The 56,977-nt window shown below is 73.3% G+C and carries 48 protein-coding genes and 6 tRNA genes (1 of these 54 cut by a window edge); 14 read left to right on the top strand and 40 right to left on the bottom strand.

Annotated features, from left to right (window positions below):
- From secF to CXH06_RS15260, 14 genes are all read right to left on the bottom strand, one after another.
- Positions 1-992: the 5' portion of a protein translocase subunit SecF gene (gene secF / locus CXH06_RS15325; RefSeq protein WP_157975775.1), read on the bottom strand. It extends 220 nt beyond the left edge of the window; only the first 992 of its 1,212 coding nucleotides appear in the window; its start codon is at positions 990-992; the stop codon falls past the left edge of the window.
- Entirely contained in the window at positions 989-2,911 is a 1,923-nt protein-coding gene (gene secD, locus CXH06_RS15320; RefSeq protein ID WP_114856064.1) for a protein translocase subunit SecD, read from the bottom strand. Before secD ends, secF begins: the two co-directional genes overlap by 4 nt.
- Positions 2,912-3,034: 123 nt before the next feature.
- Positions 3,035-3,436 carry a preprotein translocase subunit YajC gene (gene yajC, locus CXH06_RS15315; protein ID WP_232820384.1) on the bottom strand — a complete coding sequence of 134 codons (402 nt, stop codon included), beginning with the start codon at positions 3,434-3,436 and terminating at the stop codon, positions 3,035-3,037.
- A 136-nt stretch (positions 3,437-3,572) separates the two neighbouring features.
- A complete protein-coding gene (gene ruvB, locus CXH06_RS15310) occupies positions 3,573-4,655 on the bottom strand; it encodes a Holliday junction branch migration DNA helicase RuvB (RefSeq protein ID WP_114856063.1) in 1,083 nt (360 codons plus the stop codon).
- Positions 4,652-5,272, bottom strand: coding sequence for a Holliday junction branch migration protein RuvA (ruvA, locus tag CXH06_RS15305; protein ID WP_114856062.1), 621 nt, complete (start codon positions 5,270-5,272; stop codon positions 4,652-4,654). Before ruvA ends, ruvB begins: the two co-directional genes overlap by 4 nt.
- A 26-nt stretch (positions 5,273-5,298) precedes the next feature.
- Positions 5,299-5,892 carry a crossover junction endodeoxyribonuclease RuvC gene (ruvC, locus tag CXH06_RS15300; RefSeq protein WP_114856061.1) on the bottom strand — a complete coding sequence of 198 codons (594 nt, stop codon included), beginning with the start codon at positions 5,890-5,892 and terminating at the stop codon, positions 5,299-5,301.
- Positions 5,893-5,947: 55 nt separating this feature from the next.
- Positions 5,948-6,706, bottom strand: coding sequence for a YebC/PmpR family DNA-binding transcriptional regulator (locus tag CXH06_RS15295; RefSeq protein WP_114856060.1), 759 nt, complete (start codon positions 6,704-6,706; stop codon positions 5,948-5,950).
- An 84-nt stretch (positions 6,707-6,790) separates the two neighbouring features.
- Complete coding sequence (locus tag CXH06_RS15290) at positions 6,791-8,074, bottom strand: PrsW family intramembrane metalloprotease (protein WP_114856059.1); 1,284 nt, start codon at positions 8,072-8,074, stop codon at positions 6,791-6,793.
- A gap of 89 nt (positions 8,075-8,163) precedes the next feature.
- Entirely contained in the window at positions 8,164-8,703 is a 540-nt protein-coding gene (locus CXH06_RS15285) for an HIT domain-containing protein (RefSeq protein WP_114856058.1), read from the bottom strand.
- A 68-nt stretch (positions 8,704-8,771) separates the two neighbouring features.
- A complete protein-coding gene (gene thrS / locus CXH06_RS15280; RefSeq protein WP_114856057.1) occupies positions 8,772-10,772 on the bottom strand; it encodes a threonine--tRNA ligase in 2,001 nt (666 codons plus the stop codon).
- Positions 10,773-10,903: 131 nt separating this feature from the next.
- Positions 10,904-11,227, bottom strand: coding sequence for an SHOCT domain-containing protein (locus CXH06_RS15275; protein WP_114856056.1), 324 nt, complete (start codon positions 11,225-11,227; stop codon positions 10,904-10,906).
- 55 nt (positions 11,228-11,282) lie between these two features.
- Positions 11,283-11,726 (bottom strand): DUF6325 family protein, encoded by a 444-nt coding sequence (locus CXH06_RS15270; protein WP_114856055.1) that lies wholly within the window; start codon positions 11,724-11,726, stop codon positions 11,283-11,285.
- A gap of 119 nt (positions 11,727-11,845) precedes the next feature.
- Complete coding sequence (cls, locus tag CXH06_RS15265) at positions 11,846-13,291, bottom strand: cardiolipin synthase (RefSeq protein ID WP_114856054.1); 1,446 nt, start codon at positions 13,289-13,291, stop codon at positions 11,846-11,848.
- 183 nt (positions 13,292-13,474) lie between these two features.
- Positions 13,475-13,693 (bottom strand): hypothetical protein, encoded by a 219-nt coding sequence (locus CXH06_RS15260; protein ID WP_114856053.1) that lies wholly within the window; start codon positions 13,691-13,693, stop codon positions 13,475-13,477.
- Positions 13,694-14,019: 326 nt separating this feature from the next.
- On the opposite strand from CXH06_RS15260, the gene CXH06_RS15255 reads away from it, so the two are divergent.
- The 3 genes from CXH06_RS15255 to CXH06_RS15245 all read left to right on the top strand — a co-directional run bounded on the left by CXH06_RS15255 (position 14,020) and on the right by CXH06_RS15245 (position 16,830).
- The gene (locus CXH06_RS15255) at positions 14,020-15,294 is read left to right on the top strand and encodes an AI-2E family transporter (RefSeq protein WP_157975773.1); all 1,275 of its coding nucleotides are present in this window, start codon (positions 14,020-14,022) and stop codon (positions 15,292-15,294) included.
- Between the two features lie 167 nt (positions 15,295-15,461).
- Entirely contained in the window at positions 15,462-16,037 is a 576-nt protein-coding gene (locus CXH06_RS15250; RefSeq protein ID WP_157975772.1) for a hypothetical protein, read from the top strand.
- Positions 16,038-16,215: 178 nt separating this feature from the next.
- Entirely contained in the window at positions 16,216-16,830 is a 615-nt protein-coding gene (locus CXH06_RS15245) for a YggT family protein (protein WP_114856050.1), read from the top strand.
- Between the two features lie 81 nt (positions 16,831-16,911).
- Here the strand turns inward: CXH06_RS15245 and CXH06_RS18775 are convergent, their stop codons facing one another.
- The 6 genes from CXH06_RS18775 to CXH06_RS15215 form a co-directional block, all read right to left on the bottom strand.
- Positions 16,912-19,512 (bottom strand): LuxR C-terminal-related transcriptional regulator, encoded by a 2,601-nt coding sequence (locus CXH06_RS18775; RefSeq protein WP_304650812.1) that lies wholly within the window; start codon positions 19,510-19,512, stop codon positions 16,912-16,914.
- Positions 19,513-19,688: 176 nt separating this feature from the next.
- The gene (locus CXH06_RS15235) at positions 19,689-20,183 is read right to left on the bottom strand and encodes a DUF1269 domain-containing protein (protein WP_114856048.1); all 495 of its coding nucleotides are present in this window, start codon (positions 20,181-20,183) and stop codon (positions 19,689-19,691) included.
- 152 nt (positions 20,184-20,335) lie between these two features.
- A tRNA-Val gene (locus CXH06_RS15230) sits at positions 20,336-20,410 on the bottom strand.
- 20 nt (positions 20,411-20,430) lie between these two features.
- Positions 20,431-20,504: transfer RNA gene (locus CXH06_RS15225), tRNA-Cys, on the bottom strand.
- A 65-nt stretch (positions 20,505-20,569) separates the two neighbouring features.
- A tRNA-Gly gene (locus CXH06_RS15220) sits at positions 20,570-20,642 on the bottom strand.
- Between the two features lie 26 nt (positions 20,643-20,668).
- A tRNA-Val gene (locus CXH06_RS15215) sits at positions 20,669-20,740 on the bottom strand.
- Positions 20,741-21,068: 328 nt separating this feature from the next.
- On the opposite strand from CXH06_RS15215, the gene CXH06_RS15210 reads away from it, so the two are divergent.
- The 6 genes from CXH06_RS15210 to CXH06_RS15185 all read left to right on the top strand — a co-directional run bounded on the left by CXH06_RS15210 (position 21,069) and on the right by CXH06_RS15185 (position 28,894).
- Positions 21,069-21,144, top strand: a tRNA-Gly gene (locus CXH06_RS15210).
- A gap of 24 nt (positions 21,145-21,168) precedes the next feature.
- Positions 21,169-21,243, top strand: a tRNA-Val gene (locus tag CXH06_RS15205).
- Between the two features lie 65 nt (positions 21,244-21,308).
- Complete coding sequence (gene glgX, locus CXH06_RS15200) at positions 21,309-23,477, top strand: glycogen debranching protein GlgX (RefSeq protein ID WP_114856047.1); 2,169 nt, start codon at positions 21,309-21,311, stop codon at positions 23,475-23,477.
- A 49-nt stretch (positions 23,478-23,526) separates the two neighbouring features.
- Entirely contained in the window at positions 23,527-26,109 is a 2,583-nt protein-coding gene (treY, locus tag CXH06_RS15195; RefSeq protein WP_114856046.1) for a malto-oligosyltrehalose synthase, read from the top strand.
- Entirely contained in the window at positions 26,106-27,887 is a 1,782-nt protein-coding gene (treZ, locus tag CXH06_RS15190; RefSeq protein ID WP_114856045.1) for a malto-oligosyltrehalose trehalohydrolase, read from the top strand. The genes treY and treZ overlap by 4 nt, the downstream gene beginning before the upstream one ends.
- Positions 27,888-27,916: 29 nt before the next feature.
- Positions 27,917-28,894: a C-terminal binding protein gene (locus CXH06_RS15185; protein WP_114856044.1), complete on the top strand. Its 978-nt coding sequence runs from the start codon at positions 27,917-27,919 to the stop codon at positions 28,892-28,894.
- An 87-nt stretch (positions 28,895-28,981) separates the two neighbouring features.
- Here the strand turns inward: CXH06_RS15185 and CXH06_RS15180 are convergent, their stop codons facing one another.
- The 5 genes from CXH06_RS15180 to CXH06_RS15160 form a co-directional block, all read right to left on the bottom strand.
- Complete coding sequence (locus CXH06_RS15180) at positions 28,982-30,385, bottom strand: GntP family permease (RefSeq protein WP_114856043.1); 1,404 nt, start codon at positions 30,383-30,385, stop codon at positions 28,982-28,984.
- A gap of 102 nt (positions 30,386-30,487) precedes the next feature.
- On the bottom strand, positions 30,488-31,636 hold the full coding sequence (gene dgoD, locus CXH06_RS15175; protein WP_114856042.1) for a galactonate dehydratase: 1,149 nt from the start codon (positions 31,634-31,636) through the stop codon (positions 30,488-30,490).
- Entirely contained in the window at positions 31,633-32,262 is a 630-nt protein-coding gene (locus CXH06_RS15170) for a 2-dehydro-3-deoxy-6-phosphogalactonate aldolase (RefSeq protein ID WP_114856041.1), read from the bottom strand. Before CXH06_RS15170 ends, dgoD begins: the two co-directional genes overlap by 4 nt.
- A 76-nt stretch (positions 32,263-32,338) precedes the next feature.
- A complete protein-coding gene (locus CXH06_RS15165; protein ID WP_114856040.1) occupies positions 32,339-33,079 on the bottom strand; it encodes an SDR family oxidoreductase in 741 nt (246 codons plus the stop codon).
- A gap of 43 nt (positions 33,080-33,122) precedes the next feature.
- Positions 33,123-33,911 carry an SDR family NAD(P)-dependent oxidoreductase gene (locus CXH06_RS15160; RefSeq protein ID WP_114856039.1) on the bottom strand — a complete coding sequence of 263 codons (789 nt, stop codon included), beginning with the start codon at positions 33,909-33,911 and terminating at the stop codon, positions 33,123-33,125.
- Between the two features lie 138 nt (positions 33,912-34,049).
- On the opposite strand from CXH06_RS15160, the gene CXH06_RS15155 reads away from it, so the two are divergent.
- Positions 34,050-34,931 (top strand): NAD(P)-dependent oxidoreductase, encoded by an 882-nt coding sequence (locus CXH06_RS15155; RefSeq protein ID WP_114856038.1) that lies wholly within the window; start codon positions 34,050-34,052, stop codon positions 34,929-34,931.
- Here CXH06_RS15155 and CXH06_RS15150 read toward each other — a convergent pair.
- Entirely contained in the window at positions 34,928-35,608 is a 681-nt protein-coding gene (locus tag CXH06_RS15150) for a GntR family transcriptional regulator (protein ID WP_114856037.1), read from the bottom strand. The genes CXH06_RS15155 and CXH06_RS15150 overlap by 4 nt on opposite strands.
- Positions 35,605-36,729 carry a cell division protein ZapE gene (gene zapE, locus CXH06_RS15145; protein WP_114856036.1) on the bottom strand — a complete coding sequence of 375 codons (1,125 nt, stop codon included), beginning with the start codon at positions 36,727-36,729 and terminating at the stop codon, positions 35,605-35,607. The genes CXH06_RS15150 and zapE overlap by 4 nt, the downstream gene beginning before the upstream one ends.
- A 127-nt stretch (positions 36,730-36,856) precedes the next feature.
- Here zapE and CXH06_RS15140 point away from each other — a divergent pair, with 127 nt between their 5' ends.
- Positions 36,857-37,606, top strand: a complete 750-nt coding sequence (locus CXH06_RS15140) for a dihydrofolate reductase family protein (RefSeq protein ID WP_114856035.1) — start codon at positions 36,857-36,859, stop codon at positions 37,604-37,606.
- A 38-nt stretch (positions 37,607-37,644) separates the two neighbouring features.
- Here the strand turns inward: CXH06_RS15140 and CXH06_RS15135 are convergent, their stop codons facing one another.
- Entirely contained in the window at positions 37,645-39,000 is a 1,356-nt protein-coding gene (locus CXH06_RS15135; RefSeq protein WP_114856034.1) for a S9 family peptidase, read from the bottom strand.
- A gap of 116 nt (positions 39,001-39,116) precedes the next feature.
- On the opposite strand from CXH06_RS15135, the gene msrB reads away from it, so the two are divergent.
- The 3 genes from msrB (at position 39,117) to CXH06_RS15120 (ending at position 41,520) form a co-directional block, all read left to right on the top strand.
- On the top strand, positions 39,117-39,566 hold the full coding sequence (msrB, locus tag CXH06_RS15130) for a peptide-methionine (R)-S-oxide reductase MsrB (RefSeq protein ID WP_114856033.1): 450 nt from the start codon (positions 39,117-39,119) through the stop codon (positions 39,564-39,566).
- 77 nt (positions 39,567-39,643) lie between these two features.
- Entirely contained in the window at positions 39,644-40,306 is a 663-nt protein-coding gene (locus CXH06_RS15125; RefSeq protein WP_114856032.1) for a DUF3000 domain-containing protein, read from the top strand.
- Entirely contained in the window at positions 40,303-41,520 is a 1,218-nt protein-coding gene (locus CXH06_RS15120) for an HRDC domain-containing protein (RefSeq protein ID WP_114856031.1), read from the top strand. Before CXH06_RS15125 ends, CXH06_RS15120 begins: the two co-directional genes overlap by 4 nt.
- Positions 41,521-41,547: 27 nt before the next feature.
- Here the strand turns inward: CXH06_RS15120 and CXH06_RS15115 are convergent, their stop codons facing one another.
- The 12 genes from CXH06_RS15115 to CXH06_RS18645 are packed head-to-tail and all read right to left on the bottom strand — an operon-like array spanning position 41,548 to position 56,150.
- Positions 41,548-42,177: an NUDIX hydrolase gene (locus CXH06_RS15115; protein ID WP_114856030.1), complete on the bottom strand. Its 630-nt coding sequence runs from the start codon at positions 42,175-42,177 to the stop codon at positions 41,548-41,550.
- A 4-nt stretch (positions 42,178-42,181) separates the two neighbouring features.
- Positions 42,182-43,984: a CTP synthase gene (locus tag CXH06_RS15110; protein ID WP_114856029.1), complete on the bottom strand. Its 1,803-nt coding sequence runs from the start codon at positions 43,982-43,984 to the stop codon at positions 42,182-42,184.
- Between the two features lie 6 nt (positions 43,985-43,990).
- Complete coding sequence (locus CXH06_RS15105; RefSeq protein ID WP_114856028.1) at positions 43,991-45,025, bottom strand: glycosyltransferase; 1,035 nt, start codon at positions 45,023-45,025, stop codon at positions 43,991-43,993.
- On the bottom strand, positions 45,022-46,764 hold the full coding sequence (murJ, locus tag CXH06_RS15100; RefSeq protein WP_114856027.1) for a murein biosynthesis integral membrane protein MurJ: 1,743 nt from the start codon (positions 46,762-46,764) through the stop codon (positions 45,022-45,024). Before murJ ends, CXH06_RS15105 begins: the two co-directional genes overlap by 4 nt.
- The gene (locus CXH06_RS15095) at positions 46,761-47,594 is read right to left on the bottom strand and encodes a hypothetical protein (protein ID WP_114856026.1); all 834 of its coding nucleotides are present in this window, start codon (positions 47,592-47,594) and stop codon (positions 46,761-46,763) included. Before CXH06_RS15095 ends, murJ begins: the two co-directional genes overlap by 4 nt.
- Positions 47,591-48,664, bottom strand: a complete 1,074-nt coding sequence (locus CXH06_RS15090) for a copper transporter (RefSeq protein ID WP_114856025.1) — start codon at positions 48,662-48,664, stop codon at positions 47,591-47,593. The genes CXH06_RS15095 and CXH06_RS15090 overlap by 4 nt, the downstream gene beginning before the upstream one ends.
- Positions 48,665-48,679: 15 nt before the next feature.
- A complete protein-coding gene (gene steA / locus CXH06_RS15085; RefSeq protein ID WP_114856024.1) occupies positions 48,680-49,855 on the bottom strand; it encodes a putative cytokinetic ring protein SteA in 1,176 nt (391 codons plus the stop codon).
- A complete protein-coding gene (gene recN / locus CXH06_RS15080; RefSeq protein ID WP_114856023.1) occupies positions 49,852-51,582 on the bottom strand; it encodes a DNA repair protein RecN in 1,731 nt (576 codons plus the stop codon). The genes steA and recN overlap by 4 nt, the downstream gene beginning before the upstream one ends.
- Positions 51,583-51,600: 18 nt before the next feature.
- Positions 51,601-52,545 (bottom strand): NAD kinase, encoded by a 945-nt coding sequence (locus tag CXH06_RS15075; protein ID WP_114856072.1) that lies wholly within the window; start codon positions 52,543-52,545, stop codon positions 51,601-51,603.
- A 5-nt stretch (positions 52,546-52,550) separates the two neighbouring features.
- The gene (locus CXH06_RS15070; RefSeq protein ID WP_114856022.1) at positions 52,551-53,417 is read right to left on the bottom strand and encodes a TlyA family RNA methyltransferase; all 867 of its coding nucleotides are present in this window, start codon (positions 53,415-53,417) and stop codon (positions 52,551-52,553) included.
- A 10-nt stretch (positions 53,418-53,427) separates the two neighbouring features.
- Positions 53,428-54,447 carry an HAD-IIA family hydrolase gene (locus CXH06_RS15065; protein ID WP_114856021.1) on the bottom strand — a complete coding sequence of 340 codons (1,020 nt, stop codon included), beginning with the start codon at positions 54,445-54,447 and terminating at the stop codon, positions 53,428-53,430.
- The gene (locus tag CXH06_RS18645; protein WP_232820383.1) at positions 54,444-56,150 is read right to left on the bottom strand and encodes a hypothetical protein; all 1,707 of its coding nucleotides are present in this window, start codon (positions 56,148-56,150) and stop codon (positions 54,444-54,446) included. Before CXH06_RS18645 ends, CXH06_RS15065 begins: the two co-directional genes overlap by 4 nt.
- Between the last annotated feature and the right edge of the window lie 827 nt (positions 56,151-56,977).

Here is a 56,977-nt window from a genome sequence, read left to right as displayed (position 1 = left end):
GGTGCGGAGCCCTGCCCGTCACGGCGCGCGCGCAGGACCTGCTCGGTGTGGGCCACGATCCCGCGCTCGCGCCGGCGCAGGTCCACGAGGAAGCCCGGCGCGAGGAAGATCGAGGAGTAGGTGCCCGCGAGGATGCCGACGAACAGGGCCAGCGAGATGTCCTTGAGAGTCCCGGCGCCCAGCAGGAAGGCCCCGATCGCGAGCACCGATCCCACCGGCAGCAGCGCCACCACCGAGGTGTTGATCGAGCGCACCACGGTCTGGTTCGCCGCCAGCTCCACCTGCTCCTCGAAGGTGCGGCGGGTCTGCCCGGTGAGATCCTCGGTGTTCTCGCGCACCTTGTCGAACACGACGATGGTGTCGTACAGGGAGTACCCCATGACGGTGAGGAAACCGATCACGGTGCCCGGCGTGATCTCGAAGCCGACCACGCCGTAGACGGCCGCGGTGATGAGCATGTCGTGGACCAGCGCGCCCATCGCCGCGAGGGACGACTTGAGGTTGCGGAAGTACAGCGCCATCACGCCGGCGACCAGCAGCAGGAACACGATCACGCCGCGGATCATCGTCTGGGTGATGTCCGCGCTCCACACCGGACCGATGTACGAGGTGGAGACCTGATCGGTGGAGACGTCGTAGGCGCTCGCGAGGTCCTGGGCGACCGCCGCGGTCTCGGTGGAGTCGAGCTGCTCGGTCTGGACCCGCACCGTGTCCTGGCCCAGCACCGTGACCTTGGGCTCGTTGTCCGGCACGTGCTCGCGGACCACGTCACGGGCGGGGGCCTGCGCGGTGTCGGAGACGCCCGCGACCTGGAACTCGGACCCGCCGGTGAACTCGATGCCGAGGTTCGGTCCGCGCAGCACGGCGATGCTCGACAGCAGCACGATGCAGATCAGACTGATCGCGTACCACCGCCGGCGACGGGCCACGATCGGCACGGTGCGGCGCCCCGCGTGGAGGTCGTTGCCGAAGGTGGCGAAGTTCGCGGTCATCGGCCCTGCTCCTCGGTGTCGTCCTCGCCGGCGCGCTCGGCGCTCTCCGGCTCCTCCGTGTCCTCGTCCCCCGGGGCTCGGACCACCTGCTCGTCGGCCTCCGCCGGGACGACGCCCCCGACGGTCGCCGCCTCGGGCCCGCTGCCCTCGCGCTCGGCCGCCTCGCGCGCGAGGCGCGCACGGCGCACGGCGATCGGCTCACGCTCGACCTCGTCCTCGTCGGGGCTGCCGCGCTCCGCGGCGGAGCGCAGTCGCCCGCGACCCGCGTAGGCGGGCACCTGGCGACCCAGGCGCGCCGGGTCCAGGCCGCTCCACGGATGGCCCTTGCCGAAGAAGCGGGTGCGCACCAGGACCTGCAGGATCGGGTGGGTGAACAGGAAGACCACCACGAGATCCAGCAGGGTGGTCAAGCCCAGGACGAAGGCGAAGCCGCGCACGCTGCCGGTGGAGAGCGCATAGAGCACCACCGCGGCGAGGAGGTTCACCGCGTCGGAGGCGAGGATGGTGCGCTTGGCCCGGTCCCAGCCGTGGTCGACGGCCGCCGCGATGCCGCGGCCGTCTCGGATCTCGTCGCGGACGCGTTCGAAGTAGACGATGAAGGAGTCCGCGGTGAAGGCGATCGCGACAATCAGGCCCACCACACCAGCCAGCGAGAGACGGTAGCCGATCTCCGGGATGTTGGAGAGCACGGTGAGCATCTCGTAGGTCAGCACACCCGCGATCAGCAGGCTCGCGGTGGTGACGATCGAGAGAGCGCGGTACTGCGCGAACGCGTAGAGCACCACCAGCGCGAGACCGATCAGCCCGGCGATCAGACCCATCTCCAGCTGGTCGGCGCCGAGGGTCGCGGAGACCTGCTGCTCGGAGGCCACCTCGAACTCCAGCGGGAGCGCGCCGAAGCGCAGCTGATCAGCGAGCTGGCTCGCCTGCTCCTGGGTGAAGTTCCCCGAGATCGAGGCCTCGCCGCCCGGGGAGGGCTCCTGGACCTCAGGCGCGGAGATCACCAGGCCGTCGAGCACGATTCCGAAGGCCGACGTCGCGCCCTCGCCGCTGTACAGCGCCGAGGTCATGTCGGAGAACGACTGCGCCGTCTCGTCGTCGAAGCGCATGTTGACCACGTAGTAGCCGGTGGGCTGACCGGTGGGGGTGACGTCGGAGGCCACGGCGGCGCTCTCGATCCCGGACCCGGCGAGGACCTCGGGACCCAGCAGGTACTTCGCCGAGCCGTCGGGGGCGCAGGCCACCATGGGCTCCCCGGGCGGCGTGTCCGAGGCCGCCTCCTGCTGCGCGGCGGGATCCACGCAGTCCGCGGTCATCAACTCGTTCTGGATCTCCGGGGTCAGCCAGTCCAGCGACCATGCCGGATTCTCCAGCTCCTCCTCGTCGGGCGCCGGCGCGAGCGAGGAGTCCGTGCTCAGCGGGCCCGTGAAGAGCAGCTGCGAGGGATCTGCCGGTGCGCTCGAGGTCTCCTCGCCCGGGGCCGCGCCGCCGGCGTCGGAGGCGCCGCCGCCGTCGGAGGGCTGCGCCTCCCCCGTGGCCTCGGGTGCGACCACGCCCAGCACGGGCCGGAAGGACATCGCGGCGGTCGCCCGGATCGCCTCGGAGGTCTCCTGGTCGATCTGGCCGGGGATGTTGATGACGATGTTGGAGCCGCCCTGCACGGTGATCTCGGTCTCCGCGACGCCGAGGGCGTTGATGCGCTGGGAGATGATCTGCCGCGCCTGCTCCATGGCGGCGGGGTCGATGCTCGCCCCGTCCCGGGACTCGGCCTGCAGGATGACCTGCGTCCCGCCCTCGAGGTCGAGGGCGAGCTTCGGGGCCGGCTCCCAGCCGCCCTTCCAGACTCCGGCGCCGATCCCGCCGCCCAGCAGCAGGATCAGCACTGCAAGGGCCGCGAGGGCTATGCGACGTGCAGGCATGGGGAGAAGTTCCTCAGGACGGCGGTTGATCAGGGATCACGGACAGGGGACGGAGCGCGATCGCGCGGCCCGGGTGGGACGAGGTCACCATGAGGGGATCGCCCGCCCTCGGCGCCGCGGCGCTCAGCGGTCCTTGCGGTCGTCGTCCGATCGCGCCGGGTCCTCGGACACCGTCACGCCCGGGACGTCGTCACGGTGCTCGGCGTCCTGCTCGTCGGCGTCCTGCTCCTCGACAGCGTCCTCGCCCTCGGCGACGGCGGGCTCGAGGCCGTCGGCCTTCATCGCGATGGCCTGGCGGGCCCACTTGGTCTGGCTGCCGTCCTCGGACTCGAGGACGACGACGTCGTCGAAGGACTCGACGATGAGGCCGTAGAAGCCGGAGTGCGTGCGCACCTCGTCCCCGACGCCGAGCTGGTTGATCAGCTCCATCTGCTTCCGCTGCGCCTTCTTCTGCCGGTTCGACATGAACAGCAGGGGCAGCATCATCACGGCGAAGATGAGCAGGAGGGGGAGGAACGATTCCACGGAGATCCTTTCGGCGGACAGCCCCGGTCCGTGCGCTCATGCGCCGGCCGGTCCTGCCGCGGACGACTGACCGTCACACTGTACCCGCCGTCGATGCGGATGCCTCTCAGGGGCGCGCCTCGCAGACGCGCACCGCTCAGAAGCGGCCGAGCATGGGCGCGGTGCCCTCCTCGCCCGCCGGCGGCTCGAGCCCCAGGTGCCGCCAGGCCGCAGGAGCCGCGGCGCGGCCGCGCGCCGTGCGCAGCAGGAAGCCCTCGCGCACCAGGTACGGCTCGACCATCGTCTCCACCGTCTCGGTCTCCTCCCCCACCGCGACGGCGAGGGTCGACAGTCCCACGGGACCGCCGTCGAAGCGTCCGCACAGCGCCGCGAGGACCGCGCGGTCCAGCCGGTCCAGGCCGCGTTCGTCGACCTCGTAGACGCGCAGCGCCTCCTGGGCGGCGGCGAGGTCCAGCCGCCCGCTCCCGCGCACCTGGGCCCAGTCCCGGACCCGACGGAGCAGCCGGTTCGCGATCCGCGGCGTCCCGCGCGAGCGGGAGGCGACCTCGATCCCGGCGGAGTCCTCGAGATCGACCTCGAGACGGACCGCGGAGCGCCGCACCACCTCGCGCAGCTCCTGGGGCGAGTAGAAGTCGAGGTGCCCGATGAAGCCGAAGCGGTCGCGCAGGGGCGCCGGGAGCAGCCCCGCCCGGGTGGTCGCGCCGACCACCGTGAAGGGCGGCAGGTCCAGGGGGATCGAGGTGGCGCCCACGCCCTTGCCCACCACGACATCGACCCGGAAATCCTCCATCGCGATGTACAGCATCTCCTCGGCGGGGCGCGGCAGACGGTGGATCTCGTCGATGAACATCACCTCGCCCTCGTCGAGGGAGGAGAGGATCGCGGCGAGATCGCCGGCGTGCTGGATCGCGGGGCCGGAGGTGATCCGCAGGGGTGCGGACAGCTCCGCGGCGATGATCATGGCCAGGGTCGTCTTGCCCAGGCCCGGCGGACCGGACAGCAGCATGTGCTCCGGGGCGCGGCCGCGGGCGGCGGCGGCGTCGAGCACCAGCGAGAGCTGATCGCGCACCACCTGCTGACCCACGAACTCGTCGAGCCGGCGCGGGCGCAGCGCCGCCTCCGCCGTGCGCTCCGGAGGACCGGACTCGGGGCTGGTCAGGCCCTGCTCGCTGCCGGGGAGGTCCTCCTGCCCCGGGCCCGCCGCTCCCGGTCCGCTCATCGGTGGCCCCCGAGACCTCGCAGGGCCCGTCGCAGCAGCTCCGCGGCGTCGAGGGCCTCTCCGCCCTCGGCGGCGGCCTCCTCGACCGCGCCGAGCGCCGCCTTCTCCTGCCAGCCCAGACCGACCAGGGCCTCGACCACATCCGCCGTCACGCCACCGACGGCGCCGGCGGGTCCCGCGGCCGCGGCGCCGTCCGGGACGACCGGGCCCCCGGCCGGCGCGGGCAGCTTCCCGCCCAGCTCGAGCAGCATGCGGCCGGCGACCTTCGGACCGATGCCGGGAGTGCGGGTGAGCGCCTTGGTGTCCTGCTCGGCGACCGCGCGCCGCAGCTCCTCGGGCTCGAGCACCGCGAGCACCGCCAGGGCGGTCCGCGGGCCGATGCCGGAGATCGACTGGACGATCCGGAAGGTCTCCGCCTCCTCGTGCTGCGGGAAGCCGTAGAGGGTCATCGAGTCCTCGCGCACGATCAGCTCGGTGTGCAGCGTGAGCTCGGCGTCGTGACGGGTGGCGGCGAGCGCCTCCGGGGTGGTGCGGACGAGGTAGCCGACGCCGCCCACGTCCAGCACCAGGGAGTCGAGGTCGATGCGGGCCACTCGCCCGGTCAGGGATGCGATCACCCGTCCACCCTAGAACACCTGTTCGATCAGTGGTGGGAGGTCGAGCGCTCCCGGGCGCGTCGGGCCTCGCGCTCCGCCTGCGCCCAGACCGCCTGGGCGCTCGTGCGGGCGCCCCCGGTGGAGTCCAGCGCGACGGGCCCCGGTCCGCGCCAGAGCTGGGTGAGCGCGATCGCGACGGCGTCGGAGGCATCGGCCGGCTGGGGGGCCGCGTCGAGGCCCAGCAGCTTCACGAGCACCGTCTGGATCTGCTTCTTGTCCGCCCGGCCGCTGCCCGTGACCGCCGCCTTCACCTCGGAGGGGGTGTGCTGGGCCGTGGGGATCCCGCGCTCGGCGGCCTCGAGCAGCACGATCCCGGAGACCTGCGCGGTGCCCATCACGGTGGAGATGTTGTCCTGGCTGAAGACGCGCTCGACGGCGACCGCATCGGGCCCGTGCTCGTCCATCACCCGCCGCAGGCCCCGGGCGATCATCAGCAGGCGCTCGTCCAGCGGGGCGTCGGAGGGCGAGCGGAGCACCCCGGCATGCACGAGCCGCGCGCGCCGACCGCCCAGGGCGTCGACGACCCCGATCCCGCAGCGGGTGAGCCCGGGGTCCACCCCGAGCACGCGCAGGGTCGCCATCATCGACTCCTCACGGCGGACGGAGCGGTCCCGTCGCCGGCGACCGCCCCGCCCTTCACTGCGCGGACTCGAGCGCCGCGGCGACGTCCTCGGGGATGTCGAGGTTCGAGAAGACGTTCTGCACGTCGTCGCTGTCCTCGAGCGCCTCGATGAGGCGCAGCGCCTTCTGGGCTCCGTCGAGGTCGACGGGCGTGCGCATGGTGGGCACGAACTGCGCCTCGGCGCTGTCGTAGTCGATGCCCGCCTCCTGCAGCGCGCTGCGCACGGCGACCACGTCGGTCGCCTCGGAGAGGATCTCGAAGGTGTCGCCCTCGTCGGTGATCTCCTCGGCCCCGGCCTCGAGGACCACCTCGAGCAGATCGTCCTCGGTGTGCTCGCCCCGCGGGACGCTCACCACGCCCTTGCGCTCGAAGAGGTAGGAGACGGAGCCGGAGTCGGCCATGTTCCCGCCGTTGCGGTTGAACGCGAGGCGCACCTCGGAGACGGCGCGGTTCTTGTTGTCGGTGAGGCATTCGACCAGCACCGCCACGCCGCCCGGGGCGTAGCCCTCGTACATCAGCGTCTCGTAGTCGACGCCGCCGCCGTCGAGGCCCCCGCCGCGCTTGACGGCGCGGTCGATGTTGTCATTGGGGACGGAGGTCTTCTTCGCCTTCTGGATGGCGTCGTAGAGGGTCGGGTTGCCGGCCGGGTCGGGACCACCCATGCGCGCGGCCACCTCGATGTTCTTGACCAGCTTGGCGAACAGCTTGCCGCGCTTCGCATCGATGACGGCCTTCTTGTGCTTCGTGGTCGCCCACTTGGAATGCCCTGACATCTCTCTCCTCCCGACTCGCCCGTCGGATCCCGACGGAATGCCGCCCCATTGTAGGGGCACCGGAGGCCGGAGGCGCCGGGCCGCTCAGCGACGGACGACGGGCTCGGTGAGGGAGCCGATCAGGCGTCGGTCCGCGGTGATCCGCGCGAGCAGCTCGCGCTCGCGCTCGCGGATCCGCGCGCTGGGCCGGCCGAACAGGGCGCTGTGGCGCTCCATCCCCAGCGAGATCGCCGAGCGGATCAGGTCGCGCATGCCCATCCGGGCCACCGCGCCGTGGCGGCCCGCCCAGCGCTCCGCCCGCCGGCGCCGACGCATCGACACCAGCAGCTCGACCTCCTGCGGCGAGAACCAGCCCGAACGGCCGTACTCGGCCAGCTGGCGCCGCAGGATCCGCTTCTCCCGCAGCCGCAGGAAGAGCACGATCCCCACCAGCAGCACGAAGATCGGCACCTGCACGCTCGCGTAGTACCGCAGGAAGCCTCCCAACGGGTTCTCCGGGTCCACATCGAGGAAGAAGGAGGATCCGTTCCAGAGGGCGTGGAGCATCATTCCCAGCGACAGCCCGCCCAGCGACAGCCCGGCGTAGAGCATCGGCGAGCGGCGCTCCGCGGCCAGTCCGATGCCGAGGCCGCACAGCGCCGTGAAGGACACGTGGGCGAAGGGCGAGAGGATGCCGCGCAGGAAGAAGGTCTGCCAGAACACGTCGACCTCCCCGGCGGCCTGCGCCTGATGGAAGGAGTTGCCGAAGTAGAGGATGTTCTCGGTGAAGGCGAACCCGCCGCCGATCAGCGCGGCGTACACGACGCCGTCGATCGGGCCGGCGATGTACTTCCGGCCCCACAGCAGCAGGCCCAGCAGGCCCGCGGACTTCGTGAGCTCCTCGACCACGGGCGCCTGGACCACCGCGCCGAGGAAGGTGGCGGTGATCTCGGAGGGCTCGCTGGGCGAGATCCAGCTGGTGAACGGCCCTCCGATGAGGAAGGTCAGGGCCACCGAGCCGATCGCGCCCCAGGCGAAGGCGTAGAGCAGGGACAGCCGGGGCTGAGGGGTGTAGCGGTCGATCCACCACACCGCCCCCAGCACGATCGCCACCGGCACCAGCGCGGCGGTGAAGGCCACCAGCGAGGTGCCCACGCCCAGCGGCAGGATCACGAAGACGTAGAGGGCCACGGCCGATCCCACCAACAGCAGGGCGGAGACCGCCATCAGGGCCCAGCGCACCCAGGGGCGACGGCGGCGGGGTGGCGGGGCCTCCGCGGACCGGAGGGCCTCCGGGGCGCGGGGGTCGACGCGCTCGACGTCGTAGCCGTACCCGCTGGGCCGCGCGGCCGCCGGGCCGGTGCGCGGCGGAGCTCCGGTCGTGCTCATCGCAGCCTGTTCCTCCCCGTCTCCCGACGCATGCGGACCGATCCTCCGACCCGGTGACGGACCGGACCCCGAGGACGATCCCGGTCATGCTAGCCCAGCGGCCAGGCCTCGGCGTACTGGCGACGGGTCTGGGAGAGCAGCATCGGCATGGCCTTGGTGCGGCCGACGACGGGCAGGAAGTTCGCATCGCCCTCCCAGCGCGGCACCAGGTGCTGGTGGAGATGGGCGGCGATCCCGGCCCCGGCCACCACGCCCTGGTTCATGCCCAGGTTGAAGCCGGCCGGACGCGAGACTTCCCGCACCACCCGCATCGCGGTGCGGGTCAGCTCGGCGACCTCACGGACCTCGGCGTCGTCCAGCTCCGTGTAGTCGGAGACGTGGCGGTACGGGCACACCAGCAGATGCCCCGCGTTGTACGGGTACAGGTTCAGGATCACGTAGGCGACCTCGCCACGATGGACGATCAGCGCGTCCTCGTCGGAGCGCCGCGGGCCCGTGCAGAAGGGGCACTGGTCCCCGTCGTCGGGATCGCGCGGCTTGTTCTCGCCGCCGATGTAGGCCATCCGGTGCGGGGTCCACAGCCGCTGGGTCCCGTCGGGACTGCCCGCGTAGTCCCGGGCGTCGACCATCTCCGGGGCCGACGGCCCGCCGGCCCCGTCGGCCCCGGTCGCTCCGTCCGATGGCTGCGCGGAGGGGTTCACACCTGCGCCTTCTCGCGGATCGCGGTGACGATCCGCTCGACTGCCCGGTCCACCTCGATGCCGTTGTCCTGGCTGCCGTCGCGCAGACGGAAGGAGACCGCGCCCGCCGCCTGGTCCTCGCCGCCGGCGATGAGCAGGTAGGGCACCTTCTCCTTGGTGTGGGTGCGGATCTTCTTCTGCATGCGGTCGTCGGAGGAGTCGACCTCGACCCGGACGCCGTGGGCGCGCAGCTTCGCGGCGACCTCCTCCAGGTAGGGCACGTACTCAGCGGCGACCGGGATCCCGACCACCTGCACGGGCGCGAGCCACACCGGGAAGGCGCCCGCATAGTGCTCCAGGAGCACGCCGAAGAAGCGCTCGATGGAGCCGAACAGGGCGCGGTGGATCATCACCGGGCGCTGGCGGGAGCCGTCCGGGGCGGTGTACTCGAGCTCGAACAGCTCCGGCTCGAAGAAGTCGAGCTGGATGGTCGAGAGCTGCCAGGTACGACCGATCGCGTCCTTGGCCTGCACCGAGATCTTCGGACCGTAGAAGGCGGCGCCGCCGGGATCGGGCACCAGATCGAGACCGGACGCGCTGGCGACCTCCTCGAGAGTGGCCGTCGCCTCCTCCCAGGTCGCCTCGTCCCCGACCGACTTCTCGGGATCGCGCGTGGACAGCTCGAGGTAGAAGTCGTCGAGCCCGTAGTCCCGCAGCAGGTCCAGGACGAACCCCAGCAGGCTGCCCAGCTCCTCCTTCATCTGCTCGCGGGTGGTGTAGATGTGGGCGTCGTCCTGGGTGAAGCCGCGGGCGCGGGTGAGCCCGTGCACGACGCCGGACTTCTCGTAGCGGTAGACGTGCCCGAACTCGAACAGCCGCAGCGGCAGCTCGCGGTAGGAACGGCCCCGGGAGCGGTAGACGAGGTTGTGCATCGGGCAGTTCATGGGCTTGAGGTAGTAGTCCTGGCCCTGCTTGGTGACGTTGCCGTCGCCGTCCACCTCCTCGTCCATGTGCATCGGCGGGTACATGCCCTCCGCATACCACTCGAGGTGCTTGGAGGTCTCGAAGAGGTTCTTCTTGGTGATGTGCGGGGTGGAGACGAAGGAGTAGCCGGCTTCGACATGCCGGCGGCGGGAGTACTCCTCCATCTCCATCCGGATCATGGCGCCCTTGGGATGGAAGACGGGCAGCCCGGAGCCGATCTCCTCGGGGAAGGAGAAGAGATCCAGCTCGCTGCCCAGGCGCCGGTGGTCTCGGCGCTCGGCCTCGGCGAGGCGCTCCTGGTGCGCCCGCAGCTCCGCCTTCGAGGGCCAGGCGGTGCCGTAGATCCGCTGCAGCATCGGGTTCTTCTCGCTGCCGCGCCAGTAGGCGGCCGCGGAGCGCGTGAGCGCGAAGCCGTTGCCGATCAGCTTGGTCGAGGGCAGGTGGGGGCCGCGGCAGAGATCGGTCCAGACCACCTCTCCCCCGCGGCGCACGTTGTCGTACATGCTCAGGCCGCCGGCGCCGACCTCGACGCTCGCCCCCTCGGCGGCGTCGCCGGCGCTCGACTTCAGGCCGATCAGCTCGAGCTTGTAGGGCTCGCCGGCCTCCTCGGCGCGCGCCTCGTCGTCGCTCACCTCGCGGCGCACGAAGGCCTGGCCCTCGCGGACGATCCGCCCCATGAGCTTCTCGATCTCCTTGAGGTCCTCCGGGGTGAAGGGCGTCTCGACATCGAAGTCGTAGTAGAAGCCGTCGGTGATCGGCGGGCCGATGCCGAGCTTCGCCTCCGGGTTGATCGTCTGGACCGCCTGGGCGAGCACGTGGGCGGCGCTGTGCCGCAGGATCGACAGACCGTCCTCGCTGGAGATCTCGACCCCCTCGACCGTCTGCCCGTCGGCGAGCGCGGTCGCGAGGTCGCGCAGCTCGCCGTCGATGCGCAGGGCGACGATCTCCTTGCGTCCGTCGAAGAGAGCGGTGCCGGTGGTGCCCTCCTCGATCTGCTGGGCTGCTCCGTCGAGGGTGATGGCGATCTGGGCCACGGGGATGCTCCTTGTGCTGGGGGTCGAGCCGGCCGACGATGCCGGCTCCACGGGCGATGGTATCGGGGCACGGACCCCGCACGCGACGAGGACCCCCGCTGTCGGCAGCGGGGGTCCTCGTGATCCTGAGCTCAGGAGCTGAGGATCCGAGCCTTCTCGGCCGCGAACTCCTCCGGCGTGAGCACGCCCGAGGCCTGGAGCTGGCCCAGCTGCTGGAGCTGGGCGATCCGCGCATCGGTGTCGACGGCCGCGGGTGCGGCCGGGGCCGGCGGGGCGTAGGCCGCCGGGGCCGGCGCCGCGGCCGGCGGGGCGTAGGCGGCCTGAGCGGCCCGCGCCTGCTGCTGCTCCTGGGCGGCCCAGCGCCCCGCCTGGCGGCGGGAGACGTTGTTGGAGACATGCGTCGCCGTGCCGGCGATCGCGGCGGTCCGGGCGACGCTTCGAATCAGACCTGGCATCTCGAAAGTCCTTTCCTGGGCAGGGCCTGCCGGCCCCGCGTGCACTGGGTGGGGGTCAGTCCTCGACCGCGGCGAGCAGGTCCTCGGCGGGGATCCGCCCCGTCGCGACCATCTGCGCGCCGTTGCGACGCAGGGCACCGGCCAGGGGCGCGGCCCAGACGTTCTCGTAGACGAGCACGGCGGCGGCGCTCCCCGGTGCGAGCACGCTCGCGGCCTCGACGAGGTCGGCCTCGTCGAGGAGCCCGGAGGAGGCCCCGTCGAACACGGCGAGGTCGAGCTCGCCGTCGCCGTCGAGGTCCGACACCTCGAGGACCTCGATCTCGCCGTCCTCGCCGACGGTGACGAAGACCAGGTCGAGGATGCGGATGACGCTGCGGTCGACCAGATCGAGCAGGTAGGGCACTCCCTCGCCGCTCGGCTGACCGTCCGGCCACTCGATGATCAGGTAGTCGACGGGTCCGAGGACGTCCTCGTCCCTGCCGATGTCGGTCTCTGCCATGGAAGCTCTCCTCGTCGGTGGATGCTGACGGCCACGACGCTACGGTCGCCGACCGGGGAGGGGGTCACCCCTGCCGGGTGAACTGCCGCGGGAGCGTCCCCGTGAGGAACAGTACTGGATCACTGCAGCGCCGCGGTCAGGCGCATGACGTTGTCCAGGCCGCTCTCGAGCCGGCTGCGCCGCGACCATTCCTCGAGCGTGAGCTGACGGGACATCGAGCGGTAGACGTCCTGCTCGGCCTGCAGGTCCGCCACGACGCTCCCGCCGCGCATCATGACCACGACCTCGTAGTCCAGGGCGAAGGAGCGCATGTCCATGTTGCTCGAGCCCACCACGGCGATCGCGTCGTCGACCGTGAAGTGCTTGGCGTGCAGGACCGCCGGCGCGGGATAGAGCCAGATCCTCACCCCCGCCTCGAGCAGGGCCTGGTAGTACGAGCGCTGCGCGTGGTGGACCATGAACTGGTCCGCCTCCGCGTTGACGAACAGCTCGACCTCGACTCCCCGCATCGCGGCGGTCGTCACCGCGTGCAGCAGGGACTCGTCCGGGACGAAGTACGGGCTGGTGATCGAGAGCGTGGACCGGGCCCCGTAGATCAGGTTGTTGAAGAGCCGCAGGTTGTTCTCGGTGACGTATCCGGGGCCGCTGGGCACCACCTGGCAGTCGACGTCACCGGGCCGCTCGGTCACCTCGACCAGCTCGTCGCGGAGGTCCTCCCCGGTCTCGCTGTACCAGTCCGTGGCGAAGACGGTGTCGAGCTGGCGCACCACGGGACCGCGCAGGCGCACCATGAGATCCACCCACTCGCGGCCCAGGGCGTGGTTGCCGGGCTTGTTGTACCCGGGCTCGACGAGGTTCTGCGAGCCGGCCACGCCCACCGTCCCGTCGACCACCAGGATCTTGCGATGGTTGCGCAGGTCGGGACGTCGGTACTGGCCCTTCCACGGGATGATCGGGAGCATCAGCTCCCACTGGATCGGCGAGGCGTCCAGCCGCCGGCGGAACTCCTTGTACCCGGGGATCCCGCGCGAGCCGATGTGATCCAGCAGCAGCCGCACGGCGACGCCGCGCTCGGCGGCCCGCACCAGCTCGTCGAAGAAGGCTCCCGTGCCGGCGTCCCAGGCCGCGATGTAGAACTGCACGTGCACGGCGTGCTCCGCCGCGGCGACCTCCTCGCGCATCGCCTCCATCGTGGAGGCGAAGTCGGGCAGGATCTCGGCCGTGTTGCCCCGGGCCAGGGGCAGCCCGCCGAGGGTGCGGTTCAGGCGGGTCGCCTCGTTCCACTCACCGGCCCCCTCGTCCGGGAGGTCCTCGTGCCGGGAGGAGGCACGCAGGAGGTCGTCGATCTCCTTCTGCCAGGCGCGGCGGCGACGCCCCACCGTCGTGTTCCCGATCAGCAGGAAGCCGGCGATCCCCACCACCGGCAGGGCGAAGACGAGGATCGCCCAGGCCATCGCCGTGGAGGGCTTCCGGTTCCGTGGCAGCACGGTGATGGCCAGGACGCACACCAGGACGTGGAGCACGGCGAGGACGCCGGCGAGCAGCGCGGGCAGGGTGGGGAGCATCGGTCCTCTTCTCGGGTGGTCGGCAGGTGCGGCCGGGAGGACGCACCGGCGGCGGGGAGGCCCGAGTCGGTCGATCGGCCCGCGCCGGGGACCGGCACGCCCCCGGGGCGCGGGCACGGGGAGGATGCCGCGCACGGGCGGCCCCGTCGGGTGCGCCACGACGGAGCGTACCGCCGAGGGCTCCTACTCCGCGGGGTCGGAGTCGTCGGGGATCGTCACGACCTCGAGCACCTCGGCCCCCATGGAGCTGAGCAGGTTCAGCGCTCCCTGCAGCTCCTGCTGGTCCGCGAGATCGCCGGTCAGCGTGGTCGTGGCGCGCTGGGTGCGCTTCAGCAGCTGGGGGAATGCGCTCGCGAAGTCGTCGGAGAGCTCGGCACCGACCCGGATATGCACCTTCGTCATGGACGACACGTCCTTAGCACTGCGTCTCGGTCGACGAGGTCCTCCTCCGCGCGGGGTCCGGCGGCGTGCGCCCCTGGGTCGCATCGGCCCTCGACGAGATCGGTCGTCCGGGTCGCGGATCGCGCCCGGTGCTCCCGACCCTAGAGCGCCGTGGGTCGGAGCACCTCCCGGGAAACGGGCGAGGTCGCGGGAGCGGGCCGGTCGATGTCGGCCCGGCGGGGACGGCCCGCTCTCACCGGAACCGGGTGAGGCGCGGGAGGCAGCGGACCCGTCCAATGAGAGGATGCCGTGGACCGGCGATCCGATCTCACCGTGGGAGGCCCTTCGTGTCGACAGGCAGCACCGCTTCGGAGGAGGGGGCGCGGAGCGGGGATCGCGCCGTCGCCGCCGAGGGGATCGAGGACGACCCCGGTGATGCCGCGGTCTCGACGCTCAGCATCGCCGGCCGCTCCCTCTCCCCCGTGGTCTCCATCCTGGTCGGCTCCGCCGCGCTGATCATCGTGCTCGCCGGTCTCCGGGCCGTCGCCGGGATCGTGGCCCCCGTGTTCCTGGGCCTGATCATCACCATCACGCTGCACCCCCTGCGCACGAAGCTCGAGGGCAGGCGCCTGCCGGGCTGGGCCGTCTCGACGATCATGCTGCTGCTGGCGTACGTGCTCCTCGCGGTGCTGATCTTCGCCCTGCTGCTGTCCATGGCCCAGCTGGCCGCCCTGATCCCCGCCTACAGCGCCGAGCTCCAGGCCTCGGTCGCCTCGATGGGCAGTGCGCTGAGCAGGCTGGGGGTGGATCCGGTCCAGTTCGAGGCGCTCACCTCCTCCCTGGATCCGGCACGCCTCTTCGATGCGGCGATGGCCATCCTCTCGAGCAGCTTCGGACTGGTGGCGAATCTGTTCTTCCTCGCCACCGTGCTGCTCTTCTTCGCCTTCGACACGGATTCGACGCGGCGCGGCCTCCGCTCCGTCGGCCGGCGCCACCTCCGCGGGACGGTCGCGGCGCTCACCAGCTTCGCGCTGGGCACCCGCCGCTACATGCGCGTCTCGACGAACTTCGGCCTGATCGTCGCGGTCATCGACGGCCTGGTGCTCTATGCGCTCGACGTGCCCGGTGCCTTCGCCTGGGCGGTCCTGGCGTTCGTCACCAACTACATCCCCAACATCGGGTTCGTCATCGGGGTCATCCCCCCGGCGCTCATCGCGCTGCTCGACAGCGGCAGCGGCATGATGCTCACGGTGATCGCGCTCTACAGCGTCATCAACTTCGTGATCCAGTCGATGATCCAGCCCCGGGTGGTGGGCGACGCCGTGGGGCTCTCCGCCTCCCTCACCTTCCTGTCCCTGGCCTTCTGGACCTGGCTGATCGGCCCGATCGGCGCCATCCTCGCCGTCCCTCTGAGCCTGCTCACCAAGGCGCTGCTGGTGGAAGTCGATCCGGCGAAGGGCTGGGCGCTGCCCCTCATCGCCGGGAAGCCGTCGGACGACGACCTCGAGGCCGAGGCCGTCCCCGCACCGGGCGGCGATCGCGGACGTGATCCCGAACGCGGGCCGGGCAGCGGCGAGGACACCGGACGCCATGCCCCGGACGGGCAGCGCCGCCCCGACTGACCCGGGCGCGCCCTCCGTGTCGCCGCGAGGCGCCGGACCGCGCGGGCGGCCATCGGCCCCGGCCCCGCCCGTTCCCCGCGGCGTCTCCCACCGTGATCGGGTGAGCCGGTCCACGGCGCCGCGGTGGAGACTGCACGGGACCCTCGTCGCCGATTACCGGGAGCGTCATGTCGATCGTCCTGCTCATCCCCCTGGGCCTCGTGCTGTGCTTCGCCGGCGGGGCCTCGGTCCGGCTCTCCGTCCTGCTCGCCGGCTTCGCGGCCGGCTGGCTCCTCGCCTCGGTGCTCGGTGCCGACACGCTGCTGGCACTCCTGGTGGCCCTGGCCGGGGCCGTCGCAGCGCGCGTCGCGGTCCGCGTGCTGTCCACGTCGGTCTTCGCGGTCGCCGGTGTCATCGTGGGCGCCGTGGTGGGCACCAAGCTCTTCATGATCGTCGGTGGCACCTCCGGCGACTGGGTGCTGGCCTCGCTGATCGTGCCCGTCGCGGCGGCGCTCTGCGGATACCTCACCGCGCGGCTGAAGCTGCCGATGCTCCGCCTCGGCACCGCCGCGGCCGGTGCGGCACTGGTCCTGTCCGGGCTCGGCCGCCTGCGGGCCGACGGCTTCACCCACCTCTGGCGACCCGAGTCCGCGCTCGGGGCCGTCGTCCTGGTGGTCCTGTGGATCGCGCTGACCGAGACGGGTCGACGGGTCCAGGCGCGCAGCGCCCGTCCCGACGACGACGCGCCCGACGCCCCCGCATGAGCGGTGCGCCGGCCCGCCGTGCGAGCAGCACCGCTCACCCGGGACGGGGGAGGCACGAGCGATCCGCTGCACCCAGGATCGACGGGACGTGACCTCACGGTCGAGGGCCGGCACCGGCGTCGGCTCCCGTCTCGCCGGAGCACAGCATCAGGCGCCGCGGCGCCGGAGAGGATGATCCATGTCCGCCAGCCCGAGCCCCGAGGCCCCGACCGCACCGGAGCACGTCGCTCCGCATCGACGCACCGCGCTGGTGGGGGCGAGGATCCTGGGCTGGGCGGTGTACGCCTATCTCGTGGTCACCGAGGTCGTCCTGCTGCTGGGCTTCATCCTCCTGCTGTTCGGGGCGAACGCGAATGCCGGGTTCGTGCAGTGGGCCTACCGGTCGCTGGATCGTGCCATGGAACCGTTCCGCGGCATCTTCTCGGCGATCGAGCTGGGTGAGACGGGGAACCAGGTCGAGTCCGTCCTGGACACCTCCATCCTGTTCGCGATGCTGGTCTACGGCCTCCTCGCCCTGGCGGTCCGTGCCGGCCTCGACGGGCTCACGGGCCGGCTCGTCCGACTGGACCGGATGGATCAGCAGGCCTGGGCCGCGGAGCAGCGCCAGCGCGCATGGCAGGCGGAGCAGCAGCGCCTCCAGGCCGAGCAGCAGCGGTTCCTCGCCGAGCAGCAGCGGATCCAGGCCGAGCAGCTGCGACTGCAGGCACAGGCGACCACGCAGCCCTCGGCCCCCGGCGCGCAGGCCCCGACTCCCGGTCCGGTCCCGCCCCCGGCCGGTCCCCCGCCGGCCTGACCGGCGCGGGCGGCGGCGACCGCTCGTGCTGTCTCCCCCGTCGTGCCGCGGCGCGGGGCCGTCGCGCACCCGGCCCGCACCTCAGAGCAGGTTCAGGCTCCGCGCCCTGGCCAGCGCCTCGCTCCGGCGCGAGACGGCGAGCTTGCCGTAGAGGCTGGAGACATGGGTCTTCACCGTGTTCTCGGAGACGAACAGGGTGCCGGCGATGTCCGCATAGGTCGCGCCGCGGGCGAGCTCGTTGAGCACCTCGCGCTCCCGCGGGCTCAGCGCCGGCGCGACCACCAGGTCCGCCCCCGCCCCGCGGTCACCGTGGCCGGCAGCCGACGGTGCGTACCGCGCCGAGGCGCCCGCGGACCGCTGGGTCGCCGTGGCGAGCTCGGCCAGCCACGGGCTCGCCGCGGCCCCCTCGCGGGCCAGGAGCCGCCGCAGCAGCGGGCCCACCGGGGTGCCGAGGCGCACCCACCCGAAGAACGGAGCGGCGGTACCGCGCACCTCGCTGCTGCGCACCGCCTCGCGCAGCAGCTCCGCCGCGGCCTCCTCCTCGCCTGCGGCGTCGAGCAGCTGCGCCCGGCACACCTGCGCGATCGCACGTGTCGGCGGCTGGTGCGTGATCGCCTCCGCGGCCGCCGCCCCGAAAGCCGCCGTCGCGGCGCTCCGGTCCCCGCCGAGATCCTCGCGCAGGCCCCGCACCAGCGCGGCCTCCCCCGGCAGCTCGAGCTCCCTCAGGCGCGCCTCGAGGGTGCGCAGTCCCTCGCGGTCGGCACCGAGCGCCGCGAGGACGGCGTGCTCGAGGAGCGCGGCGCGCAGGAGATGCGCGGGCAGCTCCTGCTCCGCGACGGGGGCGGGCAGCGGGGAGGACAGGATGCGCTCGCCGTCCACTGGGGTCCCGGCCAGCACGGCGAGGCGGGCGCGCTGCACACAGAGCCAGAAGCTGCCGCAGGGGTCCGCGACGGGCAGCTCCGTCGCGTCGAGCCCTCCGAACGCCGACGGCGCGGTCCGCGGCAGGCCGACCAGGCGGACGATCGATCGCACCAGCTCCGCGCGGTCCCGGGTGAGCGGCGGCCGGGGTCCCGCGATGGTCCCCAGCAGGCGCAGAGCCTCGGCGGCGACATCGCTCGCCGCGCTCTCGCGTCCCCTCATCAGCTGGTTGACGGCGAGCTGCGAGGCCGCGACCGCCGCCAGCTGCACCAAGCCCTGCTGCCGGCACCGCTCGACCGCGCGGCTCAGGTGCCGCTCGGCCGCGGCCAGGTCGCCCGTCCAGTTCTGGGTGGTGCCCAGTTCGGCGAGGAGCAGCGGGTGGAGGACCTGCTGGTCATCGACGCCGGCCTCGAGGGTCGCCGTCGCCCGCTCCACGGCCCGGCCGGGGTGCTCGAGGCTCAGCCGTGAGCGCATCAGGCGCACGCACGAGACGGCGGGTCCATCGTGCCCGCCGTCCTCCGCCGTCCGCGGGACCCGGTGGTCCATCCAGCCCAGCGCCGCCTCGAGGTCCCCCTCCCACCAGCGGTCCAGGGCGACGGCGAACCACGCCTCCGGGTGGGCGTCGACCGCCTCGGGATGGTGCCGCTCGAGGTCGGCGACCGTCCGACCCTCTCCGCGCAGCACGAGCGTCACCCCTTCGGTGGCCAGGAGGTCCGCCGCGCGGTCGATCTCCTGGACGGAGACGAGGCGGTCGACGGCCCGGGAGCCGTCGCCGTGGGAGAGGTCCAGGGCGACGGCGCGGGAGACCGTCGAGCGCGCCTGCAGGGCGTCGACCCCGCCGCGGCGGAGCCGGCGCCGTGCGGCCTCGCGCAGGAGCGGATGGATCCGGAATCTCGACTCGGGTTCGCCGTCGCCCGGAGTCTCCCGCACCGGGTCCTGGGTGCGGGTCACGAGCAGCCCCGTGGCCTCGAGACGGGCCAGGGCGTCGGCGGCGCGCGGGTCACGGGTGAGGTGGACGGCGGTGGCGGTCGTGAGGGTCGGCTCCGCGGCCGCGCACAGGAGCAGGTGACGCTCCTCGGAGCGCAGGGTCGCGAACACCCCGTTGACCAGCTGATCGGTCACGAGGCCGCCGGCCTCGGTGCGGCGCCGGACGTCGGCGGCGGCCGATGGTGAGGAGCTCACCACCCGCGCGGTGAGGACCAGCGGCGCGCACCATCCCTGGGCGGAGGAGCTGATCGCCTCGATCATCGAGGGATCCGATTCCGGCGCATGGGCACGGATCAGGGTCCGGGCCTCCTCCCGATCCAGGCGCAGGAGGTCGCCGCGCAGGCTGGTGCAGTGGCCCAGCAGCTCGGGCACCAGGCGGGTCAGCGGGAGGTCCCAGCGGGCGAGCAGCAGGACGCGCAGCGACTCCGGGACGTCGTGGAGCCGCTCGTCGAGGAGGCTCACGCTCCGGCGGGGCAGCAGATGCGCGTCGTCGATGACCACGCGCCGGGACTCCGGGCCCGGTCCGGGCTCGTCGAGGATCGCGGCCAGCGCGGTGGCGTCGAGGTCGGCGTCGGCATCGATCCAGTGCACGTCCGGCTCGGCCTCCGCGCGCCGCAGCCAGCCCACCGCGCCGAGGGTCTTGCCGGATCCGGCGGGTGCCACGACGGTCGTGATCGCGTGGTCCGCCGAGCGGTCCAGCTGCGCCCACAGCCGGTGCCGGGGCAGATGGTTCCGGGGGAGCCGCGGGATGCCCGTGGTTCTGCGCTGGGTCGTCATCGGCCGCAGGCGGTCCGGGAGGTCGGCCCCGGGGCGCGCCAACGGGCACGAGCTCCGGGGAGGGCGAGGAGGCGACGCGCGAAGCTCATGGTGACCCTTCCTGCGACGATGATTCGCCGAGCAGTGTACGACTCATGACCGTGGCGCGCCGCACATGCCGCGGGCGGCGACGAGGATCAGTCGGCGAAGACGGCGCGCAGCACGGATTCCTGCTCATCGGTGAGGTCGGCGACGACGAGCTCCTCGGGGGCGTGCCTGTCGAGGGCATCGCGCACCGCCTCCCCAGTGGCGCCCGAGGACAGCACGAACAGGGCCGAGGTGCCGGGGGCGACCTGGTCGCGCACCTGATGGATGAAGGAGTCGTCGATGCCGACGTCCGTCAGCGTCCCCGCGATCGCCCGCGGGGCCGTTCCCAGCGCGGCGCCCAGCAGCGGGACGAAGAAGACGAGGCCGAAGAACAGCCCCCAGAACGCGTCGCCCGGCGCATCGCTGCCCGCGAGGCCGGCGGCCCGCGTGGCCCTGGGCCTCCTCTCCCCGGGCTCCCAGGTGACGACGGCGCCGTCGTGCACGGTGATCAGCTCCCGCGCGCTCGCCTCCGCCAGCGTCGAGGCCGCCTCGGCGGCTCCGCCGGGCCTGCCGAACGTCCGGACGGTCAGGGCGGCCTGCGCCATGAGGGCTCCTCGGTGCACGGTCGGACGAGTCCGGGAGGACTCGCGTCCATCCTGCCCGCCGCGGCGCCGCGGCGTCCTCCCCCGATCCCGGTGATCGGGTCCCCGGAGACGCCACGTGCCCCTCGGATCTCCGAGGGGCACGTGGGTGGTGATGGTGGGCGATACTGGGTTCGAACCAGTGACCTCTTCCGTGTCAGGGAAGCGCGCTACCGCTGCGCCAATCGCCCGGGCCGACGCACGGCGCCGGTGGAGGTGGGTACGGGATTCGAACCCGTGTACACGGCTTTGCAGGCCGTTGCCTCGCCTCTCGGCCAACCCACCGCAGATGCTCCCGCACCTCGATGAAACGGCGCTCCCGACAGATCGTCGAGGGCGCCGCTCCCCGGAGCGGACGACCGGATTCGAACCGGCGACCCTCACCTTGGCAAGGTGATGCTCTACCAACTGAGCTACGTCCGCATGAGCAGGATTCGCGGATCCTGTCGTGGGCGATACTGGGTTCGAACCAGTGACCTCTTCCGTGTGAAGGAAGCGCGCTACCACTGCGCCAATCGCCCGAGGCTGTCGTCCGACTCTTCCGAGCGGACTCGAAGAAGCTTACACGAGGTCCGGAGTGCCCGAGGACCACTTCCGGTGTGACCTACGTCGTGCCGATGGGGCGGCCATCGGGCCACCCCATGGGTCACCGCCCGCGAGTCCCACGACCCCTTCACCCGTGACCCCGTCCGCCACCGCCGAGCCCTCCGGACCCTCTCCTCCCGCGCGCTTCCCCCGCGCGGCCGGGCGGAGCGCGCACCCCGCGTGACCTCCGACACTGCAGGCCATCAGCATTTGCTCCCGCGCCGCGGCGGACCTACAGTAGTTCTCCGTCGGCCAGGCCGATGTGCGGACGTAGCTCAGTTGGTAGAGCATCACCTTGCCAAGGTGAGGGTCGCCGGTTCGAATCCGGTCGTCCGCTCCACTCCCCTCCGCGTCGACGACGCACGGGCGATTGGCGCAGCGGTAGCGCGCTTCCCTGACACGGAAGAGGTCACTGGTTCGAACCCAGTATCGCCCACCACGACGAAGGACCCCGGCCGAGCGGCCGGGGTCCTTCGTCGTGCCGGCCCCCGTTACCCTGACCCCATGCAGATCTGGACGGGACAGGCCTACCCCCTGGGCGCTACCTTCGACGGCTCCGGCACGAACTTCGCCCTCTACTCCGAGGTCGCCGAGCGCGTGGAGCTCTGCCTGATCGACGAGGACGGCGCGGAGCGGCGCATCGGGATCACCGAGGTCGACGCCTACGTGTGGCACGTCTACCTCCCCTCCGTCCAGCCCGGTCAGCGATACGGGTACCGCGTCCACGGCCCCTACGATCCCGCGGCCGGGCACCGCTGCGATCCCAGCAAGCTGCTGCTGGACCCCTATGCCAAGGCGATCGCGGGCATGGCGAGCAACCATCCCTCGCTGTACAGCTATTCCTTCGAGGACCCCTCCGAGCGGGCCGCCGAGGACTCGGCCGCGCACACCATGCACTCGGTGGTCGTCTCCCCCTTCTTCGACTGGGGCAACGACCATCCGCCGGCCCACGAGTACCACGAGACCGTCATCTACGAGGCCCATGTCAAGGGCCTGACGATGCTCCACCCGGACATCGACGAGAACATCCGCGGCACCTACGTCGCGATGGGGCATCCGGCGATCATCGAGCACCTCCGCGAGCTCGGGGTCACCGCGGTCGAGCTGATGCCGGTGCACCAGTTCGTCCAGGACGGCCACCTGGTCGAGAAGTGCCTGCGCAACTACTGGGGCTACAACACCATCGGCTTCTTCGCCCCGCACAACGAGTACTCCTACGCCGGCGAGACGGGGCAGCAGGTCCAGGAGTTCAAGCAGATGGTCAAGAACCTCCACGAGGCGGACATCGAGGTCATCCTCGACGTCGTCTACAACCACACCGCCGAGGGCAACCACCTGGGCCCCACGCTGTGCTTCCGGGGGATCGACAACGCCGCCTACTACCGCCTGGTCGAGGACGACCGGGCCCACTACTACGACACCACCGGCACCGGGAACTCGCTGCTGATGCGCACGCCGCACGTGCTGCAGCTGATCATGGACTCGCTGCGCTACTGGGTGAGCGAGATGCATGTGGACGGCTTCCGCTTCGACCTCGCCTCGACCCTCGCCCGGGAGCTGCACGAGGTGGACCGGCTCTCCGCCTTCTTCGACATCATCCAGCAGGATCCGATCATCTCCCAGGTCAAGCTCATCGCCGAGCCCTGGGACCTGGGCGAGGGCGGATACCAGGTGGGCGGGTTCCCGCCGCTGTGGTCGGAGTGGAACGGCCGCTATCGCGACACGGTGCGGGACTTCCACCGCTCCGAGCCCGGTCTGATCGGGGACTTCACCTCGCGCCTCGCGGGAAGCTCGGACCTGTACCAGCACACCGGCCGCACCCCCATCGCCTCGATCAACTTCGTCACCGCGCACGACGGCTTCACCCTGCGGGACCTGGTCTCCTACAACGACCGCCACAACGAGGCCAACGGGGAGGGCGGCCGGGACGGGGAGAGCCACAACCGCTCCTGGAACTCCGGGGCCGAGGGGGCGACCGAGGACGAGGCGGTCCTCGCCCTGCGGGCCCGGCGCGCGAAGAACCTCATGGCCACGCTCCTGGTCAGCCAGGGGGTGCCGATGATCCTCCACGGGGACGAGATCGGCCGCACCCAGGGAGGGAACAACAACACCTACTGCCAGGACGACGAGATCTCCTGGGTGGACTGGGACCTCGATGCCGAGGGCCAGGAGATGCTCCGCTTCACCCGGACGATGATCGCGCTGCGGCAGAGCCATCCGATCTTCCGCCGGCGCCGCTTCCTCCAGGGCGCCGGCGACGGCGAGGACGGATCGCTCCGCGGGGAGGTGGAATGGCTCGGCACCGACGGGGCGCCGATGACGGGCGAGGACTGGAGCACCGCGCAGAACAAGTGCCTGACGATGTTCCTCGACGGCTCGGCGATCCCGGAGCCGAACCTGCGCGGCCAGCGGATCGAGGACGACTCGGCGCTGGTGATGTTCAACGCCTCGGGGAACTCCGTGGACTTCACGTTGCCCCCGGCCGACCACGGCTCCGAGTGGCGCGTGACGATCGGCACCGGCGACACCCTCGAGGTGGGCGCCGCGCTCGCGGCCGGCGCGACGATCTCCCGCCCCGGACACTCACTGCTGGTCCTGCTCCGCCCCCCGATGGACGACACCCCCGACCACCCCGACACCGGGGAGGAGGACGACCCGCCCCTCCGCGCCTGATCCCGGCCCCGGGACGACGGCACGCCAGCGACCAGGAGAGCATCCGACAGTGAGCACCGCATCCGTCCCCCGCCCCACGCCCGCGCCGGGCCCGTCCACGGCCACCGGATCGCAGCGCGCGATCCGTCCGGTGCCGACCTCGACCTACCGGCTGCAGCTCTGCGCCGACTTCACGGCCGACGACGCCGCGGCGGTGGTGCCGTACCTCGAGCGCCTCGGCGTCGGCCACCTCTTCTGCTCCCCGGTGCTCCAGGCCTCCCCCGGCTCGACGCACGGGTACGACGTGGTCGACCACACGCGGATCGGCGCGGAGATCGGCGGTGAGCAGGCCCTGCGCCGGCTCGCCGAGACCGCCCATGCCCACGGCATGGGCCTGGTCGTGGACGTGGTGCCCAACCACATGGCGATCCCGACCCCCATCTGGCACAACCGCGCCCTGTGGTCGGTGCTCCGCGACGGCCCCGCCTCGCCGTTCGCGTCATGGTTCGACGTGGACCTCTCCACCGAGCGGTCCGTGCTGGTGCCGGTGCTGGCCCGTCCCGTCGGTGCGGTGCTGTCCGACGGCGAGATCCGTCTCGACCAGGAGGAGATCCCGCAGCCGGACGGCACCGTCGCCCGGGAGACCGTGGTGCGCTGCGGGGAGCACGTGCTCCCGGTGACCGGCGGCACCGAGCACCTGGGGATCGCGGACCTGCTGGATCGGCAGTGGTACCGCCTGGCGTACTGGAAGGTCGCCGACGAGGAGCTGACCTACCGCCGCTTCTTCGACGTGGACACCCTCGCGGCGATCCGCGTGGAGGAGTCCGCGGTGTTCGAGGCGACCCACGCGACCCTGCTGCGCCTGCAGGCCGAGGGGGTCGTCGACGGCTACCGCATCGACCACCCCGACGGACTCGCGGATCCGCGCGGCTACCTCCGCGCCCTGGAGCGTGCCACGGGCGGAGCCTGGACCGTGGTCGAGAAGATCCTCGCGGGCGAGGAGCACCTGCCCGGGGACCTCCCCTGTGCGGGCACCACCGGCTACGACGCCCTCTGGCGGGTGGGAGGGCTGTTCCACGATCCGCACGGGGCGCTGGGGCTGACCCACCTGTGGCAGCGCCGCACCGGGGACCTGCGGCCCTTCGAGGAGGTCGCCGAGGCCTCGACGGACCTGGTCGTCTCCACCAGTCTCTGGGCGGAGATCGAGCGCCTCACCGCGCTGATCCACCGCATCTGCCAGGAGGACATCCGGCTGCGGGACACCACCCGGCGCAACATCCAGAAGGTCGTGATGGCGCTGCTGAGCGGGATGGACCGCTACCGCGCCTACATCGTGCCCGGCGAACCGGCGCCCGGCGGCGAGCGCGCGGTGATCGCCCAGGCCGCCGCCCGGGCCCGGCGGCGGCTCGGCGAGGACGAGGACCTGGTGGCGACCCTCGAGCTGGTGGAGTCGCTGGTCTGCGGCGACGAGGTGGGCAGCGCGGGCCGTCGCCGCAGCGCGGAGCGCGACGAGGTGGTGGTGCGCTTCGGCCAGACCTGTCCCCCGGTCCACGCCAAGGGGCTCGAGGACACCGCCTTCTACCGCTACAGCCGCTTCCTGCCCGTCACCGAGGTGGGGGCGTCCCCCGAGCGGATCGGGGTCGAGCCGGACGAGCTCCACGCGCATGCGGCGGACATGATGCTCACCCACCCGGACTCGATGACCACCCTGTCCACGCACGACACGAAGAGGAGCGAGGACGTGCGCGCCCGGCTCAGCGTGCTCACCGAGCAGAGCGCGGCCTGGGCGCTGACGGTCCAGGACCTGGACCGCGCCACCGCGGCGGAGCGCGGCGAGCGCATCGACGGCGGGATCGAGCTGCTGCTGTGGCAGACCCTCGCCGGCTGCTGGGACCTGCCGGGGGCCGCCGCCGGGCGGATCACGCCGGAGCGCCTGGACGACTATCTGCGCAAGGCGATGCGCGAGGCCAAGTCCGTCACCACCTGGACCGAGCAGGACGCCGACTACGAGCACCAGGTGCTGGCACTGGGCCGCGCCGCCCTCGCCTCGCCGGAGGTCGACGAGATCCTCACCGAGCACACCCGGCGCACCCTGACCGGCCAGCGGGCCGCGATCCTCGGCCAGAAGCTCGTCCAGCTCACGATGCCCGGCGTCCCGGACGTGTACCAGGGCAACGAGACGGTGGACCTGTCCCTGGTGGATCCCGACAACCGCCGCCGGGTCGATCACGCCGCTCAGGCGGCGCGGCTGCACCGGATGATCGAGGGCGCCGGACCGGACGGGATCGGGGACGAGAAGCTGTGGCTCACCCATCGCGCGCTGACGCTGCGCCGGCGCCGCCCGGAGCTGTTCCAGGGGCGCGAGGCGTCCTACCGCCCGCTGCCCACCACCACGGGACATGCCGTCGCCTTCGGCCGCGCCGTCGGCGAGGGTCCGCTGGAGGTGATCACCGTCGTGACGCGGCTCGCCCTGGGCCTGGCACAGCGCGGCGGCTGGGGCGCGTCGTGGATCGCCCTGCCCGAGGGCCGCTGGCGCGATCTGCTGGGCGGCGCGGAGGTCGACGGCGGACGGCTCGCGCTCGAGGATCTGCTGGACCACTGGCCCGTCGCGCTGCTGGTGCAGGCCGAGGACGACCCGCAGGACCCGCGATGACGACCGCTCCCGTCCCCGCGCGGGACTACGGCCGGTACGAGGTCTGGGCGCCGGCGGCCACCGAGGTCGCGCTCCGGGTCGACGGGCGGGTGCACTCCATGGCGCCCGCCGGCGACGGCTGGTTCACCCTGGACGAGGTCCCCGCCCGGCCCGGAGCGCGCTACGCGTTCCGGCTCGACGGGGGCGAGCTCTGGCTGCCCGATCCGCGCTCCCTGTCCCAGCCGGACGGGGTCCACGGCGCCAGCGAGGTCGTCGACCCCCGCCTCCTGCGCGGGACCACGCCCTGGCCGGGCCGCTCCCTGCGCGGGGCGGTCCTCTACGAGCTGCACGTGGGCACCTTCACCCCCGGCCCGGACGGCGCCGGGGGCACCCTGGACTCCGCGATCGAGCGCCTGGGCGATCTGGTGGCCCTCGGCGTGGACGCGGTGGAGCTGATGCCGATCGCCACCTTCCCCGGCCGCCGGGGCTGGGGCTACGACGGGGTGGGGCCGTATGCCACCCATGCCGCCTACGGGGGTCCCGCCGCGCTCGCGCGCTTCGTGGACGCCGCCCATGCCCGCTCCCTGGCCGTCGTGCTCGACGTGGTCCACAACCACCTGGGCCCCGCGGGGAACTACCTGGGCCTGTTCGGCCCGTACTTCACCGACGCGCATCACACCCCGTGGGGCTCGGCGGTGAACCTCGACCAGCCCGGTTCCCGGGAGGTGCGGGACCTGCTCCTGGGCAGCGCGCGCCAGTGGCTGGTCGACGTGGGGGTCGACGGCCTGCGCCTGGATGCGGTGCACGAGCTGCACGACGACTCCTCGCCGCACGTCCTGGCGGAGCTCGCCGATGCGGTCTCGACCTGGGAGGAGGAGACCTCCCGTCCGCTGACCCTCATCGCGGAGTCCGACCGCAACCAGCCCCGCACCGTGACGCCGACGGCGGCCGGCGGACTGGGCATGGACATGCAGTGGGCCGACGACGTCCACCACGGGGTGCACGCCTGGGTCACCGGGGAGCGCTCGGGGTACTACGGCGACTTCGGCAGCGCCGCGGTGCTCGCGATCGTGCTGCCCCGGATCTTCCTCCACGCCGGCACGTACTCCTCCTTCCGGGGCCAGGTGTGGGGCGCGAAGGTGGACCCCGACTCGCCGCACTACGACGGGCACTCCTTCGTGACCTTCCTCCAGGACCACGACCAGGTGGGCAATCGGGCCGCCGGGGACCGGATCCATCACGGCCTCTCCCCCGCCCGGCACGCCGCGGCGTGCGCCCTGGTCCTGCTGGGACCCGGCACCCCGATGCTCTTCCAGGGCGAGGAGTGGGCCGCCTCGACGCCCTTCGCCTATGTCACCGACCACGACGAGGAGCTGGGCGCACGGGTCAGCGCCGGCCGGATCGAGGAGTTCGCGGCGATGGGCTGGGCCCAGGAGGTCCCCGACCCCCAGGACCCGGCGACCTTCACGGCCTCGATCCTGCGCCACGAGGAGAAGGAGGCGGCCGAGCACGCCCGGATGCTCCGCTGGTACCGCACCCTGCTCGCCCTGCGCCGTGAGCGGAGCGACCTGGGCGAGGGGGACCTCCGGCGCACGCGCGTGCGCGTCCTCGCCGAGGAGACGGTGCTGCTGGAGCGCGGCGCGCACGCCGTCCTCGCCCATCGGGGGCCCGGCCCCTGCACCGCCGCGCTCGGAGCGCAGGAGCTGCTGGCGGCCTTCGGGGCGGTGCACCTCGACGCCCACGGCACGGTCCACATGGCCGACGCGGGTGCCGCCGTCCTCCGACTCGGCACAGAATGACCTGTTCAGCCCCCGACGGAGAGGACCCCATGAAGATCGTCATCACGGATCTGGACCAGGAGCGCACCACCGAGGAGCAGGCCGTCGCCGACGCGACCGGTGCCCAGCTGGTCCGCGAGCAGGCGCTCACGGAGGAGGAGGTGATCGCGGCCGCCCAGGGGGCCGATGCGCTCGTGGTGCAGTACGCGCCCATCACCCGCGCGGTGCTCGAGGCCCTGCCCACGGTGCGGGCCGTCGGCCGCTACGGCGTCGGCGTCGACACCGTCGACGTCAAGGCGGCCACCGCGCTGGGCGTCGCCGTGTGCAACGTCCCCGACTACGGCACCGAGGACGTCTCCGACCACGCCGTCGCGCTCGCCGCCTCCCTCTCCCGCGGCATCGTGGAGCTGGACCGGAGCCTGCGGGCGGGGACCTACTCGCTGGCTCCGGTGAAGCCCCTGCACCGGATGAGCACCCGGACCTTCGGGGTGATCGGCCTGGGACGGATCGGCTCGGCCACCGCCCGCAAGGCGCGGGCGCTCGGCTTCACGGTCCACGGCAGCGATCCGATGATCGCCCCCGGCACCACCACCGCCGACGGCATCGCCGTGCGCACCCTCGAGGAGGTGCTCGCCGGCTCCGACGTGCTCAGCGTGCACGTCCCGCTCACGGAGCAGACCCACCACCTGCTGAACGCGGGGACCATCGCGCAGATGCGGCCCGGGTCGCTGCTGATCAACACCAGCCGCGGCGGGGTGGTCGACACGGCCGCTGTGGTCGACGCGCTGGAGACCGGTCACCTGCGCGGAGCGGGCCTGGACGTGTTCGAGACCGAGCCGCTGCCCGCCGACAGCCCGCTGCGTCAGTGCCCGACGGCCGTGCTGACGCCGCACGCCTCCTGGTACAGCGAGGAGTCGGAGACCGAGCTCAAGCGCCGCGTGGTGGAGAACCTCGTCGAGGTGCTCGCCGGCCGCACCCCGCGCAACATCCTCAACCCCGAGGTGCTCCCCGGCGGGTCCGGCGGCTGAACGAGCCGGCGGGCGCTCCGGGGCCGGGCACGGCGCAGCCCGCGGGCCGGAGTGCGGCCCGCGGGCTGCGTCGGTCCTGCGGGTTCCTCAGAACAGCTGGATCAGCCCGTAGATCCCCAGCACGATGACGAAGGCCACCACGGACTCGATGGCCTGCTGCACGGTCCAGGTCTTCAGCGTGGTCTTGACGTCCATCCCCAGCAGTCGTCCCACCAGCCAGAAGCCGGAGTCGTTGACGTGGCCGGCGAACACGGAGCCGGCGGCGGTCGCCATGACGATGCAGGCGAGCTCGAGCGATCCGGCGTCGGAGGCCAGCACAGCCGGAGAGATGAGGGCGGCCGCGGTGGTCAGGGCGACGGTCGCGGAGCCCTGCGCGAGGCGCATGGCCATCGCGATGAGGTAGGCCGCGAAGATGATCGGGATGCCCGCCGCGGCGAGCGAGTTCTCGATCGCGTCGCCGATCCCGGTCGCACGCAGCACGCCGCCGAACATGCCGCCGGCGCCGGTGATGAGGATGACCGAGCACACCGGGCCCAGGGCCTTCTCCATGGTGGCCTCGATCGCGGTGCCCGAGCGTCCACGGCGGAAGCCGAACATCACCACGGTCACCAGCGCGGTGATGAGCAGCGCGAACGGGGTCTCGCCGACCATCCGCAGGGCGTGGACCCACCCGGCCTCGGCGTCGAGGACGCCCGAGCTGGCGAGGGTGTTCAACCCGGTGTTGAGCAGGATCAGCAGCAGCGGCAGCACCAGCACGAAGACGACCTGCCACGGCGCCGGCGGGTTCTGGACGGTCTTCGCCTCGTCGGCCGTGCCGAACAGGTCCGGGACCGGGAGGTCATACTTGCGGGCCACGTGCTTGCCCCAGAGGTGGCCGGAGACGAACCAGGTCGGGAAGGCGAGCAGGAGGCCGAGGATCATCACGACGCCGACGTCGGCCTGCACGAACTCCGCGGCGGCGACCGGGCCGGGGTGCGGCGGCACGTAGACGTGCATGATCGACAGGGCGGCGGCCACGGGGAAGCCGAAGGCGATGACATTGCCGCTCAGGCGCCGGGCCACGGCGTAGACGATCGGGATCATGAGCACGAAGGCCGCGTCCATGAAGATCGGGAAGCCGATGACCAGCGAGGTGACGCCGAGCGCGAAGGGGGCCCGCTTCTCGCCGAAGAGGCGGACCATCGCCTCGGCCAGGGCGCGGGCGCCGCCTGAGGACTCGACCAGAGAGCCCAGCATCGCACCGAGTGCGACCAGGAGCGCCACGCCGCCCAGGGTGCCGCCGAAGCTCTCCACGAGCGTGGGCACCACGTACTGCGCCGGCACGCCCGCGGCGAGCGCGGTCAGCGCGCTGACCAGGATGAGGGCGAGGAAGGCGTGCAGCTTGAATCTGATGACCAGGAACAGCAGCAGCAGCACCGCGGCGACGGCCAGGCCCATCAGGCCCCCGTCACCGAGCCAGCTGGTCCATCCGGTCTCTTCTACCCATTCCATGCGTCGGGGTCCTCCTCATCGAGTGCGAGCCGTCCCTCGGCTCCGGGTCGTGCTGGTGGTGCTGGTGGTGCCGTGGTCAGAGGTGCCGGGGCGGCACCGCGCTCACCATTCGGCGAAGGAGCCGTCACGGTGGCGCCAGATCGGATTGCGCCAGCGGTGGCCCTCGGCGGCGCGCTCGCGCACGTACTCCTCGTCGACCTCGATCCCCAGGCCGGGGCCGTCGGGGATGGTGACCATGCCGTCGACGTAGTCGAAGACCGTGGGGTCCGTGACGTAGTCCAGGAGGTCGTTCGAGGTGTTGTAGTGGATCCCGAGGCTCTGCTCCTGGATCACCGCGTTGTAGGCGCCGGCATCGATCTGCAGGCACGTGGCCAGGGCGATCGGCCCCAGCGGGCAGTGCAGCGCGAGGGCGACGTCGTACGCCTCCGCCATCGCGGCCATCTTGCGGGTCTCGGTGATGCCGCCCGAGTGGGAGGGATCGGGCTGCAGGATGTCCACGGCGCCCGAGGCCAGCACGTCCTTGACGTCCCAGCGGCTGAACAGCCGCTCCCCGAGCGCGATCGGGGTGGGCGTCGAGCGCAGGGTGTCGAGCACCCCGGAGAGGTTCTCGGAGAGCACCGGTTCCTCGATGAACATCAGGTGGAAGGGCTCGAGCTCCTTGATGAGCACCTTCGCCATCGGGGCGTGGACCCGGCCGTGGAAGTCGACCGCGATGCCGAAGTCCTCGCCCACGGCGTCCCGGATGGTGGCGACGTTCTCCACGGCGCGGGTGACGGTGGCCCAGCTGTCGATGAACTGCACCTCCTGGGTGCCGTTCATCTTCACCGCACGGAAGCCGCGATCCCGCGCCTCGAGGGCCTGGGCGGCCGTGTCCTCGGGACGGTCCCCGCCGATCCACGAGTAGACGTCGATGCGGTCGCGCACCCGGCCGCCCAGCAGCTGGTGCACGCTCATCCCGGCCGCCCGGCCCTTGATGTCCCACAGCGCCTGGTCGATCCCGGCCAGCGCGCTCATGAGGATCGGGCCGCCGCGGTAGAAGCCTCCGCGGTACATCACGGTCCAGAGGTCCTCGATCTGGGCGGGATCCCGACCGATCAGCAGGTCCGAGAGCTCCTCGACGGCGGCGGCGACGGTCGCGGCGCGCCCCTCGACGACGGGCTCCCCCCAGCCGACGATCCCCTCGTCGGTCTCGATCCGCACGAAGCACCAGCGCGGCGGGACGAGGAAGGTGGTGACGTCGATGATCTTCACAGCGCGCCCCCCGCCCGCCGCGCGGCCGCGGCGGCGCGGACCAGGTCGGCGGCGATCGCGCCGACCTCCTCGGCGCTGCGCCCCGGGGTGTAGAGGAAGGAGCCGATCCCCGCGCCGTCGGCCCCGGCCTCCAGCCACGGGCCGAGGGTCTCGGTGGTGATCCCGCCGACGGGCAGGAAGGCGGTCCCCTCGGGCACCACGGCGGACCAGGCGCGCAGCAGCGGGATGCCGGCGGCGTCGGCGGGGAAGATCTTCAGGTGCCGGGCCCCGGCGCGCAGCGCGGCGAAGACGTCGGTCGCGGTCGCGACTCCCGGGTAGGGGGTCATGCCGAGCTCGATGGAGCGGGCGATGATCTCCGGGTCGGTGTTGGGGGCGACGACGATCCGGCCGCCGGCCTCGGCGACCCGCGGCACGTCCGCGGGGTCGACGACGGTGCCGGCGCCGACCTCGGCCGAGTCTCCGCACTGCTCGGCGAGCAGGCGGATGGACTCGAAGGGCCGGGGCGAGTTCAGGGGCACCTCGAGGCGGGTGATGCCCGCCGCGAGCAGCGCCGCTCCCACGGCGGGAGCCTCGGCGGGGGTGATCCCCCGCAGGATGGCGACGAGCTGGGGTGGGTCGGTGGTCATGCCGGGGTCCTTCCCTCGGTGCGGGACATGGGGTGGCCTGCGGGGCGGCGGTGCTGCCCGCGATGATGCGCAGGGGTCATCGTGCCAGGTAGCCGCCGTCCACGGGCAGGACCGCGCCGTGGACGTACTCGGCGCCGTCGCTGGTGAGGAACAGCACCGTCCCGGCGATGTCCTCCCCGCGACCCCAGCGCCCGGCGGGGATCCGGCCGACGATCTCGGCGTTGCGCACCGGGTCCTCCTGCAGCGAGGTGTTGAGCTCGGTGGCGATGAACCCGGGGGCGACGGCGTTGACGGCGACGCCGCGGCCCGCCCATTCGTTCGCGACCGACTTCGTCAGCTGTGCGACCGCCCCCTTGGAGGCGGCATAGGCGGAGGCGTTGAGCCCGCCGAAGAAGGAGAGCATCGAGGCGACGGTGATAATGCGGCCGTGGCCACGCTCGAGCATCGGCCGGCCCAGCTCCTGGGTCAGCTGCACCACGGCATCGAGATTCACCTGCATGACCTGTGAGAACTCCTCGAGGGGGAAGTCCTCGAAGCGGTGTCGGAGGTTGATGCCGGCGTTGTTGACCAGGATGTCGACCTCGTGCTCGGCCAGCACCTGCGCCGCGACCTCGGACCGGGCGGCGGGATCGGAGAGGTCCACGCTCACGCAGGTGTGACCGGGGCCGAGCGGCTCGGTGCCGCGCTGCAGGCCGATCACCGAGGCGCCGGAGGCCAGCAGCGCCTCGGTGATCGCGCGGCCGATGCCGCGGGTGGAGCCGGTGACCACGGCGGTGCGGCCGCTGAGGTCGACATGGAGGGGGCCGGAGGCGGGCATGGCGTTCCTTCGTTCTCGGGGGTCGAGGTGCGGGAGCGGTCGGTCAGTGGATGTGGGAGCCGCCGTTGACGTCGAGGGTGACCCCGGTGAGGTAGCCGCCGTCGCGGCCCAGCAGGTAGTGGATCGCCCCGGCGACGTCGTCGACGGTGCCGACGCGCCCCACCGGGAGCTCCTGCAGCAGGACCTCCTTGCGCTCGTCGCTCAGGCGCCCGCCCATGATGTCGGTGTCGATCGAGCCGGGGGCGACGGAGTTGGCGGTGATGCCGTACTCGCCGAGCTCCCGCGCCCAGGTCTTGGCGAAGCCCAGCAGGGCCGCCTTGGAGCCCGAGTAGGCGGCACGGCCGTAGACGCCGCCGCCCCGCTCCGCGGAGGCGCTGGAGACGTTCACGATCCGCCCCAGGCTGTGGCGGCGGAAGATCGTCACGGCCTCCCGGGTGATGAAGAAGGTGCCGTGGACGTTGACGTCGAACACGCGCTTCCACTCCTCGGTGCTCACCTCGGTGAAGGGTGTGGGCGAGGAGATGCCGGCGTTGTTGACCACGCCCACCAGCTGCGGGAGCTCGGCGTCGATGCGCGCGACGGCCTCGATCACCTGCTGCTCGTCGGCGATGTCGACCCCGAGGCCGAGGGCCGGCACGCCGTGCTGCGCGGAGATCTCCCCGGCCACCGCCTCCGAGGCGGCGGCATCGAGGTCGAGCACCGCGACCGCCCATCCCTCGCGGGCCAGCCGGTGCGCGGTGGCGCGGCCGATGCCGCGCTCCGAGGCGGCGCCGGTGATCAGCGCGGTCGGCTGGACGGGGAAATCGGAGGCGGGGTACGGGGTCAGCGCCATGGGGTGCTCCTGAGCGGTGATCGACGGTGGGGTCGGAGGGAGCGGAGGCGCGGCCGTCGGTGCGGGCCGCGCTGCCCGCCGGGAATAAAATACGATTCCGAGGGTATCGTCGTCCACCCCGGATGTGAAGGAGCTCCCATGGATCTGGCACGCTGCGCCGTCATCGGCCTGGGCCCGATGGGCCACCCCGTCGCGGCCACCCTGCTCGAGGCCGGCATCGACCTCGTGGTGTGGAACCGCACCCCCTCCCGCGGCGACGACCTGGTCGCCGCCGGCGCGCGGCGCGCCGCGACGCCCGCCGAGGCCGCCGCGGAGGTGATCCTCTCCGTGCTGCCGGACGTGGCGCAGCTGCGCGCACTGCTGGATGCGCCGACCCGGGCCGCCTGGGGCGCGGCCGGGGCCCGACTGGTGATCCTCTCGACCACCGGCCCCGAGCAGGTGGTCGCCCTCGCCGAGGAGCTCGCGCCCGATGGCATCGCGGTCGTGGACGCGCCGGTCTCCGGCGGCGTCGCCGGGGCCGCCGCCGGCACCCTGTCGATCATGGTGGGCGGCGCCGAGGAGGACGTCCGCGCGGTCCGGCCCGTGCTGGAGATCGCCGGCGGGACGGTGCTGCACCTGGGCCCGTCGGGCAGCGGCGCCGTCGCGAAGCTGTGCAACCAGATCGTCGTGGGCGGGACGCTCGCCGCGCTCGCCGAGGCCTTCGCCCTGGCCCGCCGCAGCGGCCTGCGCCCCGAGCAGCTCGCCGCCCTCCTCGAGGGCGGCCTCGCCCGCTCCGAGGTGCTCGCCCAGAAGCGGGAGAAGCTGCTGGGGCGGGAGTACGCGCTCGGCGGCTCGACGGACAACCAGGTCAAGGACCTGCGCTACGCGTCGACCGCCGCCGAGGGGGTCGATCTGCCCGCGCGGCTGCTCCCGGCGCTGCTCGCGCTGTACTCCGAGGCCGTCGAGGCCGGGGACGGGCAGGCCGACCACGCCGTGATCCAGGAGCTGTACCTCGAGGACACGGAGCGCTCCCGGTCCTAGCCGCCCAGCGCGCGCTGCGTCACGGCGCGGACGTGCTCGCGCATCGCCGCCCGGGCCCCGTCCGCGTCCCCCGCCACGAGCGCCTCGAGCACGCGGCGGTGCTCGGCGACGGACACCTCCGCGTCGTCCACCCCCGCCTCGCCGAAGCGGCGGAAGCGCAGCGTGTGCACGGGGATCGCCTCGACGGCCGCGGCGAGATAGGGGTTGCGGGAGGCCGTCGCGATCTCGGCGTGGAAAGCATGGGAGTGCTGGAGATACCCCTCGTACTCGCGGAAGCGGGCGCCGACGCCGGCCTCCGCGGTGCGGGCCAGGACCGTCGCGAGGCTCTGGTGCTCCGCAGCGGTGGCGCGCTCGGCGGCGAGCGCGGCGGTCTCGGGCTCGAGCAGGAGCCGAGCCTCCCCCATCGCCCGGACCTGCTCGTCGTCGGGCGGCTGGGTGACCACGAAGCCGCGCATCGGGAGGTACTCCACGAGCCTCTCCCCGGTCAGCAGGTGGAGCGCCTCGCGCACGGGCGTCGCGCTCATCCCCAGCTCCCCGGAGAGCGCGGCGATGCGCAGCGGGGTGCCCGGGCGGAGGGTGCCGTCCATGATCCTCCCGGCGAGCGCGCGCCGGGCCTGCTCGGAGCGGGAGCGCGGCGCGGGGTCCGCGGCGCCCTCCACCGCACCGGTGGTGCTCACGCGCTGGGCTCCGCCGCCGTCTCCTCGGTCGCCGCCGGGTCGGTCGCCCGCACGTCGTCGGCCACGGCCGCCGAGCGAGCGAGGCGGCGTCCGTCGTCCGCGAGGGAGGCCAGGCGCGACAGCGCGCGGAAGTACTTCTTGCGGTAGCCGCTGCGCAGGAGCTCCTCGGAGAAGAGGTCCCCGACCACGCGGGGGCCGTCGTCCGCACCGGCGTCCCCCGGGGCCGAGGAGACCAGCACCGGGACCTCGCGGTCGTAGAGACGATCCACGAGCACCACGAAGCGCAGCGCGTCGTGGTGCTGCGCGAGACCGTGCAGGCCCGTCACGTGCGCCGTGGGCACCTCGTCGATGAGCGCGCCGTAGCGCGAGGGGTGGACCGTGGTGAGGTGGGCGAGCAGCGCGTCGAAGTCGTCGAGGGTCGCGCCCTCCTGCGCCGCGGCGTGCGCGCGCACCTCGTGGTCCGGCAGGGCGACGATCTCGGTCACCCCGCCGCGGCGCCGGTAGTCCTCGCCGTCGATCCGCAGCACCTCGAAGCGCTCGGCCATCGCCTGGATCTCCCGCAGGAAGTCCTGGGCGGCGAAGCGTCCCTCGCCGAGCGCGTCGGGCAGCGTGTTCGAGGTCGCGACGATCGCGACCCCGCGGTCCGAGAGCTCGCGGATCAGACGGGTCATCAGCAGGGTGTCCCCGGGATCGTCGAGCTCGAACTCGTCGATGCACAGCAGCACCGACTCCGCCAGCAGATCCACAGCCCGCTGGAAGCCGAGGGCCCCGACGAGATCCGTGTACTCCACGAAGGTGCCGTAGACCCGCTGCCCCCGGGTCGCGTGGAACAGCGAGGTGAGCAGGTGGGTCTTGCCCACGCCGAAGCCGCCGTCGAGGTAGATGCCCCGGGCCGGGGCCGGCTTCCGCCGCCACCGCGCCAGGAGGCCGCCCGCGCGCGGCCGGTCGAGCGCCGCGGCGAAGGCGGTGACATGGTCCTTGGCCTGCTGCTGGGACGGGAAGGCCGGATCGGGGACGTAGTTGTCCAATCGCGCCCGGGAGAACCGTGGTGGCGGCACGAGGTCCGCGAGCAGGCGCTCGAGGGTCGGTGCGGGCCGGCGGTCGCTGAGGGCGGAAGTCACGCGGGCCAGTGTAGTTGCGCCCGGCTCGCCGCTCCGGCGGGCGCCTGTCGCGCCGCGCGGTCGATGCGCGAGGATCAGGGGTGGACGGGCCGCCCGGACGCCCGCGCACCCCTGAGAGAGGACTGACGTGCATCTGCTGCTGGCCGACGGCGCCGTGCTCGACCCGCCCCGGACCCTCCCCGCCGACGCCGAGGGCGCCCGGCGCCTGGCCGAGCTCTATGCCTTCCCGACGCCCGGGACGTCGGGCGTGCACGTGCGCGCGATGATGAACACCACGATCGACGGCGCCGTCGCGGGCGCCGACGGCACCAGCGGCTCGCTGCGCAACCCGGAGGACTCCTTCGTCTTCGGGGTGCTGCGGGCTCTGGCCGACGTGGTCCTGGTGGGCGCGCAGACCGTGCGGGAGGAGGACTATCGGCGGCCGCTGGGGCGAGCGGACCTGCTGGAGCCGTCCCGTCGGCCCTCCGGCGCCTCCCGCCCCGCCCTGGCGATCTGGTCCCGCAGCGGCGAGCTGCCGGCGACCGTGGAGCCGGACTGGCCGACCTTCCTGATCACCCCGCCCGAGCACGCCGCGGCGGCCGCGCGGCGCTCCGGCCTGCCCGCGGCGCAGATCCTGCCCGCCCGGTCGGTCGCCGAGGCCCTGCAGCAGCTGGCCGCACGGGGGCTGCGGGCGGTCCAGGCCGAGGGCGGCCCCGCGTCGCTGGGCCGGCTCGCCGCCGCCGGGGCGCTCGACGAGCTGTGCTTCTCGACCACGCACCGCACCGTCGGCGGCGCCTCCTCCCGGGTGCTCCACGGTGCGGGGCACGAGCAGCGGTGGGAGCTGGTCTCGCTGCTGGCGGGGCAGCATGCCACGATCTCCCGCTATCGGCGCGCCTGAGGTGCCGTCCGACGCTCCCCGCCGCGGCGGGGGCCGCCTCAGAGGCGCAGGCCGATGGACCCCGCGAGCGCCGGGGAGGCGGGATCGCGCACGGGCACCCGGAGCGTGCTCGGGTCCACGTCCAGCTCGAGCTCGCGGATCAGGTAGTCCGCGAGCAGCCGCTCGTAGCGCGCCGGATCCCGGTTCCACTCCCGCGTGTGCGAGGCCCCCTCGAAGGGGACGAACTCGACCGTGTCCGGGCGCAGTGCGGCGAGCTGTCTGCTGGGTCCCGGCGGGACCGTCTCGTCATCGAGCGCGTGGAACAGCAGGGTGGGGTGCGCGAGGTGCTCCGCGTAGTGCGCCGGGGTCATCTCCCCCAGTGCGAGCGGTTCGTGCAGGCGCACCATCCGGGCCCCGAAGGACGAGGTCATCATCCACAGCGCGAGCCGGCGCATGGGCGCCGGCGCCTTGAGCGCGGTGGCGTGGTAGAAGAGGATGTCCTGCCAGTCCACGGCCGGGGAGTCCAGCACCAGTGCGACGATGCGCTCACGGTGCGCGGACCGCACCGAGGTGCGCAGCGCGATGCCGCCGCCCATCGACCAGCCCACCAGGAGGATGCGCCGGGCGCCGTGGGCGAGGGCGTACTCGATCGCCGCCTCGGCGTCCTCCCACTCGTCGGCGCCGAGGTGATGCATGCGGTCGGCCGAGGGCGGCGCACCGGAGTCGTTGCGGTAGGTGATCGCCAGGCTGGTCAGGCCCAGGCGGTGCAGCAGCGGGATCACCCGCAGCGCCTCGCCCCGGGCGGACCCGTGGCCGTGGATGAGGATCGCCCAGGTGTCCGCCGCCGACGGGGTCGTGCCCGGGGACGGCTCGGGGCGCACCAGCCAGGCGGGCATGTGGCCCACCGGCGAGTCGATGTCGACCTCCTCGGTCTCCAGGCCGTGCGCCGTCGACGGGGTGCCCGCCCAGAAGAAGCCGTTCGTCGCCGCCTTCGCCACCTGCAGCGGGTTCTCGGTGTCGCGCGCCAGCAGCGGCCGGGAGACGGTGGTGGGCGTGGGATGGGCGTCGACGGGTCCGAGGCGGACGTGGACGGCTCCGGCCGACTGCCGCAGCGCGAGGACCCCGCCGCGGCGCGAGGTCCTGGTGTCCTCCAGATGCACCCGGTCCTCGTGGACGGCGCGCACGGGCAGGTCCGCTCGCTGGCGCAGGCTCTCCCGCGGCACCAGCGGGAGGCGCGCCATCACGCGGGCGCCGACGGTCAGGAGCCCTGCGCTGAGGGCGAACGCCGAGGCGGCGCCCGCGGCGCCGTAGATCCCCACGACAGGCCATCGCGCCTGGTCAGGACGGCTCGGAAGCGAGTCGAGGAGGCGGGTGAGGCCGGTGGTCGAGCGGTTCCGGGCGGGGTCGCGCGTCATACTGCGCATCCTATCCGCGCACTAGGATCGAGGCTGTGAACGCTCGTGTTCACCGCTCGTGCTCCGGCACGTCCTGCTGTGCGAGGCGGCGCGCTGCGCCGCAGATCGGAGGCCCCATGTCCACCGAGCCCATCGGCACCCGTCCCTACCCCGTCGCGATCAGCGCCGAGGAGTGGCGTCGCCGCCTCTCCCCCGCCGAGTTCCAGGTGCTGCGCGAGGGCGGCACCGAACGGCCCGGCACGGGCGAGTACGAGGAGGTGCGGGAGGCGGGCACCTACGCCTGCAAGGGCTGCGGAGCCGAGCTCTTCACGGCCGAGACCCAGTTCGACGCGCACTGCGGCTGGCCCGCCTTCTACGCCCCGCAGGAGAACGACGCGGTCGAGCTGCTCGAGGACACCTCCCTGGGCATGCGCCGCATCGAGGTGCGCTGCGCCCGGTGCGGATCCCACCTCGGCCACGTGTTCGAGGGCGAGGGCTTCCCCACCCCCACCGACCAGCGGTACTGCATCAACTCCCTCAGCCTCGTGCACAGCGACGACGCGGAATCGGACGGACCGACCGCCTGATCCCGCCGGCGGGCGCGCCGGGCCGCGGCCCGGCGCGCCTGCCCGAATCGCCCGGTCCGCGTCGATATCCTCCCAGCGTGCCCGTGCATCGAATCCGCTCCGGCGACGACACCTTCCGTGCCGCCGTCGACGCCATGACCAGCGCCCCGCTGCGCCCGGAGTTCACCTGGCGCACGATCCCCGCCCCCTCGCGGATGGCCCCCTCGACCTGGGCCTGCACGGGGGAGATCCTGGTCCACGACGAGGAGCTCGCCTCCGGCCGCCTGGTGATCCTCCATGATCCCGCCGGCCAGGAGTCCTGGGACGGCACCTACCGTCTCGTGGCACTGGTGCAGGCGCAGCTCGAGCCCGAGTTCGCGATCGAGTCGATGCTCGGCGACGTGGCCTGGTCCTGGGTGACCGAGTCCCTCGAGCTGCACGAGGCCGAAGCCCGGGAGCTGGGCTGCACCGCGACCCGCGTGGTCTCCCAGTCCTACGGCGCCCTCGCCTCCCGCGCCTCCACCGTGGACGTCGAGATGCGGGTCTCGTGGACGCCGGAGTCACCGGAGACGCCGGAGACGCTCGCCGACCCCGAGGGCGGCACCGACCCCGCACCGGATCTCGCCCCGCACTTCTCCGCCTGGATCGCCATGCTGGCGGCCGCGGGCGGGCTCCCGCCGACCCCGCCGCGGATCGCCCCGATCGCCCCCACCCACCACGCGAGGGCCCCGCGCCCCGAGGAAGCCGGTGACGCCCGGTGACAGACACCCCCGCCGTCGACGCCCTGCGGGAGCCCCGCGACGGGCTGGTCCCCGTGATCGACCGGATCCAGCCGCTCCTGGCCTGGTGCGAGGCGGCCGCCGCCGTCCCCGACGAACCGGTCGCGGTCGATGCCGAACGTGCCTCGAGCTACCGCTACAGCTCCCGCGCCTACCTCGTGCAGCTGCGCACCGAGGCGGCCGGCACCGCACTCATCGACCCCCTCGCCTTCGCCATGCCCGCCACCCTGCGGACCCTGCTCGGGGAACGCGAATGGGTGCTGCACGCCGCCGGTCAGGACCTGCCCAGCCTGGCCGAGCTCGGCCTGCGCCCGGCCTCCCTGTTCGACACCGAGCTGGCCGCCCGGCTGCTGGGGATGGAGCGCGTGGGGCTCGGAGCGGTGGTCGAGGACACCGTGGGGCTGCGGCTGGCCAAGGAGCATTCGGCCGCGGACTGGTCCCGTCGGCCCCTGCCGGAGGGGTGGCTGACCTACGCCGCCCTCGACGTGGAGGTGCTGGTCGAGGTCCGCGACGAGCTGGAGGAGCGCCTGCGGGAGGCCGGGAAGGACGACTGGGCCCGCCAGGAGTTCGAGCACGAGCGCGTCCGCGACCACGGCCCCACCCGGTCCTCCAGCTGGCGCGGGCTGCACGGCCTCGGCGCGCTGCGCTCGGCCCGCCAGCTCGCCGCCGCCCGCGAGATGTGGACCCGCCGCGACGAGATCGCGAGCTCCGAGGACCTCTCGCCGCACCGCGTGATCAAGGACCGTGACCTCGTGGCCGCCGCCAAGGAGGCGCCGCACGGCCGGGAGGCCTTCGACCGGGCGCTGCCCAAGAAGCTCCGCGCGAAGGACGCCTGGTGGAAGGCGGCCCGCACCGGCATCGAGCTGCCCGCCGCCCATCTCCCCGAGCGCAACGAGCGCTCGTATCCGCCGCCGCACAAGCTGTGGTCCAAGAAGTACCCCGAGGTGGCCGAGCGCTACCAGCTGGCCCGGTCCGCCGTCGGCGAGCGGGCCGAGGACCTCGAGATGCCGCCGGAGAACCTGCTGCAGCCGGCGCTGCTGAGGCAGTGGGTGTGGGAGCACGAGCAGGCTCCCGCCGAGGCGGAGATCGAGGAGCAGCTGGAGGTGCTGGGTGCACGCCCCTGGCAGGTCGAGCAGTCCGCGCCGGTCATCCACCGCGCGCTCACCGAGCAGGGCGCCCGCGGCGCGCACGACTGATCGGCGGCGCCGCGGGGCCCGCGCCGGTCAGTCCCGGCCGGGACGCTCCGGGAACGGTGCCTCGGCCGGGCGGAGGGTCGCGGCGTCCCCGCCGGCGGTGCGATGCGCGGCCAGGGCCAGCACGGCGGCGACCGTGGTGGCGTTGGTCAGGCGGCCGTCGAGCACCGCGGCCGTCGCCTCGGACAGCGGCACCCAGCGCACCTCGATCTCGGCCTCCTCGTCGGTGCGCCGGTACTCGTCCCCGGCGACCTCCGTGACCGCGGTGGCGAGGTAGACGCGCAGGACCTCGTCGCTGCCGCCGGGGCTGGGCCGCAGATCCACGAGCGTGCGCAGCTGCTCGGCGGTGTGCCCGGTCTCCTCGGCGAGCTCGCGCACGGCGCCGAGGTGCGGGCTCTCGCCGTCGATGTCGAGCAGCCCGGCGGGGATCTCCCAGAGGGTGTGGCCCACGGGATGGCGGTACTGACGGATCAGCAGCACCCGCTCCTGCGCATCGAGCGCCAGCACCGCGACCGCGCCGGGATGGCGCATGTACTCGCGGTCGAAGCGGACCCCGGGGGCGAAGTCGATCGTGTCGCGCACGATGTCGAAGATCGCGCCGGAGTGGACCGTGGTGCTCCCGGCGACCGGACGGGCGCCGGGGGTGTCCGCGAGGGTCATCGGCTCAGCTCCCCTCGTCCTCGACGGGCGCCGTCTCGGGGCTCTCGCGCGGCGCCTCGGGCTCGACCTCGAGCAGCCGGGTGGCCTTCTGCAGCTCGATCGCCGCGCCGATCAGCCCGGCGAACAGCGGATGCGCACGGGTGGGACGGGACTTCAGCTCGGGATGCGCCTGCGTGCCGATGTAGTACGGGTGCACCTGCTCGGGCAGCTCGACGAACTCGACCAGGGAGTGGCCGCCCTCGAGCGCGGAGACGCCGGAGATGCGCAGACCCGACTGCTCGAGACGGGTGCGATAGGCGTTGTTCACCTCGTACCGGTGGCGGTGACGCTCGGCGACCTCCGTGCTGCCGTAGGTGCGGGCGGCGAGCGAGTCCGCGGTCAGGGTGTGGGCGTAGGAGCCCAGGCGCATCGTCCCGCCCAGATCGCCCTCGCCGGAGACGATGTCCGCCTGCTCGGCCATGGTGGCGATCACGGGATGCGCGGCGGTGGGCTCGAACTCCGTGGAGTGGGCGCCCGCCAGGCCCAGCTCGGTGCGGGCGAACTCGATCACCATGGACTGCATGCCCAGGCACAGGCCCAGGCTGGGGATGCCGTGGGTGCGGGTGTAGCGCAGCGCGCCCACCTTCCCGTCGACGCCGCGGATCCCGAAGCCGCCGGGGACCACGATCGCGTCCACGTCCTTCAGCTGCTCGTGCGCGCCCTCCTCGGTCTCGCAGCGGTCGGACTCCACCCAGCGCACGGTGACCTTCGCGCTGTGGTGGAAGCCGCCGGCGCGCAGCGCCTCGGTGACCGAGAGATAGGCGTCGGGCAGGTCCACGTACTTGCCCACCAGCGCGACGGTCACCTCGTAGGAGGGGTGGTGCACGCGCTGCAGCAGCTCCTCCCACTGGCTCCAGTCCACGTCGTGGCTGAGCAGGTCCAGTCGGCGGATCGCGTAGGCGTCCAGCCCCTCGCCGTGCAGCACGAGCGGGATCTCGTAGATCGAGGGGGCGTCCGCGCAGGTGACGACCGCGTCCGGATCGACGTCGCACATCGAGGAGATCTTGGACTTCACCGAGCCGGGCAGCTCGCGGTCGGAGCGCAGCACGATCGCGTCGGGCTGGATGCCGATCGAGCGCAGCGCGGCGACGGAGTGCTGGGTGGGCTTGGTCTTCAGCTCCTGGGAGGGTCCGATGAAGGGCACCAGCGAGACGTGCACGAAGAAGACGTTGTCGCGGCCGATGTCCTGACGGACCTGGCGGGCGGCCTCGAGGAACGGCTGTGACTCGATGTCGCCGACGGTGCCGCCGATCTCGGTGATGATCACGTCGAGGTCATCCCCGGCCTGCGAGCGCATCCGCTCCTTGATGGCGCCGGTGATGTGCGGGATGACCTGCACGGTGTCACCGAGGTACTCGCCGCGGCGCTCCTTGGCGATGACGGTCGAGTACACCTGGCCGGTGGTGACGTTCGCATCGGCGCCGAGGTTCTCGTCGAGGAAGCGCTCGTAGTGGCCGATGTCCAGATCGGTCTCGGCACCGTCCTCGGTGACGAACACCTCGCCGTGCTGGAAGGGGTTCATGGTGCCCGGGTCCACGTTGAGGTAGGGATCGAGCTTCTGCATCGTGACCCGCAGTCCGCGGCTGCGCAGGAGCATCCCGAGCGAGGAGGCGGTCAATCCCTTGCCGAGGCTGGAGACCACTCCCCCCGTCACGAAGATGTGCTTCGTGGTGCCGTCGTTCCGGAAGGGCTTCGACGTGCTGGTCGCCCCGATCCGTGGGTGGGGGGCGGTGCCGGTCTGGGGTGCGTTCGCGCTGGTGTCTGCCACGGACTCTCACCCTACACCGTCGTCCCCGATCGGGTCCGGGATCGCGAGCACCGCGGCCAGCTGTGTGAGCAGGTCCTCGGCGGTGGGCAGGTCACGGGCGCGCTCCCGTGCGGCGTCCTCGGCGTGTCGGCGCACCGCGGGGTCGCGATGCGCCTCGATCGCCGCGGCCAGCGCCGACGGATCGCCGACCGGCACCAGCTGCGCCGCCCGGCCCAGCACCCAGCGAGTCCCGCCGGCATCGGTCGCGACGATCGCGCGGCCGGCGCGCAGCGCCTCCTGCAGGGAGACCGGCTGCCCCTCCCAGTGCGCCGCGGAGACCACCAGATCGGCCCGCGCCAGCAGCGCGGGGACGTCCTCGCGGCGGCCCAGCAGCTGCACCGGGAGCTGCTCGGCGTCGATGCGGGCGGCGAGCTGCTCGTGCAGCGGTCCGTCGCCCGCGACGCGGATCCGCAGCGGCGCGCCGCGGCGCAGGAGGGCGGCCGCGTCGAGCAGGTCCTCGAGGCCCTTCTGCGGTGCGAGGCGGGCGATCACCAGGACCTCGAGCCGCTCACCGCGGCGGGGCGTCGCCGGGACCTGTGCCCGCGCCCGCTCCGGGGCGGGCACCACGGCGTGGCTCACCTCGCGGGCGCCGGCGCGGCGCGCGTCCTCCGCGAGGTCCGGGGAGACGGCCAGGACGACGTCGGCTCGCCGGCACAGGACCCGCAGCAGCAGCGCGCCGAGGGCACGGGTCGCCCGGGAGCCGACGGTCCGGTTGTGCAGGGTGACCACGAGCCGGCCCCCGTCGCCGCGCGGACGCGCGAGGGCGGCCAGCGCCCCGGCCCGCAGCCCGTGCGCGTGGACCGCGACGGCCTCCCCCGCCCGCCGCTGGAGGTGATGCAGGGTCCGCACCGTGCGCAGATCGGCGAGCAGGTGCGGACGCTCCTGGATCGTCACCGGGGCCTCGGAGACCGTCCATCCGGCTTCCGTGAGCTCCGCGAGCTCCTGGTCGACGTGCGCCGCGAGGCCCCCGCTCGCGCGGGGCCGGACCACCAGCACCCTCATCGCTCCGCCTCCGCCTCGGCCGTCTCGGCCGGGCCGGCGTCGTCGCGACGGCGCAGCCGCGCAAGCACCTGATGCCCCAGCTCGCGATCGGCGAGGACCATCACCGCCCCCGCCAGCACGGCGCCGAGGAGCCCGCAGAGGATGCCGGACAGGGCCGCCCCCACCTCACCGGTGCCGGTGGTGACCATCCACTTGCCCAGCAGCAGGCCGGGGACACCGCCCAGCAGGAGGCCGGCGGGGACGCCCGCGGCGGTGCGCGTCACCTGGTGCATGGCACCGCTGCTCTTGAGGATGTCGGCCGTGCGGGAGAGACCGACCAGCCCGGACAGCGCCATGCCGGCGGCGATGCAGAGGCCGAAGAGGGTCGAGGCCTCCGCCGCCGAGCGCTCGGGGCTGAAGGCGATCAGCGCGATGATCAGCACCCCGGCGATCGCCCATCCCACGGATCCCACCAGCAGTGCGTCGCGGGCGCGCAGCGCCGCGGAGAGGATGCGGGTGCACTGGATGGCGACGGCGAAGCCGGGCAGCCCCAGGGCGAGCGCGGCGGCCGTGGAGCCGACGCCCGCCGCCCCGGAGCGGTCGATGAGGCGGAAGAACTGCTCGAGCGCCGGGCCGCCGGCGAAGAGCATCGCACCGCCGATGGTCGCGATCACCATGACGGTGCGCACCGAGACCGCGGAGACCCGTGCGAAGCCGACCCCGTCGCCCACCAGGCGGAGCTCCGAGAGGTGCGGGAACACGGCGGTGACCAGCGGCACCACGAGCACCGCGTAGGGAAGCAGGTACAGCGCCTGGGCGTACTGGAAGACCGGCAGGGTGCCGACGCCGCCGGCGCGCATCGCCAGCAGCATCACGAGCGCGAGCACCACCTGCTGCGCCCCGACCGCGCCCAGCCCCGCCCCGCCGAGTGCGACCGCGCGGCGACCGTATCCGGGCGGCATCACGAGGGTGGGCCGCAGGTGCAGGCCCGCTCGCAGCGCGGCCACCACCACGGGGACCGCCATGGCGGCGACCCCGACCGTGGTGCCCCAGCCGAGCCAGGCGACGGCCGTCTCGTCGATCGTCGTGGTGGTCGCGACGGGCGGCACCAGATGGGCGTAGACGCGGTAGGAGACCATCACCACCACGGAGGAGATCAGCGGCATCATCGCGGGCCACAGGAACCGCTTGCGCGCCTGCAGGTAGGCCGCCAGCACCACCGAGATCCCGTACAGCGGGAGCTGCACGGCGAAGATCCGCAGCAGGGAGGCGCCCAGGGCGGCACCGCCGGTGTCCGGCCCCTCGGCGGCCAGCAGCAGCTGGGCCAGCGGATCGGCCAGGAGGATCACCGCCAGCGCGAGGACGAGGGTGAGCAGGATCGTCCATCCCAGCAGCGCCGAGATGATCCGGTCCGCCCGCGCCGCCCCGGCGGGTCCGCCGGAGCCCTCCTCGCCGGTGCCGGCGAGATGGTCGTCCGGATCGCGCTCGGGCACCAGCCCGGCGATGAGAGGGACCACCACCGCCGCCAGCGCACCGCCCGCGACGACCTCGAACAGCACGTTCGGCAGCATGTTCGCCGTCGTGTAGGCGGTGCCGACGTCCCCGGCGCCGACGCTCGCCCCGAAGACCAGATAGCGGACGAAGCCCGCGATGCGGGCGAGGACGGTGACGATGAGGATGACGCCGGCGCCCCGCAGCACGGAGCGCAGGATCGTGGCCCGCGCCGTGGGAGAGGAGGACCTGCGACGGGCGGAGCTCATGCGCCCTCCCCCGTGCTGCCGCGAGCCGAGGGGAGCTCACGACGGCCCAGCCGGTCCAGGGCGCGCAGCGACGGGGTCTCCTCGATCACCGCGCTGAAGCTGACCTTCTCGCTGGCCAGTGTCAGGACCAGGACCCCCGCGAGCAGGCCCGCACGGGCCGGGGCGGGCAGGGCGCGCGCCAGCGCGGTGCCGACGGCCGCGCCCAGCACGTTCGCCCCGGCGTCGCCGAGCATGCCGTGCTCCCGGAGGTCGGCCGGCAGGGCCAGCACCGCGGGCAGGGCGGCGGCCCGGGCGAGGCGGGCGCCGCTGCGGCCGCGCGGGGTGTCGCGGGGGGCGGCCGCCGCGACCGCCGCCGCTGCGGGCAGCACCGCCTTCAGCGCGCGGCCGGGACGCAGGTCCAGCAGGTTGGCCAGGTTCGCGCACCCGGCCGCGAGTGCGGCGTCGACCCCGATCATCGGCCCCGAGCGCGGTCCCGGCGCCGTCGCCGCGCCGACGAGCGCGAGCAGCGGGATGCCCAGGGCCTTGGCGGCGCCGGTGGTCACCCGGCCCTCGCGCAACGCGCCCAGGTGCCCGCGCAGCCCCTTGGACACGGCCCGACCGGCGCGACGCTGCCGCGGCTCGAGGAGGTCGTCGAGCAGCCCCAGGGCGCCGATGCCGGTGAGCACGAGGGCATCGGCCGGGACCCCGTGCCCCAGCCGTCGCCCCTGGTCCCGACCGGTGCCGAGCGCGAGCGCGCCGACGCCGGCGAGGACCAGCGCTCCCTCGGCGAGCGTCACCTCGCGGCCGGCGAAGTTGGTGCGGCGCAGCTCGGTGCGCAGGGCACGCATCATCCCTCTCCCCCGCCGTCGGAGGGTGCGCTCTCCCCGTCCTCGCCCGGCGCCGCCTCGTCCCCGGCGCCCTGCTGCGCGGCCTGGTCCTCGAGGCCCTCGGTCTCCGGCAGCGGAGGCAGGCGGTCCTCGGCATCCGCGGTGGTGCCGTAGGCGCCGGAGCCGCCGCGGGTCTGCTCCAGGAGCGCGAGCACCGACAGCAGCGGCCCGTCGGCCTCCTGCAGGCGGTCGGTGGTCGAGAGCGCGTCGTAGGCCCGGTCGCCGCGCACCGTGCGCAGGATGCCGGTGGAGGCGTCGTTGCCGGGCGTGGCGGCGGAGACCACCGACGGCACGCCCGCCCCGGCCAGCGCGCCGAGCAGGGAGGTCTGGGAGGCGAGCAGCCCCTGGGCGCGCTCGGTCGCGAGCTCGTCGTCCTCGGACTCCTCGGCGAGCTCCTCGGGCGCTGCGCTGGCGTAGACCACGCCGTCCATCTCCGCGGGCATCTCGCCCTCGATCGACACCAGGCGGTGGTCGACGAGCACCTCCCAGATCTGTGAGCGCAGCTCGGGGGTCAGCTCGCTGCCCTCGACCGGCCGGAGGAGCGCCGGGATCAGTGCGGAGAGCTGCTCCGCCGCGCTGAGGTCCGTGTTCTGCAGGGCCACGGGCGCGATGGCGCTGATCTCCTCGAAAGCCACCGCGCGGCTGTCCTCCTGCCCGGGCTCCCAGAGGGCCGGCTGCAGCTCGATGCGGATCACCGTCGCCGCGCCGGCGTCCTCGAGCAGCCCCTGGACGCGGTCGGTGACCGGTCCGATGGAGCTGTCGTCGCTGAGCACGGCCACCCGGTCGCCCTCGAGCGTGCCCTGGACCAGATCGGGGCCGAGCTCGGTGATGAACGAGGCGAGCTGGTCGTTCTGGGCGGCGAGCTCCTCGGCGTCGGTGCGCAGCTGCTCCTGCTCGGTGCGCAGCTGCTCGACCTGTCCGGCGAGCTGGTCCCCGAGGTTCTCGCGCAGCGGTCCGGCACCCAGCACGATGCCCACCGCGAGGGCGAGGAACACGGAGATCAGGGAGACGAGGTGGTATCGGAAGTCGATCACGGGGTCGAGACCCTCCTACGACCCGGTGGCCCGGGGTGAGAACAGCATGGTGAACCAGGACAGCAGACCGTCGAGGCGCGCCCCGAGGATCTGCATCAGCGCCTGCCCGCCGGGCGTCGCCCAGAGGGCGACCGCGAGCGCGGCGAGTCCGGCCAGCGCGAGGAGCACCAGCTGGAAGGTGGAGATCCTCTGACGGTACAGGCGCGAGACGCCCTTGGCGTCGACGAGCTTGGAGCCGATCCGCAGCCGGGTCAGGAAGGTCGAGCTCATGCCGGCGCGCCCCTTGTCGAGGAACTCCTCGAGGGTGCCGTGGGTGCCCACGGCCACGATCACCGAGGCCCCCTTCTCGTCGGCGAGCAGCATCGCGATGTCCTCGCTGGTGCCGGAGGCGGGGAACAGCACCGCCTGCTCCGACAGCCCCAGCTCCTCGAGCCGCTCCATCCCCGGGGCGCGGCCGCTGCGATAGGCGTGCACCACCAGCTCGCTGCCGCTGCGCAGGGCGCGGTCGGAGACCGAGTCCATGTCGCCGATGATCATGTCGGGCCGGAAGCCGGCCTCGAGGACCGCGTCGGCGCCCCCGTCCACACCGATGATCACCGGGTGGTTCTCGCGCAGGAAGGGCTTGAGGGTCTGCAGGTCCTCCTTGTAGTGGTAGCCGCGCACGACGATCAGCACCGGGCGCCCGTCCATGGCGGTGCGCACGTCGGGGGCGCCGATGCCGTCCAGCAGCAGGTCCCGCTCGCGCAGCATGTACTCCATGGTGTTCTGGGCGAACAGCTCGAGCTGCTCGGACAGGCCCTCTCGGGCGACCTCCAGGGCGGCGGTGACGCTCGCGTCGTCCTGCACCGTGCCACGGGCCACCACCTCGCCGGCGAGGAGCACCTCGTCCCCGACGACGGTGAGGGTCTGGCCGTCGCGGATGTCCTCGAAGACGGCGGGGCCGAGGGCATCGACCAGCAGGACCCCGCCGTCGACGAGGATGCGCGGGCCGGCGTTGGGGTACCGCCCGGAGGTGGAGGCGGCGACGTTGAGCACCGCGGCGGGCTCGCGCTCCAGCAGCGCCTCGGCGGCGACACGGTCGATGTCCTCGTGATCGATGATCGCGATGTCACCGCTCTGGAGCCGCTTGGTGAGGTCCTTGGTGCGCTTGCCGAGCCGGGCGGTGCCGGTGGCCGTCTCCGCCGCGCTCATCGCTCACCCCCGCCGGGGGCGTCCCGCGCCTCGTCCAGCAGCTCCTCGGCGTGGGCCAGCGCGCGATCGGAGGCCGCGTCGCCGGCGAGCATGCGGGCCAGCTCCTCGATCCGGCCGGTGCGCTCGAGGGTCTCGACGGTGGAGCGTGTGGCGCCCTCACTGCTGGACTTCACGATCTGCAGATGGGTGCTCGCGTGCGCCGCGACCTGGGGAAGGTGCGTGACGACGATGACCTGGGCGTGACGGGCGAGCCGGGCCAGGCGCTGGCCGACCGCCAGCGCGGCCCGACCGCCGATGCCGGCGTCGATCTCGTCGAAGACGAACACGGGGGCGGCGGAGCGGTCGCTGCGCGAGGAGGACAGCGCGACCTCGAGCGCGAGCATCACACGGGAGAGCTCGCCGCCGGAGGCGGCCCGGGCCACCGGCAGGTGCTCGGCACCGGGGTGCGGCGCCAGCAGGATCGCGACGGCGTCGCGGCCGTGCGAGCGGGGGCCGTGCTCAGTGACGTCCACGCGGAGCGCGGCGTCGGGCATCTCGAGGTGCCGCAGCTCCTCCTGCACGGCCTCCGAGAGCTCCCGGGCCGCCGCGGTGCGGGCGGCGGTCAGCGCCTCCGCGGCCTCGTCGAGCTCGGCACCGAGGGCGGCGAGGCGGGTGGCGGCCACCTCCCGCTCCTGCTCGGCGCCGTCGAAGCGGTCCAGGTCGACGGCGGCGGCGCGGGAGTTCTCCAGCAGGGTCGTGATGTCCTCCGCGGGGCCCTCGGGCCCCGGCAGCAGACCGCCGAGATCGCGCACCAGCAGGGTCAGCTCGTGGAGACGCTCGTTGGCCTCGTCGACGCGCCCCGGGGAGGCGTCGATGTCCTCGGCGTACCGGGAGAGCTCCCCCGCGAGATCGGAGAGCTCCAGGCGGGCCGCCTCCATCCTCTCCACCAGCGGGGCGAGGGTCGCGTCGGTGCGGGCGGCGCGTCCCAGCGCTTCGCCCGCGATGTCCAGCAGGGGCCCGGCGGACGGGCCGTCGTCGTCCCCGACCAGGGCGAGCGCGGCCTGGCTCGCCGCCCCGCGCAGCTCCTCGGCGCTGCCGAGGCGGTCGATCTCCTGGCGCAGGGCCCGGTCCTCGCCGGGCTGCGGATCCACCTGCTCGAGGCGCTCGAGGGCCTCGCGCAGCACGGTGCCGCGGCGGTCGCGCTCGGCGAGCAGGGTCTCGAGCTCCGCATGGCGCGCGGCGAGGGCGGAGCGCTCCCGCCAGAGCGCACGGTGGCGCTCCAGCAGCGGGCCGATCTCCGCGGCGGCGAAGCGATCCAGCGCCTCGCGCTGCGCGTCGGGGTCGCGCAGGCGCTGCTGATCGGACTGCCCGTGGACGGTGACGGCGGTGCCCACCAGGCGCGCGAGGGTCCCGATCGGCACCGGGACGCCGCCGATCTGGGCGCGGGAGCGGCCGTCGCGGGTCACCCGCCGCACCACGAGCACCTCCCCGTCCTCCTCCTCCGCGCCGAGCTCGTCGAGCGCGGCGGCCAGCTCGTCGTGGCCGGTGAGGGACAGGGTGCCGTCCACGGTGCTGGATCCGCGCGTGCGGCCACGGTCGAGCCGCTCGCCGAGGAGCATGCTCAGCCCGGTGACGATCATGGTCTTGCCCGCACCGGTCTCGCCGGTCAGGGCGGTGAAGCCGGGACCGAACTCGAGCAGGGCGTCGTCGATCACGCCGATCTGGCGGATACGCAGGGTGGACAGCACGGTGGCGCCTCGGCCTCCTCAGCGGGTCCGGGGACCGCGCCCCCGCCAGCCCACCACGGGGAGCTGGAACTTCTCGACGAGCCGGTCCGCGAACGGGGTCGGCGCCAGGCGCGCCAGGCGCACCGAGCGGGCGGACAGCCGCGCCTCCAGGCGCATCCCGGCCGTGATGTCCTGGCTGTGGCGCCCGTCGAGGGTGAGCACGCCGCCCTCCCGGTTGTCGAGCGTCATCTCGACCGCGGCCTCGGAGGAGCGGCCCAGCACCAGCGGACGGGCGAACAGGGCATGGGCGGCCAGCGGGATGAGCATCATCGCGTCCACCTCGGGCCAGATCACCGGGCCGCCGGCGCTGAAGGCGTAGGCCGTGGAGCCGGTGGGGGTGGACAGCAGCACGCCGTCGCAGCCGAAGGAGGAGACGGGCCGGCCGTCGATCTCGATGGCGACGTTGATCATCTTCTGGCGATCGGCCTTCTCCAGGGAGGCCTCGTTGAGCGCCCAGTGCCGCGAGACCAGAGCGTTGTCCTGATCGAGCAGCGTGATCTCCAGGGTCGAGCGCTTCTCGATCTCGTAGTCCCCGTCGAGCAGGCGCGAGACCGTGATCGAGAGCTCCTCGACCTCGCTCTCCGCGAGGAAGCCGACGTGCCCGAGATTCACGCCGTGGACGGGGATGCCCGCCTCGCGGGCCACCTCGAGCGCGCGCAGGATGGTGCCATCACCGCCGAGCACGATCCCGAGCTCGACGAGATCCGCCGCGGAGACGGCATCGACCACGTCGACGCCGCCGTTGGTGAGGAAGGTCAGCAGCTTCGGCGGGGGCACGTCCTCGGGCAGCGCGAGGATCTCCTCGACCTGGTGGTCGACGACGACTCCGCGCACGCCGCGGACCCGCAGCTCCTCGAGCACCGAGAGCATGGCGCTCAGGGCGGCCCGGCGACCGGTGTGGACGTACAGGAGGAATCGGCGCATGCGGGTCATCCCCCCTCGATCTCGTGCGGGTCGCGGCGACGCCGTGGACGATCCTCGCCCACGGCAGACTCGATCATGTCACAGGCCTCGGCATCCAGTGCGCAGGTCACGCCGCCGGGCCGCAGATGCAGGAAGTACTCGCAGTTGCCGTCCTGCCCCGCGAGGCCGCTGGGGCCGACGGCGCACAGCACCAGGCCCTCCCGGGCCGCCGCCTCCGCCACGCCCTGCACGGCGCCGCGGCGAGCCGCGGGATCGCTGACCACCCCGGACTTCGGCAGGGCGCTGCGGCCCACCTCGAACTGGGGCTTGACCATCAGCAGGAGATCCCCGCCGGACCGGACCACCGCGCCGAGGGCGGCGACGACGGTGCGCAGCGAGATGAACGAGAGATCGGCCACCACCAGGTCCACGGTGGTGCCCAGCAGCTCCGGGGAGAGATCGCGGACGCTGGTGCCGTCGCGGACCACGACTCGGGGGTCGGTGCGCACGTGCTCGGCGAGCTGGTCGTGGCCGATGTCGACGGCGAGCACCCGGGCGGCGCCGCGCCGCAGCAGCACATCGGTGAAGCCGCCGGTGGAGGCTCCCGCGTCCAGGCACTCCGACCCCGCCGGATCGAGGCTCAGGTCGTCGAGAGCGCTGCTGAGCTTGTGCGCGGCGCGCGAGGCGTACTCGACGCCGTCGGGGACGTCGACCACGCTGAGGACCGCCCCCGGCGGCACCGGGATCGAGGGCTTGGCCGGCGTGCGTCCGTCCAGGCGGGCGCGGCCCTCCTCGATGATGCGCCGGGCATGGGTGCGGGAGCGGGCGAGTCCCGCCGCCTGCAGGGCGACGTCGAGCCGCTGGGTGCCCGGCGGGCGGTGCTCGGCGCTCACCGGTCGCGGCTCACCGGCGGGCGGGCCGGATCTCGAGGCCGTCGCCGTCCAGCAGGCGACCGGCCCAGGGCTGGTCGGCGCAGTGCGTCCGCAGCAGGGCGAGGACGGCCCGCAGCACGGCGGGGTCCTCGACCGTCCCGTGCACGATCATCACATCGCCGTCCTGCCAGCGGGCGCTCACGGCGCCGCACCGGGCGCGATCGCCCTCGAGGACGGGCAGCGCGAACGGCGCGGCGATCTCGGCGAGATCGGGGACGATGAAGGTGGGCCGGCGCACGGGATCCGCGCGCAGCGCCGCCTCGGTGCCGTCGACGCCCGTGAGCACCAGCAGGGAGTCCATCCCCGCGCGGACCGCCCCTTCGATGTCGGTGTCCAGCCGGTCCCCCACGATGAGGGGACGGCGGGAGCCGTGCTCCGCCGCGGCGACGAGGAACATTCCCGGCTCGGGCTTGCCCGCGACGGCGGGCTCGGCGCCGGTGGCGTGGCGCAGTGCGGCGACCAGCGAGCCGTTGCCGGGCGCGAGCCCGCGCTCGGTGGGCAGGGTCGCGTCGATGTTCGTCGCCATCCAGAAGGCGCCGCGACGGATCGCGTACGCCCCCTCGGCGAGCAGCGCCCAGTCGAGGTCCGGGGACCATCCCTGGACGACGGCCTCGACGGCCTCGGAATCGGTGTCGACCGGGGTCAGGCCCGCCTCGCGGATCTGTGCGGCGAGGCTCGGTCCGCCGACGACGAGCACCGTCGTCCCGGGGGCGAGCCGCTCCGCGAGCAGCCGTGAGGCCACCTGCGGGGAGGTCACGAACTCCTCGGGCCGGGCGTCGACGCCCACGACGGCCAGGTGCGCGGCGGCCTGCTGCGGGGTGCGCGAGGCGTTGTTGGTCGCGAAGACGACGGGGACCCCGGCCTCACGTGCGGTCCCCACCGCCTCCGCGGCGTGCGGGATCGGCTGCGCTCCGTGCATGAGCGTGCCGTCGAGGTCGAACAGCAGGGCGTCGTAGAGGTCGAGCAGCGAGCGGTCCGGGCGGCGGATCATGCGCGCTCCTCCGGCTCCTGCTCCGTCGCGGGGGTGAGCACCCGGGCCGGGGACTCCTCCTCCGGGTCGCTCGTGGAGGCGTCCCCGCCGTCCTCGTCGATCGCCGCGCCGTCGGCCGGGTCGTCGAGGTCATCGCGCGTCGCGCTGCCGTCGTCGGAGCCGTCGGCCGCGTCCGCGCTGTCGGCCATGTCCGTCGTGTGGGCGGCGTCGGACACGTCGGACTCGTCGACGGCGTCCCCATCGGTCGCGTCGGCGGCGTCCACGTCGTCGGACTCGTCCGACGCGTCGTCGGACTCGTCGGCGCCATCATCCGCGTCCTCGAGCTCGTCGGCGGCACCTGCATCCTCGGACTCGTCGGCCGCGGGGTCGAAGGCGTCGAGGACGGCGATCTGCTCGTCATCGGCCCAGAACGGCTCCTCCTCGGGCACCGGGGCGGGACGCCCGAGCCGCTCGCCGGCATCGGTGAGGCCTTCGGTGTCCGCGTCGGCGGCGAGCGTGAGCCAGCGCTTGGCCTCCTCCTGGCGCTCCGCGCGATCGAGCAGGTCGGCGTAGGCCACCCACAGGCGCACCTGCCAGCGCCCGTCGACCTTGTGCCGCAGTGCCGGGATCTCGAGGGTCCGCAGGGCGGTCCCGATGTCGCCGGTGTCCGCGTAGGCGCCGGCCACGACGATCATCAGCTCGATCGCCGCGTTCACGCCGAGATCGGTGGCCTCGTCGGAGGCCGCGATGTCCAGGGCGCGCTCCGGGCGGCCCAGGCCGCGCTCGGAGTCCGCGATCATCGGGAGCAGATCGGTGCGCCCGGTGATCCTCAGAGCGGTGCGCAGCTCGCGAGCGGCCGTGCGGAAGTCCCCGGCCCGATAGGCGATGACGCCGTGGGTCTCCCGCACGGCCCCGACGCGCCCGCCGAGCCGCGCGGCGAAGCGGGCATGCGCCCGTGCCGTGTCGTTGTCGCTGTCCTCGAGCACGTAGGCGGCCACCATATGGCGCGCGACCCGCTCGGCGGTCTCCTTGCTCAGGCCGCGCAGCTCCTCGCGGACCTCCTTGTCGAGCTCACGTCCCGTGATGCTGTCCGGGATCCTGGGCTCGAGGGGACGGTCCGCGCGCGCCTCCTGGCCGGGACGAGCGCCGGAGCGCTCCTCGCGGGCACCGCCGGTCCGTTCCGACCGGTATCCGCGATCGCCCCGGGACCCCTGGTAGCCGCGGTCGTCTCTCCGTCCGCGCTCGTTCCCCGACGGACGGCCGCCGGCGCGCGAGCGGTCGTCGCGGCGGGGGCGGTCGTCACGGGATCCGCGGTCATCGCGGCGGGGACGATCGGGGCGGGAACGGTAGTCGTCCCGGCGGCCACGGCCGTCCCCGGGAGCGCCGCCGGACCGCCGGTCGGTGGACGAGCGGTCATTCCGAGGACGTCCGGACTCCTGGGAGCCGCGCGAGCCGTCGCGGCGCTCACCCTGCGGGCGGGACGAGGTCCCGGAGCGGGCACCACCGCTGCGGCCACGATCATCCCGCCGCCCGTCGCCTCCACGACGATCGGAACCCGCGGGCGGCCGCGATCGCGCGCCCGCGCCGTTCCGATCGTCGCCGTCGGGACGAGGGCGGTGCGAACGGTCGCTGCGCGGCGCGCCGGAGCCGTTGCTCCGCTGACCGCCGCGCTGACCCTTGTCGTCATGCCCGCGGTCGCTCCCGCTGTTGCTGTGCTCAGCCACCTGGATCGTCCGTCTCATTCTTCTCGCCCTATGGTCTTGTCACCGGAGAGCTTAAGGGAACCCGGCCCGTTGACCGTCGAGTAATGGGTGCGCTCGTGACTGCTCTCACCGGTCAGCGTCCCTCGTCCTCGCGGTCCCGGACACCGAGGCGCCGGACGAACCTCCCCCGCTGCAGCACTCCCTCGTGGGGGCCCAGGCCCTGGACGTCTCGTCCCGAGCGCGCCGTCGGCACGCGTCTCGAGCGGGGACACGCGCACAGCCCCCACCGCGGCCCGTGGGCGGGCCGCCGGCCCCGGACCCTCTGGACTCGGCTCCCGCCAGATCGGGTCGGGCGATCCAGCGACCGCGAGACTCCGCGGAAGCGTGAGCCGGTGGCTAGCGCTGCGGACACCGGAAGGATCCCCGTGGGGACGGGCATCCGGCACGGGCACCGGTGCCGCGCGCCAGCCTGTCGTCCTGCTCCGGGCCCGCTCCGGTGGCAAAGCCGTCGACCGCGAGCGCCGCCTGAAATTCGCCACCATCGGCACTGCCGCCGACGTTCCGGCTCCGTGGCATCTCGAGCGAGCATGCGTTGCGCGTGATCCCCCGTGATCGTCGTCGGCGGAGCACCCTTCGTGCACGAACGCGCTGCAGACCGCTGCAGCGCTCGAGCGCAGCACCGACTCCCGCCCAGCACACGCTGCCGGGCCCCGGGCACTTTCGGGCATGAAAAAAGGGAGTGGAGGAGGCGAACACTCCCAGACAACCTGGGGGTTCAAGCACTCCTCCACTCCCGTGAAAGATGTCCGGCGGCGACCTACTCTCCCACACCCTCCCGAGTGCAGTAC

The organism is Brachybacterium sp. YJGR34, assembly GCF_003347015.1.
In the GTDB taxonomy this organism is placed as follows: Bacteria; Actinomycetota; Actinomycetes; order Actinomycetales; family Dermabacteraceae; genus Brachybacterium.
Note: the sequence above shows the minus strand (reverse complement) of the source record. Positions and strands in the feature narration are given on the sequence as shown.

Bases quoted from the DNA above. Each gene is read 5' to 3' on its own strand.
- secD (WP_114856064.1), bottom strand. From the start codon at position 2,911: ATGCCTGCACGTCGCATAGCCCTCGCGGCCCTTGCAGTGCTGATCCTG.
- ruvB (WP_114856063.1), bottom strand. From the start codon at position 4,655: ATGAGCGGACCGGGAGCGGCGGGCCCGGGGCAGGAGGACCTCCCCGGC.
- ruvC (WP_114856061.1), bottom strand. From the start codon at position 5,892: ATGGCGACCCTGCGCGTGCTCGGGGTGGACCCCGGGCTCACCCGCTGC.
- CXH06_RS15295 (WP_114856060.1), bottom strand. From the start codon at position 6,706: ATGTCAGGGCATTCCAAGTGGGCGACCACGAAGCACAAGAAGGCCGTC.
- CXH06_RS15290 (WP_114856059.1), bottom strand. From the start codon at position 8,074: ATGAGCACGACCGGAGCTCCGCCGCGCACCGGCCCGGCGGCCGCGCGG.
- CXH06_RS15285 (WP_114856058.1), bottom strand. From the start codon at position 8,703: ATGGTCGACGCCCGGGACTACGCGGGCAGTCCCGACGGGACCCAGCGG.
- CXH06_RS15275 (WP_114856056.1), bottom strand. From the start codon at position 11,227: ATGCCAGGTCTGATTCGAAGCGTCGCCCGGACCGCCGCGATCGCCGGC.
- CXH06_RS15270 (WP_114856055.1), bottom strand. From the start codon at position 11,726: ATGGCAGAGACCGACATCGGCAGGGACGAGGACGTCCTCGGACCCGTC.
- cls (WP_114856054.1), bottom strand. From the start codon at position 13,291: ATGCTCCCCACCCTGCCCGCGCTGCTCGCCGGCGTCCTCGCCGTGCTC.
- CXH06_RS15260 (WP_114856053.1), bottom strand. From the start codon at position 13,693: ATGACGAAGGTGCATATCCGGGTCGGTGCCGAGCTCTCCGACGACTTC.
- CXH06_RS15250 (WP_157975772.1), top strand. From the start codon at position 15,462: ATGTCGATCGTCCTGCTCATCCCCCTGGGCCTCGTGCTGTGCTTCGCC.
- CXH06_RS15245 (WP_114856050.1), top strand. From the start codon at position 16,216: ATGTCCGCCAGCCCGAGCCCCGAGGCCCCGACCGCACCGGAGCACGTC.
- CXH06_RS18775 (WP_304650812.1), bottom strand. From the start codon at position 19,512: ATGACGACCCAGCGCAGAACCACGGGCATCCCGCGGCTCCCCCGGAAC.
- CXH06_RS15235 (WP_114856048.1), bottom strand. From the start codon at position 20,183: ATGGCGCAGGCCGCCCTGACCGTCCGGACGTTCGGCAGGCCCGGCGGA.
- glgX (WP_114856047.1), top strand. From the start codon at position 21,309: ATGCAGATCTGGACGGGACAGGCCTACCCCCTGGGCGCTACCTTCGAC.
- treZ (WP_114856045.1), top strand. From the start codon at position 26,106: ATGACGACCGCTCCCGTCCCCGCGCGGGACTACGGCCGGTACGAGGTC.
- CXH06_RS15185 (WP_114856044.1), top strand. From the start codon at position 27,917: ATGAAGATCGTCATCACGGATCTGGACCAGGAGCGCACCACCGAGGAG.
- CXH06_RS15180 (WP_114856043.1), bottom strand. From the start codon at position 30,385: ATGGAATGGGTAGAAGAGACCGGATGGACCAGCTGGCTCGGTGACGGG.
- CXH06_RS15170 (WP_114856041.1), bottom strand. From the start codon at position 32,262: ATGACCACCGACCCACCCCAGCTCGTCGCCATCCTGCGGGGGATCACC.
- CXH06_RS15165 (WP_114856040.1), bottom strand. From the start codon at position 33,079: ATGCCCGCCTCCGGCCCCCTCCATGTCGACCTCAGCGGCCGCACCGCC.
- CXH06_RS15160 (WP_114856039.1), bottom strand. From the start codon at position 33,911: ATGGCGCTGACCCCGTACCCCGCCTCCGATTTCCCCGTCCAGCCGACC.
- CXH06_RS15155 (WP_114856038.1), top strand. From the start codon at position 34,050: ATGGATCTGGCACGCTGCGCCGTCATCGGCCTGGGCCCGATGGGCCAC.
- CXH06_RS15135 (WP_114856034.1), bottom strand. From the start codon at position 39,000: ATGACGCGCGACCCCGCCCGGAACCGCTCGACCACCGGCCTCACCCGC.
- msrB (WP_114856033.1), top strand. From the start codon at position 39,117: ATGTCCACCGAGCCCATCGGCACCCGTCCCTACCCCGTCGCGATCAGC.
- CXH06_RS15115 (WP_114856030.1), bottom strand. From the start codon at position 42,177: ATGACCCTCGCGGACACCCCCGGCGCCCGTCCGGTCGCCGGGAGCACC.
- CXH06_RS15105 (WP_114856028.1), bottom strand. From the start codon at position 45,025: ATGAGGGTGCTGGTGGTCCGGCCCCGCGCGAGCGGGGGCCTCGCGGCG.
- murJ (WP_114856027.1), bottom strand. From the start codon at position 46,764: ATGAGCTCCGCCCGTCGCAGGTCCTCCTCTCCCACGGCGCGGGCCACG.
- CXH06_RS15095 (WP_114856026.1), bottom strand. From the start codon at position 47,594: ATGATGCGTGCCCTGCGCACCGAGCTGCGCCGCACCAACTTCGCCGGC.
- steA (WP_114856024.1), bottom strand. From the start codon at position 49,855: ATGAGCGCGGCGGAGACGGCCACCGGCACCGCCCGGCTCGGCAAGCGC.
- CXH06_RS15075 (WP_114856072.1), bottom strand. From the start codon at position 52,545: ATGCGCCGATTCCTCCTGTACGTCCACACCGGTCGCCGGGCCGCCCTG.
- CXH06_RS15065 (WP_114856021.1), bottom strand. From the start codon at position 54,447: ATGATCCGCCGCCCGGACCGCTCGCTGCTCGACCTCTACGACGCCCTG.